The organism is Pseudomonas sp. P4_C1, from assembly GCF_056402155.1.
Map to the genome: position 1 here is coordinate 1 of NZ_JBFUHY010000035.1, position 45,723 is coordinate 45,723.

Here is a 45,723-nt window from a genome sequence, read left to right on the forward strand (position 1 = left end):
GTGTGTCAGTCACCGTTGATTTATCTGACACACCATCGCGAGCAGGCTCGCTCCTACAAGGGCGGTGTGAGCTGCTTACTCTTCTTCTTTCTCTTTGACCGGTGCCGGTGGCGGCCGCAGGCCGACTTCCGCCATCAGCTTGAGTTCCTTGCCGTTGCGCATCACCTCGATCGCGACCTTGTCGGTGGGCTTGATCCGCGCCACCTGATTCATCGAGCGACGGCCATCACCGGCCGGTTCGCCATCGATGGCAAGAATCACATCGCCCAGTTGCAGGCCGGCCTTCTGTGCCGGACCGTCGCGGAAAATCCCCGCCACGACAATGCCCGGACGCCCGGACAAGCCGAACGATTCGGCCAGTTCCTGGGTCAGCGGCTGCACTTCGATACCCAGCCAGCCACGAATCACCTGGCCGTGCTCGATGATCGATTTCATCACTTCCATCGCCAGCTTCACCGGGATCGCGAAACCAATGCCCTGGGAACCGCCGGACTTGGAGAAAATCGCCGTGTTGATGCCGGTCAGGTTACCGATGGCATCCACCAGCGCACCGCCAGAGTTGCCGGGGTTGATCGCCGCATCGGTCTGGATGAAGTCTTCGTAGTTGTTCAGGCCCAGTTGGTTGCGACCGGTGGCGCTGATGATGCCCATGGTCACGGTCTGGCCGACGCCGAACGGGTTGCCGATGGCCAGCGCGACATCGCCGATGCGGATGTTGTCGGAACGCCCGACAGTGATCGACGGCAGGTTTTTCAGGTCGATTTTCAGCACCGCGAGGTCAGTCTCCGGGTCGCTGCCGATCACCCGCGCCAGGGTTTCCCGACCGTCCTTGAGCGCCACCACGATCTGGTCGGCGCCGCTGGTCACGTGGTTGTTGGTCAGGATGTAGCCTTCCGGGCTCATGATCACGCCGGAACCGAGGCTCGATTCCATGCGTTTCTGCTTGGGCGAGTTGTCGCCGAAGAAGCGACGAAATTGCGGATCTTCGAACAACGGATGGGTGGGTTTGTTGATGACTTTGGTGGTGTACAGGTTTACCACCGAAGGCGCAGCGGTGCTTACCGCTTCGGCATAAGACACCGGACCCTGCTGCATGCTGGTGGTTTGCGGCGCTTGTTGCAGATTGACGTCGAGGCTCGGGAGCCCGACCCACTGCGGGTAACGCTGGATTATCAAAAGAGCGACAAGCACGCCGGCCAACAGCGGCCAGCCGGAAAAACGCAGCGCCTTGAGCATTAAGCAGTTCCTGAGAGAGTTGCAGGCGGTATGAGACCGCTCATAATGACGCGCATTATACGAGGCCGCACGCGCCTCGGAACGGGATATTTAGGAGTCTTTCATGGCCGTCGCCCTGAGCACCCTCGTTGAAGAAGCCGACCGCTACCTCAACAGCGCCAAAATCGCCGATTACTGCCCCAACGGCCTGCAAGTCGAAGGTCGTCCGCAAGTGATGCGCATTGTCAGTGGCGTCACCGCCAGCCAGGCCTTGCTTGATGCTGCCGTGGAGGCCAATGCCGACCTGGTGCTGGTGCATCATGGCTACTTCTGGAAAGGCGAGAACCCGTGCATCACCGGCATGAAACAGCGCCGCTTGAAGACTCTGCTCAAGCACGATATCAGCCTGCTGTCCTATCATCTGCCGCTGGACCTGCACCCGGACGTCGGTAATAACGTGCAGCTCGCACGGCAGCTCGACATCACCGTCGAAGGCCCGCTGGACCCGGACAACCTGAAGATTGTCGGCCTGGTCGGCTCGCTGAATGAACCGATGATGCCACGGGATTTCGCTCGCCGCGTCCAGGAAGTGATGGGCCGTGAGCCGCTGTTGATCGAAGGCAGTGCCATGATCCGCCGTGTTGGCTGGTGCACCGGTGGTGGCCAGGGTTACATCGATCAGGCCATTCTGGCAGGCGTCGATCTGTACCTCAGCGGCGAGGCTTCCGAGCAAACCTTCCACAGCGCCCGGGAAAACGACATCAGCTTCATCGCCGCCGGTCACCATGCCACCGAGCGCTACGGCGTTCAGGCGCTGGGGGATTACCTGGCGCGGCGCTTTGCGCTGGAACACATTTTCATCGATTGCCCGAATCCGATCTGACGAATCGCCATCCCTGTAGGAGCGAGCCTGCTCGCGATGAACCTGAGAGCACCGCGGGGTGTCAGGCTTCCAGCGTTATCGTTAGCGACCATCGCGAGCAGGCTGCTCCTACAGAGGGCCGCATTCAACCCAAACGGGCAGGCATATTCATATGCTCTTTCGATCTAGTTGGCGTCCTGATTAGAAGAGGTCGCTGTGCTAGGATCCCCGCTCGAACACGGCCCGCTGGCCGTTCATAAGAAAGCTTTCGTGAGTAGCCATGGTCGATAAACTGACGCATCTGAAACAGCTGGAGGCGGAAAGCATCCACATCATCCGCGAGGTGGCCGCCGAGTTCGACAACCCGGTGATGCTGTACTCCGTCGGTAAAGACTCCGCCGTGATGCTGCACCTTGCGCGCAAGGCCTTCTTCCCGGGCAAACTGCCGTTCCCGGTGATGCACGTCGACACCCAGTGGAAGTTCAAGGAAATGTACGCGTTCCGCGACCGCATGGTCGAAGAACTCGGCCTCGACCTGCTGGTGCACGTCAACCCCGATGGCGTCGCGCAGGGCATCAACCCGCTGACCCACGGCAGTGCCAAGCACACCGATATCATGAAAACCGAAGGCCTCAAGCAGGCCCTCGACAAGTACGGTTTCGATGCTGCTTTCGGTGGTGCCCGTCGTGACGAAGAGAAGTCCCGTGCCAAAGAGCGCGTGTATTCCTTCCGCGATACCAAGCACCGCTGGGACCCGAAAAACCAGCGTCCCGAGTTGTGGAACGTGTACAACGGCAAGGTCAACAAGGGCGAATCGATCCGCGTGTTCCCGTTGTCGAACTGGACCGAGCTGGACATCTGGCAGTACATCTACCTCGAAGGCATCCCGATCGTGCCGCTGTATTTCGCCGCCGAGCGCGACGTTATCGAGATGAATGGTACCTGGATCATGATCGACGATGAACGCCTGCTCAATCACCTGAGCGATGAAGACAAGGCACGCATCGTCAAGAAGAAGGTCCGTTTCCGCACACTCGGCGACTACCCGTTGACCGGTGCGGTCGAGTCCGAGGCCATCAGCCTGACCGACATCATTCAGGAAATGCTCCTGACGCGAACTTCCGAACGCCAGGGCCGGGTCATCGATCACGATGGCGCAGGCTCGATGGAAGAAAAGAAACGTCAGGGTTATTTCTAAGGGGTTGTCATGTCGCACGCATCTGATTTGATCAGCGAGGACATCCTCGCCTATCTGGGCCAGCACGAACGCAAGGAAATGCTGCGCTTTCTTACCTGTGGCAACGTCGATGACGGCAAGAGCACCCTGATCGGGCGTCTGCTGCACGACTCCAAAATGATCTACGAAGATCACCTGGAAGCCATTACCCGCGACTCGAAAAAAGTCGGCACCACCGGTGATGATATCGACCTGGCGTTGCTGGTCGACGGCCTGCAGGCCGAGCGGGAACAGGGCATCACCATCGATGTCGCTTACCGCTACTTCTCCACCGCCAAGCGCAAATTCATCATCGCCGACACCCCCGGCCATGAGCAGTACACCCGCAACATGGCCACCGGTGCGTCCACCTGTGACCTGGCGATCATTCTGGTCGACGCCCGTTATGGCGTGCAGACCCAGACCCGTCGCCACAGCTTCATTGCCTCGTTGCTGGGCATCAAGCACATCGTGGTCGCCATCAACAAGATGGACCTCAACGGTTTCGACGAAAAAGTCTTCGACTCGATCAAGGCCGATTACCTGAAGTTCGCCGAAGGCATCGCCTTCAAGCCGACCACCATGGCCTTCGTGCCGATGTCGGCGCTCAAGGGCGACAACGTGGTGAACAAGTCCGAGCGCTCGCCGTGGTACACCGGTCAGTCGCTGATGGAAATTCTCGAAACCGTCGAGATCGCCAGCGACCGCAACTACACCGACCTGCGTTTCCCGGTGCAGTACGTCAACCGTCCGAACCTGAACTTCCGTGGTTTCGCCGGCACCCTGGCCAGTGGCGTCGTGCACAAGGGTGACGAAGTCGTGGTGCTGCCGTCGGGCAAGAGCAGTCGCGTGAAATCCATCGTCACCTTCGAAGGTGAGCTGGAGCATGCAGGTCCGGGTCAGGCCGTGACGCTGACCATGGAAGACGAGATCGACATCTCGCGCGGCGATTTGCTGGTACACGCCGACAACCTGCCGCAAGTGACTGACGGCTTCGAGGCCATGCTGGTGTGGATGGCCGAAGAGCCGATGCTGCCGGGCAAGAAATACGACATCAAGCGCGCCACGACGTACGTGCCGGGTTCGATCACCAGCATTGTCAACCGCGTTGACGTGAACACCCTGGAAGAAGGCCCTGCCAGTGCCTTGCAACTGAACGAGATCGGTCGGGTCAAGATCAGCCTCGATGCAGCCATCGCGCTGGACGGTTACGCGAGCAACCGCACCACCGGTTCGTTCATCGTCATCGATCGTTTGACCAATGGCACCGTCGCCGCCGGCATGATCATCGCTCAACCGGTGGCGCAGGGCAGCAGCACGCATCACGGCAAACTCGCACACGTCGCCACCGAAGAACGCGCCCAGCGCTTCGGCCAGCAACCGGCCACCGTGTTGTTCAGCGGCTTGTCGGGCGCGGGCAAAAGCACTCTGGCGTATGCGGTCGAGCGCAAGCTGTTCGACCTGGGTCGTGCGGTGTTCGTACTCGATGGCCAGAACCTGCGTCACGACCTGAACAAAGGTCTGCCACAGGATCGCGCCGGGCGTACCGAGAACTGGCGTCGTGCCGCACACGTCGCGCGTCAGTTCAACGAAGCCGGTCTGCTGACCCTGGCAGCGTTCGTTGCGCCGAGTGCCGAAGGTCGTGAACAGGCCCGGGAACTGATCGGCAAGGAGCGTCTGCTGACGGTCTACGTCCAGGCTTCGCCGACGGTCTGCGCCGAGCGTGATCCGCAAGGCCTGTACGCGGCGGCCGGGGATAACATCCCGGGCGAGTCGTTCCCGTACGACGTGCCGCTGGATGCCGACCTGGTGATCGACACCCAGTCCGTGTCGCTGGAAGAAGGCGTCAAGCAAGTGCTGGGTCTGCTGCGCGAGCGTGGGGCGATCTAAGCCTTAGCCGTAAATGAAAAGCCCGCAGACAAGTGATTGTCTGCGGGTTTTTTTGTGTCCTTGAAATGGCTATCGCGGGCAAGCCCGCTCCCACAGTTTTGAGGGTGTTCGCAAAATTTGTGAACGACGCGGTCCCTGTGGGAGCGGGCTTGCCCGCGAAGAGGCCGGTACAGGCACCTCAAGACTTCGCTGGATACTCACGATGCATCTGCGCAAGCAACGCATCCTTGTCCTGCCACATCTGATTGATCCAACCCTGGAATTGCAGGCGGTATTCACCGTCCTGGTCATAGTTCTTGCCGATGAACTGCGGCGCAATCTTCAGTTCTTCAAAGTGCACCACCACGTCCGCAACGTTCCCGCACAACAAGTCCCAGAAACCGGGCCGACCGGCCGGATAATGAATCGTCACGTTGACGATCGATTCAAGCTGCTCACCCATCGCATCCAGCACAAAGGCAATGCCACCAGCCTTGGGCTTGAGCAGGTACTTGAAGGGTGACTGCTGCTGGGCATGCTTGCCCTTGGTGAAGCGCGTGCCTTCGACGAAGTTGAAAATGCCCACCGGGTTGTCGCGGAATTTCGCACAGGTCTTGCGGGTGGTTTCCAGGTCCTTGCCTTTCTTTTCCGGATGCTTCTCCAGATAGGCCTTGGAGTAGCGTTTCATGAACGGAAAGCCCAGCGCCCACCAGGCCAGACCGATCACCGGAACCCAGATCAGCTCCTGCTTGAGAAAGAACTTCAGCGGTTGAATGCGCCGGTTGAGCACGTATTGCAGCACCAGGATGTCGACCCAGCTCTGGTGGTTGCTGGTGATCAGGTACGAGTGCTGATAGTCGAGGCCTTGTAGGCCGCTGATGTGCCAGCGGGTGCTACGGACCAGATTCATCCAGCCTTTGTTGATGCTGATCCAGGCTTCGTGGGTATGGCTCATCAGCCAGCCCGAGAGGCGCTGGGTGAAGGCGAACGGCAATACTTTGACGAGTGCCACGCAGAACAGGAACGAGCAGAGCAGAATCGTATTCAGTGCCAACAGCAGCGAGGCGATCACGCCTCGCAGCGGAGCAGGTAGAAAATCCAGCATTTACACATCCATAGGTCGGTTGGCTGCCTGGATCGCGGTCAACGCGATGGTGTAGACGATGTCGTCGACCTGCGCACCACGCGGCAAATCGTTCACCGGTTTGCGCAGGCCTTGCAGCATCGGCCCGAGGCTGACGCAGTCGGCGCTGCGCTGCACGGCTTTGTGCGTGGTGTTGCCGGTGTTCAGGTCGGGAAACACGAATACCGTGGCGCGACCGGCGACCCGGCTGTTCGGCGCCAGTTGCCGGGCGACGTCTTCGTTGGCGGCGGCGTCGTATTGCAACGGGCCGTCGATCAGCAGCGAATGCTGTTGCTCGTGGGCGAGCAGGGTGGCTTCGCGAACCTTTTCGACTTCCTCGCCCGTGGCCGACTCGCCGCTGGAATAACTGATCATCGCCACCCGAGGGGTGATGCCGAATGCAGCCGCCGAGTCGGCGCTTTGTAGGGCGATCTCGGCCAGTTCGGAGGCGCTTGGGTGCGGGTTCATCACGCAGTCGCCGTAGACCAGCACTTCTTCCGGAAACAGCATGAAGAACACCGACGACACCAGGGTGCAGCCCGGCGCCGTCTTGATCAGCTGCAGGGCCGGACGGATGGTGTTGGCGGTGGTGTTGATCACGCCCGAGACCAGTCCGTCGACTTCATCCAGGGCCAGCATCATGGTGCCGATCACCACGGTGTCTTCCAGTTGCTGCTCGGCCATCGGCGCGTTGAGGCTTTTAGTCTTACGCAAGGCGACCATCGGTTCGACATAACGCTCGCGGATCAGGTCCGGATCGAGAATCTCCAGCCCCGGCGGCAATACGATGCCTTGGGCGCGGGCCACGGCCTCGACGTCTTCAGGTTTGGCCAGCAACACGCAACGAGCGATCCCGCGTTCCTGACAGATCGCCGCCGCTTGCACAGTGAACGGTTCGCTGCCTTCAGGCAGGACGATGCGTTTGTTGGCAGCCTGGGCACGCTGGATCAATTGATAGCGGAACACCGCTGGCGACAGGCGCATTTCCCGGGGTGTACCGCAGCGCTGGTGCAGCCAGTTGGCGTCGAGATGACTGGCGACGAAGTCGGTGATGATTTCCGCTCGCTCGCGGTCGTCGATCGGGATTTCCTTGTTCAGGCCATTGAGCAGGTTAGCGGTGTCGTAGGAGCCGGTGCTCACCGACAACACCGGCAAACCGGCCTGTAATGCGCCACGGCACAGATCCATGATGCGCGGATCCGGCAGGGTGTCGCTGGTCAGCAGCAGGCCGGCCAGCGGCACGCCGTTGATCGCCGCGAGGCTGACGGCGAGGATGATGTCGTCGCGATCCCCCGGGGTCACCACCAGAACACCGGGCTTGAGCAACTCCACGGTATTGCGCATGGTGCGGGCGCAAATGATGATTTTGGTCATGCGCCGGGTTTCATAATCACCGGCGTTGAGCACTTGCGCACCCATCAGGTCGGCGACGTCGCGGGTGCGCGGCGCATTGAGTTCCGGCTGAAACGGAATGCAGCCGAGCAGACGGAATTCACCGCTGCGCAGCAAGGGCGAATGCTCTTTCAGACGCGCGGCGAAGGCGTCCATGCTCTCGTCAGTCTTGACCTTGTTGAGGATCACGCCGAGGACTTTCGGATCCTTCGGACCACCGAACAATTGCGCCTGCAATTCAACGCGGCCGGAGAGTTCGGCCAGCACTTCGTTTTCCGGAGCCGAAACCAGAATCACCTCGGCATCGAGGCTCTTGGCCAAATGCAGGTTGACCCGCGCGGCATAACTGGCGCTGCGGGTCGGCACCATGCCTTCAACCACCAGCACGTCTTTGCCGACGGCTGCTTGCTGGTACAAGGTGATGATTTCTTCGAGCAACTCATCAAGCTGGCCGTCGCCGAGCATCCGCTCGACGTGCGCCAGACCCAGCGGTTGTGGCGGTTTCAGACCATGCGTGCGCGCCACCAGCTCGGTGGAGCGCTCAGGGCCGGTGTCGCCCGGATGCGGCTGGGCAATCGGTTTGAAGAAGCCGACTTTCAGCCCGGCCCGTTCCAATGTGCGCACCAGCCCGAGGCTGATGGAGGTCAGACCCACACCAAAATCGGTGGGTGCGATAAAAAAAGTTTGCATGCGGATTCTCTGGAGGAGCATGGCAATGGTGTCAGCTTATATTTGGCCGACTACCGAAATTCAGTCGCCAAGGTTATCGCTAACCGAGCCTTGTGCGCACCAACCGCAGGCAAAGGGTTGGCCTATTTTTTCCTGGCGCTGCACAGGGTCCATGACCCAGGCGCGCGATTGCCAGGGTGGCTGGTGCCGCAGGTGTTGGGTGTGGCCGCAGGAAAGCTCGGCCACCCAATGGCCGTTCTCGTCCTGATGGAAGCCTGTGATCGTCGAATTCCGTCTGTCCGGGTTGTGTTCGCTTTCGGACGATTGCTTCGCTAAACTTGGTCCTTCAATCTTCTTATGCAAAAGGTCTCGCCCCATGCTGATCGCCGCCAATAAGGCTGTCTCCATCGACTATACCCTGACCAACGACGCTGGTGAGGTCATCGACAGCTCCGCCGGCGGCGCGCCGCTGGTCTACCTGCAAGGCGCAGGCAACATCATCCCTGGCCTGGAAAAGGCTCTGGAAGGCAAGGCTGTCGGCGACGAGCTGACCGTAGCCGTTGAACCGGAAGACGCTTACGGCGAATACGCTGCCGAACTGGTCAGCACCCTGAGCCGCAGCATGTTCGAAGGCGTCGATGAGCTGGAAGTGGGCATGCAGTTCCACGCTTCCGCTCCGGACGGCCAGATGCAGATCGTGACCATCCGTGATCTGGACGGCGACGACGTCACCGTTGACGGCAACCACCCGTTGGCCGGTCAGCGCCTGAATTTCCAGGTCAAGATCGTTGCCATTCGTGACGCCAGCCAGGAAGAAATCGCTCATGGCCACGTCCATGGCGAAGGTGGCCATCACCACTGATTTCTGCGCTAAGCTCAGATAGCTGGAGAGGCGCCCCGAGGGCGCCTTTTTAGTCTGCGGCTGTCCCTGATGACACCGCCAAGTGGCTGTTTCGAAAAGAACACGGGAATCTGGAGTACGCCATGAGTGCTTTTCACGACCTTAAATTGACAGCCCTGGATGGACAGGAGCTACCTCTGGCGCCTTTCAAAGGCCAAGTCGTGCTGGTGGTCAACGTCGCCTCCAAATGCGGCTTGACCCCGCAGTACGCGGCGCTGGAAAACCTCTACCAGCAATACAAGGCCAAAGGCTTCAGCGTGTTGGGCTTGCCGTGCAACCAGTTTGCCGGGCAGGAACCGGGGACCGAGCGGGAGATCAAGGATTTTTGCAGCCTCAACTATGGCGTGACCTTTCCGTTGTCCAGCAAGCTGGAAGTCAACGGGCATGATCGTCATCAGTTGTACCGCTTGCTGGCGGGCGAGGGCGCGGAATTTCCCGGCGATATCACCTGGAATTTCGAGAAGTTCCTGCTGGGCAAGGATGGTCGCGTGCTGGCGCGGTTCTCGCCGCGTACGGCGCCGGATGATCCGACCATTGTTCACGCGATTGAAAAAGCGCTGAGCTGATATCTCCCCCTGTAGGAGCGAGCCTTGCTCGCGATGGTCGTCAACGATAACGCTACAAGCCTGATACGGCGCGGCGTTCTCCAGTCCATCGCGAGCAAGCTCGCTCCTACAGTAATTCGTACCTTTTAGCTCTTAATCACCAAAATCAATAATGCTGTTCAAGGCGTCGGACTCTCCATATTATCGCCGTCATAAAATCATCCTTCCGTGGAGCGTCCCATGCCCGTCAAAGCCCTGTTCAAACCGTTCCACCTCGGCACCCTCGAACTGCCGACCCGCGTCGTCATGGCGCCGATGACCCGCTCCTTTTCCCCGGGCGGCGTGCCTGATTCCAAAGTGATCGAATACTACCGTCGCCGCGCCGCTGCGGGCGTCGGCCTGATCATCACTGAAGGCACCACCGTCGGTCACAAGGCGTCCAACGGCTACCCGAACGTTCCGCATTTCTACGGTGAAACGGCCCTGGCCGGCTGGAAGAAGGTCGTCGATGCCGTTCACGCCGAAGGCGGCAAGATCGTTCCGCAGCTGTGGCATGTGGGCAGCGTGCGCCGTATCGGCACCGAGCCGGACGCCAGCGTGCCGGGTTATGGCCCGTCGGAAAAAATCAAGGAAGGTCAGGTCGTGGTGCACGGCATGGCCAAACAGGACATCCAGGACGTGATCGCCGCGTTCGCCCAGGCCGCCAAGGATGCCCAGAGCATCGGCATGGACGGCGTGGAAATCCACGGTGCCCACGGTTACCTGATCGACCAGTTCTTCTGGGAAGGCAGCAACCAGCGTACCGACGAGTACGGCGGTAATCTGGCCAACCGTTCGCGCTTCGCCATTGAGTTGATTCAGGCCGTGCGTGCTGCGGTCGGTGAAGGTTTTCCGATCATCTTCCGTTTCTCCCAGTGGAAGCAGCAGGACTACACCGCACGTCTGGTGCAAACCCCGGAAGCCTTGGGCGAGTTCCTCAAGCCGCTGGCGGATGCGGGCGTGGATATTTTCCACTGCTCGACCCGCCGCTTCTGGGAGCCGGAGTTCGACGGTTCCGAGCTGAACCTTGCCGGCTGGACCCGCCAACTCACCGGCAAGCCGACCATCACTGTGGGCAGCGTCGGCCTGGATGGCGAGTTCCTGCAATTCATGGTCAACACCGACAAGGTCGCACAACCGGCCAGTCTGGAAAAACTGCTGGAGCGCCTGAACAACGATGAGTTCGACCTGGTGGCGGTGGGTCGTGCCTTGCTGGTGGACCCGGACTGGGCACAGAAAGTGCGCGATGGCCGTGAGGAAGACATTCTGCCGTTCAGCCGTGAGGCGTTGATGACGCTGGTTTAAGCGGCGTCTGGACTGACGCTATCGCGAGCAAGCTCGCTCCCACAGGTTCTGTGGCGATCACAAATCATGTGTAAACCAAGAACCCTGTGGGAGCGGGCTTCAAATCACCGAAGATTCAGGGAACAGTCGGTGCATTCGGCACCACCATCTCCCCGGCACAAGCCCCGCGCAACTGTCCCTCGAACTGCTCGATGATCGTCGCCCAACCCTGGCGACTGGCATGCTGGCGCGCATTGAGCCGCACATTGCGCAAGGCTTCCCTGTCCTCCAGCAGCCATGCCGCTGCATCGCAGAACGCTTCTTCATCTCCCGGCATCGCCAGCACGCCGTTGTAGCCATGACGAATATGCTGGGCGGCTGCCGCCTTGTCGTAGGCCACCACGCCGAGCCCCGAGGCAAGTGCTTCAAGCACTACATTGCCAAAGGTTTCGGTCAGGCTCGGAAACAGAAACACATCGCCCGAAGCGTAGTGACACGCCAGGGCTTCACCCCGTTGGGTGCCACAGAAAATCGCTTCGGGCATTTCGTTTTCCAGTTCCTGGCGCTGCGGGCCGTCGCCGACCACGATCAGTTTCAGGATGCGCTGGGGATAACTCGCCTTGAGGGTATTGAAGGTGCGCTTGAGCAGGCCGAGGTTTTTTTCCGGGGCCAGGCGTCCGACATGAATGACGGCGATGTCTGCCTCGGCCAGTCCCCATTGCTCACGCAGGGCATTTAACCGTTTGGCCGGGTGAAACAATTCGCTGTCGACGCCTCGGGACAGCAACGCCAGTCGTTCGAAATGACGTCGCTCCAGTTCCATGCGCTGGCTGACGCTGGGCACCAGGGTCATGGTCGAACGGTTGTGGAACCAGCGCAGGTAGTGAGTCAGCAGGCGCGTAAGCAAACCCAGCCCGTACTGGTTGGAGTACTGCTGGAAATTGGTGTGGAAACCGCTGACCACGGAAATCCCCAGTCGCCGTGCCGCACGCAACGCAGAGAGGCCCAGCGGCCCTTCGGTCGCGATGTAGAGCACATCCGGGCGATGACGCGTCCAGCGCCGCAGCAGTTTGTGCATCGACGACTGACCCCATTGCAGGCCGGGATAGCCCGGTAGCGGCCAGCCGCGGCACAGCAGCAGTTCATCGTCGCTGCCCAACTGCTGGTCGCAGCCCTGACGCGGTCGTACCAGTTCCACCTGATGCCCGCGTGCGCGCAAACCGTCGCACAAGCGACCCAGGGTATTGGCCACGCCGTTGATTTCCGGAGGGAAGGTTTCGGTGATCAGGGTGATATGCAGAGCTGTCGTCATGACCCCAGTGTCGACCGGGGCCATGTCGTCAGTGTGACGTCGGGATGATGGATTTGTGACTGCGGTACCGGCGCTGATGGCTCAGCGCTGCGTCACCAGGTTTTCCGCGCCACGCTCACGCACCCAGAACAGCGTTGCCCCGGCCACGGCGGCCGGCATCATCAGGATGTTGACCACCGGGATCAGCAACACCAGGTACACGCTGCCGCCGAAGCTCATGCTCTGCCAGCGCTTCTGCCGCAGCCAGGCGAGCATTTCGTTCCAGCCCAGCTTGTGGTTGTCCGCCGGGTAGTCGATGTACTGGATCGCCATCATCCACACCCCGAATAGCAGCCACAGCGGCGCGGCGATGATGTTCACCACCGGGATGAACGAGAGGATGAACAGCCCGATTGCCCGGGGCAGAAAGTAGCCGAGCTTGCGCATTTCCCGGGCCAGGGTGCGCGGGATCATCGCAATCAGTTCGCCCCAGCTGAAGGCCGGGAAGTCGTCGGTGCCGCGCACCACCACCTCGACTTTCTCCGCCAGGAAGCCATTGAATGGCGCGGCAATGACGTTGGCGAGCATGGTGAAGGTGAAGAACACCATCAGCACGACGAGCACCACGAACAGCGGCCAGAGGATGTAGCTGAGAAAACTCAGCCAGTCGGGCAGGGACGGCATCAAGGTGTCGACCCACAGGCTGAATTGATGGCCGGCCAGGTAGATCAATCCGACGAACAGCACCAGGTTGATCGCCAGCGGCAACAACACAAACAAACGCAGGCTGGGGCTCAGCACCAGCTTGAGGCCTTCGCGCAGGTATTGCGGGCCGGACAGAACAGGGGCGGGCATAAGAGGCTCCGGGCAGAGGGAAAACGCGCCGACCTTACCGGCTTTGCTTCACGTGCGAAAGCGCGGCAGTGGTATCGACATTCACTGTAACAAAGACGTCGATATCGTCGGCCAGATGGCATAGAGACCACCTATGAGCTGGATTGTTAATCCGTATTTCCTTAATCTTCGCCCCCTCGATACGCTGCACCCAATCTTTTTACAGGACGGTCGGGTTCAAGCCTTCCCCAAGTGCTTTCAACCGTTCTTTTTTATTCCAGCCGGCAATCCGGCGTTCCGCGCCAGGTGTTCCGGGCCGGTCAACAGGAGCAGGTCATGTCTGAAGTCCGTCATTCGCGAGTGATTATTCTCGGTTCCGGCCCTGCCGGTTACAGCGCCGCGGTCTATGCCGCCCGTGCCAACCTCAAGCCACTGCTGATCACCGGCATGCAGGCCGGCGGTCAACTGACCACCACCACCGAAGTCGACAACTGGCCGGGCGACGTCCACGGCCTGACCGGCCCGGCGCTGATGGAGCGGATGCGCGAGCACGCCGAGCGTTTTGAAACCGAGATCGTGTTCGATCACATCAATGCCGTGGACTTCGCTGCCAAGCCGTACACCCTGACCGGCGACAGCGCGACTTACACCTGTGACGCCCTGATCATCGCCACCGGCGCCAGCGCTCGTTACCTGGGCCTGCCATCGGAAGAAACCTTCATGGGCAAAGGCGTTTCGGCCTGCGCGACCTGCGACGGTTTCTTCTACCGCAACAAACCTGTGGCTGTGGTCGGCGGCGGCAACACTGCTGTTGAAGAGGCTCTGTACCTGGCCAACATCGCCAGCAAGGTGACCCTGATCCACCGTCGCGAAACGTTCCGCGCCGAGAAGATCCTGATCGACAAGCTCAACGCCCGTGTTGCCGAAGGCAAGATCGAGCTGAAGCTGAACGCAACCCTGGACGAAGTGCTGGGCGACAACATGGGCGTGACTGGTGCCCGCCTGAAGAATAACGACGGCAGCTTCGACGAAGTGAAAGTCGACGGCGTGTTCATCGCCATCGGCCACACCCCGAACACTTCGTTGTTCGAAGGCCAGTTGACCCTGAAGGACGGCTACCTGGTTGTGCAGGGCGGCCGTGACGGCAACGCCACTGCCACCAACCTCGAAGGTATCTTCGCCGCCGGTGACGTGGCTGACCACGTGTACCGCCAGGCCATCACCTCCGCTGGCGCCGGTTGCATGGCGGCACTGGATGCCGAGCGTTACCTCGACGATCTGCAGAACGCTTGATTCTGCTTTCGTTGAATGAAAAACCGGCTTCGGCCGGTTTTTTTGTGCCCGCAAATATTGCACCAGCCCTGTGGGAGCGAGCTTGCTCGCGATTGCGGTCTATCCGTTGATATCAATTTTGAATGTTCTATCGCCATCGTCGGAACGCCGCCCGGAGCAAGCTCGCTCCCACAGGTGCCGTGTTGGCTTTGCTCTCAGGTCAGTTTTGCAAGGCAGGCTTCAAGGATATCCAGGCCTTTCTCCAGCACCGCAGCTTCGATAGTCAACGGCGCCAGCAAGCGAATGATGTGCCGCGATTTTCCGCTGGGCATCAGCAGCAAACCTGCATCCCGCGCCAAGGCCAGCAATTGGGTCAATTGTGCCGGTGCGGGCGAGCCATCGGCGTTGATCAACTCGATGCCGCGCATGGCGCCGACGCCGGTCAGGCGTCCCAGGTACGGCGTCAGCTTGTTCGCGCGCCAGGTTGCATGGCGGCCGACAATCGCTTCTTCCTGTTGTGTACCCCAGGCATGCAGGTTGGCATCAGTCATTTCGTCCAAAGTTGCCAGTGCTGCTGCGCAGGCGATGGGGTTGCCGGAGTAAGTGCCACCGAGTCCGCCCTTGGGCAGGTTATCCAGCAGCGACTTGCGCCCGACCACCGCACCCAGCGGCACACCGCCGGCGATGCTTTTACCGAGCAGGATCAGGTCCGGCTCGATGCCCAGCCGCGAGAACGCGAAGCGCTGGCCGGTTCGGCCGAAACCGGACTGGATTTCATCGGCAATCAGCACAATGCCCTTGTCGTCGCAGAACTTGCGCAGCGCCTGGGCGAACTCGACCTCCATGGCCAGGAAGCCCGCTTCGCCCTGCACCGGTTCGACGATAAAACAGGCGACGTCTTCGACATCGATCTCGACGCTGAACAGGCGCTCCATGGCTTTGAGGGCCTCGGCACAGGTGACGCCGTTGTCCTGGCTGGGGAAGGGCAGGTGAAATACCGGCCCCGGCAGCACGCCGACTTTCTGTTTGTAGGGCGCGACTTTGCCGTTGAGGTTGAGGGTGGCCAGTGTGCGGCCGTGGAAAGCGCCGTCGAAGGCGATGACCGCGCTGCGGCCGGTGGCGCCACGGACGATCTTCAGTGCGTTTTCCGCTGCTTCCGCGCCGCTGTTGGTGAGCATGCCGCTGACCGGGTAACTCACCGGCATGAACGCGCTGAGGCGATCCATCAGTTCGAGGTAAGGCACATGGGGCGCTGCATTGAACGCGTAATGGGTCAGTCGGGTGGCTTGTTCGCGGATGGCTTCGACGATACGCGGATGGCAATGGCCGAGGTTCAACACGCCGATGCCGCCGACAAAGTCGATGTAGCGTTTGCCGTCGGTGTCCCAGACCTCGGCGTTTTTGCCGTGGCTGAGCGTGACAGGGTGAACGATGTTGATCGACTGGCTGATGGTTTCGCTGCGCATGGATGACCGGCTCGAAAGAAGGAGGACTTCTTTTTATCTAAGCCGTGAGCGGTGCTACGGGGCAAACGAAATAAAGTTGCCGGGTCAATCTTAAAAGTCGGGATGTGTTTCTGATCAGTTCCGCGCCGTGAACGCAGAACCTGTAGGAGCGAGCCTGCTCGCGATGGTGGTGAACGATTACGCGTAAACCAGAGGCCCAGCAGTGCTCTTGAGTTTTTCGCGAGCAGTCGAGCGTCGACCGGCTGCTCCTACAATTTAAATCAACGGCGGGTCAGTGGCGGCTGAGCGAACTTCACACCCGCCAGGCCATGGGCAATCAACGCACGGATGTTGCCGTGATCGCTGCCTTCAGGCGTGGCAACAACCGAGCGGTAATGCTCGCCGAAAGCCAGCAGCGCTTCTTCATCGCTCAAGCCTTCCAGCAGCGCCAGACCCAGGGTCTTGCACGAGCCTTCGTTCTGCCCGGCCGCGTTTTCCACGCCACCATTGTTGAAAGCCTGAGGCTGGTAGTCGTAACCGGCGGCAATGAACGCCAGAGTATCGGCGAAGGCGTGTTCGCCGCTGTTGAGGCTGGCGCGCAGGGTGTTCAAATCACTCATTGGGTTTTCCTTTGGCGAACGCCGCCTGTTGTTCGGCGTTGGCTTCTTGCTGAAATTGGGCTTTCCACTCGGCGTACGGCATGCCGTAAACCACTTCACGGGCTTCATCGAGGCTGACCTCGATCTGGCGTTCGTCAGCCGCCGCCTTGTACCACTTGGACAGGCAGTTGCGGCAGAAGCCCGAGAGGTTCATCAGATCGATGTTCTGCACATCCTTGCGGCTGTCCAGATGGGCCACCAGCCGGCGAAAGGCGGCGGCTTCGAGTTCCAGGCGTTGTTGATCGGTCATGGCGGTCTCTGCGAGACAGCTTCAAGCGGCACGCTTGAAGCTGCAAGTTGGATGGCGGTGGCTGCAAGTCTACAGCTTGGTGCTTGTAGCTTGAAGCTAGCGGCTCGCTGCCAGCGTAATCGACACCGACTCGGCAAATCGCAGCGCGTGGGGCTTGTCGACCTCGACCTCGGCGTAGAGCACCGATGCGTTGGCCATCACCAGGTCGAGAATTTCCTGGGTCAGGCGTTCGAGCAGCGCAAAGCGGTTGCCTTCCACATGGGCGATGATCGCCTTGGTAATGGTCCGGTAGTTCAACGCGTGATCGATGTCGTTGTCCCGTACCGCTTCCTGGGCTGCGTACAGAATGGTGAGGTTGATCAGCACATCCTGCTTGTTGAGGATTTCATCCTCGTTGATGCCGATGAAGGTACGCAGGCACAGGTCTTTGACCCGGATGCGTGCCATGCCTGGCTGAAGTTGTGGCATTGCTACTTGCTCCGTCCAATCAGTTGCAGGAACTCCTGGCGGGTGTTGCTCGACTCGCGGAAGGCGCCGAGCATCACCGAGGTGTTCATGGTCGAATTCTGTTTCTCGACGCCGCGCATCATCATGCACATGTGCTGCGCTTCGATGACCACCGCGACACCGGCCGCACCGGTTACTTGTTGCACCGCCTCGGCGATTTGCCGGGTGAGGTTTTCCTGGATCTGCAGGCGCCGGGCGAACATGTCCACCAGTCGCGCAATCTTCGACAGGCCCAACACCTTGCCGGTCGGAATATAAGCCACATGCGCCTTGCCGATGAAGGGCAGGATGTGGTGTTCGCAAAGCGAGTACAGCTCGATGTTGTCGACGATGACCATTTCGTCGTTGTCGGAGGCGAACAGCGCGCCATTGACGATCTCTTCGACACTTTGCTCGTAGCCATGGCAAAGGTACTGCATGGCTTTGGCCGCGCGCATCGGCGTATCGAGCAAACCTTCGCGGTCGGGGTTTTCGCCGAGGCCGATGAGAATTTCGCGATAGCTCTGGGACAGGGCGTTCTGGGGCAGTGATAACGTCATGGAAAATCCTCGCGGGACACTTATTTGATGTGCCGTCCGCCGTTGACGGTCAGGGTGGTGCCGGTGACATAAGGGTTGTCGAGCAGATAGCGCAGGCTCTGGTAGATCACTTCGCAGCCGGGTTCGATGCCCAGCGCGGACTTGGCCAGCACCTTGGCGCGGTAGGCCGCGTCGTCTTCAGGGTTGAACAGTAGCAGGGCCGGGGCGATCCCGTTGACCTTGATGGCCGGCGCGTACCTGGCGGCGAAGGACAGGGTCAGGCTGTCGAGCCCGGCTTTGCTGGCGCAATAGCCGATGTGCTTGCTGCTGCCCTTGCGGGTCACGTCATCGCTGATGTGCACGATGTCGGCGGGGCTTGAGCGTTGCAGCAGGTCGGCGCAATGCAGGTTGATCAGGTAAGGCGCCAGCATGTGCACGCTGAACATGCGGGTGAACGCTGCGGCATCGGTGTCCGGTGTTTCGGCCAGCCATTCGGAGGCGTTGTGGACAATCGCGCGCAAACAGTCGGTGTGGGTTTTCAGTTCGCTGATGAAGGCGAGGATCCCGGCCTCGCTGGCGAAGTCCGCGAACACCGCGGTGGCCCCCAGATCGCGCAGGGCTTGTACGCCGGGACGCTCGCTGCGGTAGCTGAAAATCACGCGCTGGCCATCTTCCAGCAGTCGCCGGGCGCAATGCAGGCCGACACGCTGGCCTGCGCCGGTAATGAGGATAGGGGCTACGGAAGAAGTCATGAACGGCTCGCGTCGCGGTGAGAACAAAACTATACCAGCGACGGGAGCGCTCTACCTATTGTGGGGAATATCAGTGGTTTTGGGTGGAGGGGGCTGCGGGCAAGCGGCGTACGGGCGTGCTGTTCAGCCAATTGGCCAGCAAACGGGTCGACAGTGGAATGAAGAAATACACCATCAACGGCGTCAGGCACAGGGTGCTGACGAGCACGCGGGGCAGCAGCGCCATCTCACTCAGCAGCGACCCCAACGCAAAGTTGAACAGCAGGGAAACCGGAAAGAACGCCAACCAGATTGCCACGGCCTGTTTCCAGCGCGGCGGGCGTTGACCGACGGCACCGAACCAGCCCTCGATGCCGCTGACCCGATGTTCCGTCGGGTGGGCGAACAACTCGCTGCCGCGTCCGAGCCAGGCGCTGCGCGAAGCGGAATGCTCCCAGGCATGCAGGGTCTGCTCGTTGGCGAAGCGGAAGATAATCTGGAATTCGTCATCACCGGGCGGCGGTGCGAGTACGCCTGAGCCAAGGTAGCCAGGAAAGTCAGTGGCCAGTTGTTCGCCTTCGCGCAGCCAGGCGATCAGGTCTTGATAACGTCCATTGGCAACGCGGCGCGCAACCATCAGCGTGACGGGAGGGGTAGACATTGTGCATCTCCGTAAGACATTTGCGTCGCTCCGGATAGGAACTTCGCCAGGCGCAGCGCCGGGGTAGTGGGCTGCGGCTTGAAACAAGCAAGGATTATTCCTCATTCTGCCGGCTTCGTCTTTGAGCGGTTTTTTTCGATTATGAACTTGAATCGTTGTGGGGCAGAGTAGTTAAAATGGGATCCCATCTGCACATGGACGTACAATCCCAGATGCCTGTCCTTACTGACGTAGCTTCAGGTGTACCGCGGGCTGTCTCCCTTGAACAGGAACAGCTCTATCCGATTCGCGAGGTAGCGCGCCTGACAGGCGTCAATCCGGTCACGCTTCGAGCCTGGGAGCGACGTTATGGCCTGATTGTTCCAATGCGCACCGAAAGTGGGCATCGCCTGTATTCGCTGACCGATATCGAGCGGGTTCGCAGTATCCTCGGCTGGGTCGAGCGCGGTGTAGCCGTCAGCAAGATCGGCAGGATCCTGGCCAAAACCCAGCCGTTCCAGGCGTTGTCGCACATTATCCCCAACAACCTCGTGGAAGCCGATTATGCACAGTGGCAGCAGCAGGTTCTTGCTGCGGTCAACGGTTTTGACGACATTCGGCTGGAGCAGGTCTACGGGCAAATCTTTTCCAGTTACGCCCTGTCGGTGGTGTTTCAGGACATTCTGATCCCTGTCTGGAAGCAATTGTTGCAACGACAGGACCAGTTCGGCGGCACCAGCGAGTGGCTGTTCCTGGATGGTTTTCTGCGTTCCAGGGTGGTGCAGCGTCTGTTGTTGCGGCGCGACAAACAGCCGCGTCGAGTGGTCATCTGTGCGCCGGTTGGCCATTGCCGCGAGCTGGAACTGCTGGTCGCTGCCCTGTTCCTGAGTGCAGGGCAAATTGCCGTTCGCGTGCTGAACATTGGCCAGCCGTTCGATGAGCTGGCCGTGATGTGCGAAAGGGGCAAGCCCTTGGCGTTGGTGCTGTTCTCCAATCATGCTCCGGCTCCCGAGTTGCCGCGGCGCTTGAATCGCCTGGCCATGAGTCTGGAGTGCCGATTGTTGCTGGCCGGTGATGCTTCTGATCTGGCACAGGAGAGCCTGGCCGGGACTTCGGTCGGATGCCTGGGCAATGAAGGGGAGGTCATGAGCCAGCGTCTGAAGCGGTTCCTGGCGGGTAGTCTGGATACTTGAGGTTCAGAGATGCAGCGCGGGATGAGTCAACCGATGCTGTTGCAGGATGAACTGGCGCAGGCGCTCGGTTTCGTCCGTATCGCTCTGGCTCAGTTGATAGGCATAGAAGCCTTGTTCGTTTTCTTTCTCGAAAGTGCCACGCAAGGCAATCCGCTCATAGCCTGACGGGCTGAACCACAAGGCGAAATGCTTCGGCGGCTTGGTCTTGTTGCGAACCTCCAGCAAAACTCCTTTGCACGATACTTCGTGCACCCACAGGGTGCCGGTTTGACCCTTGGCGTTTTCCAGTGCTACCGGTTCGTCCAGTACCAGGCGCCAAGGCCGGACCATCGGTCCGTCTTCATAGATGCTCGGCACGCCGAGGCGCAGGTGCAGCGCATGGAACTCGTCTTCCACCAGGTGCAGGGGGAAGGTCATTTGCTGGTTTTCGAAGCTGGCTTGAATGGTGACCTGCTCATGGGCCGCCAGGCGGGTGAGCAGGTCACGAATTTGCGATCCCCCGTTGACGAGCAGGCTCGACGTCGCGTCCCGCACATTGAGTTGCGGGTTGTGTTGCATGCTCTGGATGAAATCCAGCTCATCCTGGGTCAGGAGTGCGTCGCGTTGCATGGCCAGCTCGAAAGAAATAGTTACAAAGTCAGCGGTGATTCTAGTTACTGACCATTAATTCTGGATTTCGTTTTTGCCGTTCGTCGCCTTGAGCGCCGTCAGTTCGGCCTGGAGTTCAGCCAACTGTGCTTCAAGCTGTGTCACGCGTTGTTGTGTCTTGACCTGCGCGGTGACATCTTTCTGCACGCCGACAAAGTAGGTTTGCCCGTCCGCTGGATTTTTCACCGTTGAAAGGGACAGCTCGTTCCAGAACGGTGTGCCGTCCTTGCGGTAGTTGCGCAGTATTTCCCGGCAGGATCCTTCACGGTTCAAGGCGTCGCGAATCAACGGCAGGGCTTCCTGGTCGCGGTCTCCCGACTGCAGGAAGCGGCAATCCTGATAGAGGATTTCTTCGCTGGAGTACCCCGTCAGCCGTTCGAACGCGGGGTTGACGTAAATGAGGATTTTGTCCTGATCGCCTTCCTTTTCGGCAATCACGATACCGTCGTTGGAGGTGTTGATCGCCATTTGCAGCAGTTGTGCATTAATCATCGGGGTATCCTTTCCTGATTGATTGTCGATTGCATTCTAAAAGAACAATCACGACCGTGCTGTTAATATCCGGGTCTTTTACTCGGATTCAGGATCAGATTGATGAAAGTCGCCATCATTTCCGGCTCGGTGTACGGCACGGCCGAAGAAGTTGCCCGCCACGCCGCCAGCCTGTTGAAAGCCGCCGGTTTCGAAACTTTTCACAACCCGCGTGCGACCCTCGCCGAAATCCAGGCGTATGGCCCCGAAGCCTTTCTGGTAGTGACATCGACCACCGGCATGGGCGAGCTGCCGGACAACCTGCAACCGCTGTATTCGACCATTCGCGACCAATTGCCAGCGGCCTGGCGCGGTTTGCCGGGTGCGGTGATCGGGTTGGGTGATGCGAGTTATGGCGATACTTTTTGTGGCGGCGGCGAGCAGATGCGCGAATTGTTCGGTGAACTGGGCATTCGCGAAGTACTGCCGATGCTACGCCTGGATGCCAGTGAAAGCGTGACCCCCGAGACGGATGCCGAGCCTTGGCTGGCGGACCTGATCAACGCACTGCGCACCTGATCGTTGCCCCGGCATCCATGCCAGTCAGGGTTCTGACAGTACGGTAAAAAAACTGCCTGTCCGACCCTCGCTGGCGCCGGTCGTTTGACATGGATCCAGGGTGGCCGGGCGACTGACTCGCAGGGCCACCAAGCTGGCTGCGAATGCAAGTACACGAACCTTAACGGGTGACTAGACTCGGTAAACATAGGAAACACTCCATCATAAAAACACCGAGGTTCCTTGCCGTGACTGTTGATCCCGTCCAATCACCTCACAGTGTCAAACACCAGGTCAGTGCTGCCGAGTGGCAGACCCGCGTCGACCTGGCGGCCTGTTATCGCCTGGTCGCCCAACATGGCTGGGATGACCTGATCTTCACCCATATCTCCGCCAAGGTGCCCGGCACCGAAGATTTCCTGATCAACCCGTTCGGGTTGATGTTTCATGAAGTTACCGCGTCGAGCCTGGTCAAGGTGGATCAGGCCGGCAACAAGCTGATGGACAGTCCTTACGAGATCAATCCGGCGGGTTACACCATCCACAGCGCCGTGCATGAAGTTCGTCACGATGTCGTCTGCGTGCTCCACACCCACACGGCTTCAGGGGTGGCGGTGTCGGCACAGAAGCAGGGCGTTCTGCCGATCAGTCAACAGTCGTTGTTCGTGCTTTCCAGCCTGGCCTACCACGCCTACGAAGGCGTGGCGCTCAACCATGAAGAGAAAGTGCGGCTGCAGGCCGACCTCGGTGAAAACAATTTCCTGATGCTGCATAACCACGGTCTGCTGACCTGCGGCAGCACCATCGCCGATACGTTCCTGATGATGTTCACCTTTACGCGTGCCTGCGACATTCAGGTCATGGCGCAAAACGGTGCCGCTGAACTGATTGCCATCGAACCGCAGATTCTGGCAGGCGCCAAAGCCATGATCGCGGGTGTCACCCGAAGTGCTCAAGGCATGGGCGGAGCGCTGGCATGGCCGGCGCTGCTGCGTAAACTCGATAAACTGGACCCGGGCTATAAACTCTGATGGAACTCGCCGAGATCCCCTTGTGTGTCTGGCGTAAACGCAGCCAGACGTTCGTATTCCGTGGTCAAAGCATCCGTTACTGGACAGCAGGGCAGGGTGAGCCGCTGTTGCTCATTCACGGCTTCCCGTCCGCCAGTTGGGACTGGCATTACCTGTGGCAGCCTTTGAGCCAGCGGTTTCGCGTGATCGCTTGCGACATGCTGGGCTTCGGCGACTCGGCCAAACCGGCGAATCACGAATACAGCCTGCTGGAGCAAGCGGATCTGCAACAGGCACTGCTTGAACACTTGAATGTCGAACAGCCGGTGCACCTGTTTGCCCACGATTACGGCGACAGCGTGGCCCAGGAACTGCTGGCCCGGCATTACGAGTCGCGGGTGGAGCTGGCCAGTTGCGTGTTTCTCAACGGCGGGTTGTTTGCGGAAACCCATCGCCCGGTATTGATACAAAAACTCTTGCTCAGCCCAGTGGGCTGGATCATTGGCCGCGCCTTCAGCCGTGATGGTCTGGTGAGAAACTTCCGGCAGATTTTCGGTCCGCAAACCCGCCCCAGTGAAAGCCAGATGGATGATTTCTGGAGCCTGGTCGAAAGCCAGCGCGGGCCACGGATCATGCATAAATTAATCGCCTACATCCCGGAGCGACGCGTCTGGCGCAACCGCTGGGTGAGCGCGATGCAACGCGGTGAAGTGCCGCTGCGAATGATCGATGGCGGGGTCGATCCGATCTCCGGCGCGCACATGGTCGAGCGTTACCGGGAGCTGATCCCGGAGGCGGACACGGTCGTATTGCCCGACATCGGCCACTACCCGCAGATCGAGGCCCCTTGTGAAGTGCTCAAGCACTACTTGGCGTTTCGCGATCAATTGCTGTTGCCGCCGTGCAAGGCGGCGTGTTCCTGATTCGCAGCGTTGAATCTGTTCTGCTTCTGTGGGACCGCGTCATCCTGTCCGATGCGATCATCATCCCCCAGCCTTATCGCCCACCATTCAGCCTCCCCCGTGTTCATTGTGACCTGCCGCGCAGTGCCTGAAACTCGGACTCATTGTCCCCTGGCCTGCTGGAGTCCCCCATGAATGAGTCTGTGCGCTTCGAAGATAAAGTCGTGATCATCACCGGAGCCGGTGGCGGCCTGGGACGGGCGCATGCACTGCTGTTCGCCAAACAGGGCGCCAGGGTGCTGGTCAACGATCTTGGCGGCTCGGCCCAGGGCGAAGGCGCCAACGCTTCGGCCGCCGACCGCGTGGTAGCGGACATTCGCGAGGCCGGCGGCATCGCCGAGGCCAACCACGACTCGGTCACTGACGGTGACAAACTGGTCCAGCACGCCCTGGACGTCTTCGGTCGCGTCGACGTGGTGGTCAACAACGCCGGGATCCTGCGTGACAAGACCTTCCACAAAATGGATGACGCCGACTGGGACCTGGTTTACCGCGTCCACGTCGAAGGTGCCTACAAAGTCACCCGTGCCGCCTGGCCGCACATGCGCGAGCAAAACTACGGTCGGGTGATTTTCACTGCGTCGACCTCGGGCATCTATGGCAACTTCGGCCAGTCCAACTACGGCATGGCCAAGCTCGGTCTCTATGGCCTGACCCGTACCCTGGCCATCGAAGGCCGCAAGAACAACATCCTGGTCAACGCCATCGCCCCCACCGGCGGCACGCGCATGACCGAAGGCTTGATCCCGCCGCAAGTCTTCGAACAGCTCAAGCCGGAACTGGTCAGCCCGCTGGTGGTGTACCTGGCCAGCGAGAACTGCCAGGAAACCTCCGGTCTGTTTGAAGTCGGCGGCGGCTGGATGGGCAAGGTCCGCTGGGAGCGCAGCCTCGGTGCCGGGTTCGATCCACGGACGGGTTTCTCCCCGGAAGACGTGGCGGCGCACTGGCAGCAGATTTGCGACTTCGAGGGTGCGGCGCATCCGAAAGACAACATCGAAGCGCTGAAGGAAATGATGGGGAATTTGCACAGATATACGCTCTGATAGCGCCGGCAAGGCCACATTGATTGACCTTGCCGGTTGTTGCGTTTGTCGGCTGGGAGCCGTTTGTTACCGATCAGCCAGGAAAGTATTTGACTACCAGTGCCTTCAGATTGGCAGCTGTTTGCACGTCCATTTTTCCGTCGAAGTTTTCCGGGCGAAAATGCATCTGGAATGCTCGCACCAACTGTTGAAAACCGCCTTCCGTTGACGCGCCCGAAACATCGTATCCATAGGTTTTGAACAGTCCCAACAATTCGTTTCGGGCGGGAATGCCCGAAGTGTTGTATTGGCGCAGATACTCGTCCCGAGTGGTTGCATCGAACCAGGCGCCGACGCCTTTCAAGTACAGCGCCTGCCAGGGAAACATCGGCCCCGGGTCACTCTTGCGACCGATCGAAACATCGGAGTGGCCCAAAACCTGCGTCGGTGTGATATCCGGGTAGCGCTTGAGGATGTTCAGCGCCAGTTGTTCAATCGCAGCAATCTGCTCGGGGTGATACGGCGGGAAGGTGAATTCGCCTTTGTTGTCGGTCGCCAGGTTGACGACTTCAATGCCGATGGACGTGTCATTCAGATTGCTGCGGTTACCCCACTGACTGACACCTGCGTGCCACGCGCGACAGGTTTCATCCACCAGGCTGAAAACTTCCTGCACGGTATGGCCGGCTTTCAGGTAACTGGGGTCAGTGATATCTGGAATCAGATAGTGCGCGCTGACATTCGGGCCGGTCAGGGCACTGACAGAACTTGAAAAGTTAGCGGCCGTGTAGTGAAGAATCAGAAAGCGTATTCGACTGTTGAAGCTTCGGGTTGAGCGATACTGGTTGTAGTTGATGGGTTTCATGGTTGCACTCGCAATAAGTAAGTTTGAAGCCGGACGAAGATAAAAGTCGTGCGCCGACTTGCTGTTCAACTTAATGGCTCGAGTGCTATTGGTGTTTACCTATGCTTGTAGGTGCTTTCTGAAAGAAATGTAGGTATTCGAAGTTTTGCCTGGATGGTCAGGGGTTACCGACTGGCGGCTGTTACTCATCAAAAAACCATCACCCATAAAAAAGGCCGCTGCAAACGCAGCGGCCAAGGTAAGACGTTGGATCAGGAGCTACAAATCAACGTCAGTGAACACAGGGCGATGAACCGAATCCTCAATTCATCTGAAATCTTTCATCACGGCGCAGGCCGGTACATCGTGCCTGCGGTGGTTTACCGTGACAGCCAGGCAAGAATAAGCCCTTGGTGTCGTAGGAAAAATACCAATTGCGGACATGCACTGTTGCAACCCCGGCAACAGTCAGGATTCGGCTGCTCGTCCTCGGGGTGATGACCCTGTGCCAGTCATCCTTTAGAGGTACACCACGAATACCTCCTTGGTGCGCTTATCGACCCCGGTGCCCGGCAGTAGGGTGAGGCCTTCTGTCACTCACCGGGGAAGACGCATGACAAAAACAACAATGCGCGCCATCTTCACACCACAGGCGCTGGCGGCTGCGGTTGCATTGGGCTGCTGTGCCCAGGCACAGGCCATTTCGTTCAACATCGGGGAAATCGAGGGGACGTTCGACTCCTCGCTGTCGGTCGGCGCGAGTTGGGGCGTGCGTGATGCGGATAATGCCCTGGTGGGCACCGTCAACGGCGGTTCCGGCCAGTCTTCGACCGGCGACGACGGGCGATTGAATTTCAAGAAGGGTGAAACCTTCTCGAAGATCTTCAAGGGGATTCACGACCTCGAACTGAAGTACGGCGACACCGGTGCGTTTGTGCGTGGCAAGTACTGGTACGACTTTGAGCTGAAAGATGAAAGCCGGCCGTTCAAGGACATCAGCGATCACAATCGCAAAGAAGGCGCCAAGTCTTCAGGCGGACAAATCCTCGACGCTTTCGTCTATCACAACTATTCCCTTGCCGATCTGCCGGGTACGGTGCGTGCCGGTAAACAAGTGGTCAGTTGGGGTGAGAGCACCTTCATCGGCAACTCGATCAACAGCATCAACCCGGTCGACGTGTCCGCGTTCCGTCGGCCGGGGGCCGAGATCAAGGAGGGCCTGATCCCGGTCAACATGCTGTTCGCCTCCCAGGGACTGACGGACAAATTGACGGTCGAAGGCTTCTATCAACTGGAGTGGGACCAGACGGTTGTCGATAACTGCGGCACCTTCTTCGGTGTGGACGTGGTAGCCGATGGTTGCAACAAGGGTTACACCGTCGCCAGCCCGACCATTGCACCGCTGCAGCCGATTGCAGCTGCCTTTGGCCAGGGCTTCGAAGTCAGCAAGGAGGGGGTGATCGTTCCCCGTGGTGGCGACCGCGATGCCCGGGATTCCGGGCAGTGGGGGACGGCGTTGCGCTGGCTGGGGGACGACACCGAGTACGGCCTGTACTTCATGAACTACCACAGTCGCTCGCCAAACGTCGGGACCACCACCGCCGGCCCCGGTACGCTGGCGAGCATTCCGGGGATTGTCGCCGCCGCCAACCGCATCGCCCCCGGTAGCGGTTCGGGCCTCGCCCAAAGTGTGATGCTCGGTCGCGGCCAGTATTACCTCGAATACCCGGAGGACATCCGCCTCTATGGCGCGAGCTTCTCCACCACGTTATCCACCGGCACCGCGTGGAGCGGGGAAATCAGCTACCGCCCCAACCTCCCGGTGCAGGTCAATACCAATGACCTGACCCTGGCCATGCTCAATCCGATTGCAGGCGGTGCGGCATCGCCCATCGCCACTACACCGGGGGCCGACAACAAAGGCTACCGCCGCAAGGAGGTGACGCAGGTCCAGAGCACCCTGACGCACTTCATCGACCAGGTCGCGGGTGCGGATCGCCTGACTCTGGTGGGCGAGGCGGCGGTGGTCCGGGTCGGCGGCCTGGAGCCGCGCACCAAACTGCGCTACGGCCGCGACTCGGTGTTTGGTCAGTATGGTTTCGGCGGTGATACCAATGGCTTCCTGACCTCGACGTCGTGGGGTTATCGCGCCCGGGCCATTCTCGATTACAACAACCTGATCGCCGGGATCAATTTCAGACCCAACCTCTCGTGGTCCCACGACGTCGCAGGCTTTGGCCCCAACGGTCTGTTCAACGAAGGCGCCAAGGCCATCAGCCTCGGCGTCGACGCGGACTATCGCAACACGTACACCGCGAGCCTCAGTTACACCGACTTTTTCGGAGGTAACTACAACGTCCTCACTGACCGTGACTTCGTGGCGTTGAGCTTTGGTGTGAACTTCTGATCTGGCTGAAAAGGATGAATTCAATGCGCAAGATGATTCTGCAATTGGGCACCGTTCTGGCCCTGAGTCTGTTGGCCGCCAACGTGATGGCCGCGGTGTCGCCGCAAGAAGCCAACAAGCTCGGCACCAGCCTGACCCCACTCGGTGCCGAGAGGGCCGGCAATGCCGATGGCTCGATTCCGGCCTGGACCGGCGGCATCCCGAAAAACGCTGGCGCGGTGGACAGCAAAGGTTTCCTGGCCGACCCGTTCGCCAACGAAAAGCCGTTGTTCGTGATCACCGCGGCGACCGTCGACAAGTACAAGGACAAGCTCTCCGACGGCCAGATCGCAATGTTCAAGCGCTATCCCGAGACCTACAAAATTCCGGTCTATCCCAGCCACCGCACCGTGGCATTACCGGCTGAAATCTATGAGTCGGCCAAACGCAGCGCTCTGAACGTAACACCGATCAACGACGGTAACGGTCTGGCCAACTTCACCGGCAATCGCTACTACGCGTTCCCGATTCCGAAGAATGGTGTGGAGGTGATCTGGAACCACGTCACTCGTTACCACGGCGGCAATCTGCGGCGCACCATCACGCAGGCGACACCGCAGTCCAATGGCGATTTCACGGTGATCCGCTTCAAGGACGAAGTCGCGGTGCCGTCGTTGCTCGGTGATCTCAAACCTGGCAGCGACGATAACGTCCTCAACTATTTCAAGCAGGAAGTGACCGCGCCGGCGCGGCTGGCGGGTAACGTGTTGCTGGTTCACGAGACCCTCGACCAGGTCCAGGAACCGCGCAAGGCCTGGATCTACAATGCTGGCCAGCGCCGGGTACGGCGTGCGCCGCAGGTGGCCTATGACGGCGTCGGCACCTCGTCCGATGGCCTGCGCACCACCGACAACTTCGACATGTTTTCCGGCGCACCGGATCGCTACGACTGGAAGCTGGTCGGCAAGAAGGAGATGTACATTCCCTACAACAGCTACAAACTCGATTCGCCGGACCTCAAGTACACCGATGTGATCAAGGCCGGACACATCAATCAGGACCTGACCCGCTATGAGCTGCACCGGGTCTGGGAAGTCGTCGCCACGGTCAAGCCGAACGAGCGGCACGTGTACGCCAAGCGCCACATGTACATCGACGAAGACAGCTGGCAAGTAGCGCTGGCCGACCACTACGACGGGCGTGGCCAGCTCTGGCGCGTCGCCGAAGGGCATGCGCAGTTCTACTACGATCACCAGGTGCCGGCCTACACCGTCGAAGCGCTGTATGACCTGATCGCCGGTCGCTATATCGCCCTGGGAATGAAGAACGAAGAGAAGCGCAGCTTCGAATTCAACATCGATGCAAGAGCGGGGGACTACACGCCAGCGGCCTTGCGTAGTACGGGGGTGCGGTAAGTTTCCTACAGGCTCCTACACAAAAAGGTGACTTCACGGTCACCTTTTTTATAGTGGGGGATCAGTGTGTTGAATACTTCTTCAACAAGCGCTCGGGAGAGGTCTAGGGTGGCGCCAGAATTATAAAAAAGGCGCATCACTATGACTGCAATGACGCACTGTCTGGACCGCCCCGGTTTCCTGCCCCGACTGTCGTCCCATCATCTGTCCCGCGAGCGGTTGATCGAGCCCATGCTGGCCTCGACTGCGCGGGTGAAGTTGCTTTGCGCACCGGCCGGTAGTGGCAAGAGCGCGTTGCTCAGCGAATGCCTGCTGCGTGCACCGGAGAACTGTCGGGTCTATTGGCTGCCGCTGGCGGGGGCGTCGTTGAGTACAGCCGATTTTTTGTTGCGCCTGACGCAAGCGTTGGGGTTGCCCTCGGCGGATGAGCCAGGACTGCTGGTGCATCTGGCGCGATTGCAGACGCCGACCTGGCTGTTTCTCGACGATTTCTGCCGCGCACCCAACCCGGAACTCGACCGGATGCTCGATCGCCTGTTAGCCGTTGCCAGCCCGGCGCTGAGCTGGTGGCTGAGTTCCCGTCGACGACCATCCTGCAACTGGCCGCGGCTGCTGCTGGATGATGAGTTGTACGAGTGCGAAGGCCGGGCTCTGGCATTTACCGAGGCCGAGGTCGGGCAGTTGCTCGGTCATGTCGAGCCGACCCTGGCGGCACAAACCGCCAAAAGGGTGGTTGAGCGCAGCGGTGGCTGGTGTGCTGGTGTGCGGATCGCGTTGCTCAATGGTTGTCCGTGGTCGGGGGAGCAGGGGCGTTCAGCGACATTGCTCGATTATCTGCAACATGAGTTGTTCAACAGCTTGCCGCCGGAGTTGGTCGAGGTCTGGCAGGTGTTGGTTCATCTGCCACGCTTCAACGCCAGCTTGTGCGAGCATCTTTTCGGTACGGGTGAGGGCGCGCAGTGGCTGCATGCGTTGCAGGAAATGGGCTGTTTCATTGAACCCTGGGAAGACTCCGTCGAGTGGTTGCGGATCTTCGAACCACTGGCCCGGGCGATGCGTGAAGAACCGTCCCCGGCGGGGCGATCCTGGCATCGCCGCGCGTGCCAATGGTTCAGCACCGAAGAAGACTGGCAAGGTGCGTTCGAGCAGGCTCTGTTGGCGCAGGAGCTCGAAGTTGCGGTCAGCCTGTTGCAGCACTTCAGCTTCGAGCATTTGTTCCGGCGTGAAAATATCTGTCTGCTGTTGAAACTCCACGAGCGTCAACAGGCTGAACTGACCCTCGTTACACCGCAATTGGTGGGACTGGTTACCGCGGCGTTGTTGGTTGCCGGGCGCTTCGATCATGCCGCCGCGTGCATCGAGCAACTGGCACGATTTGCCCCACAGCCTACGCAAGCGCTGCAACGGCAACTGCTGGCACGCTGGCAGGCGCAACAGGGCTGGTTGCTGCATTTGCAAGGTCGCATGGAGGCGGCCCGCGTTCACTTTCTCGACGCGCTGGCCGAGTTGAGCGTCGATGCCTGGCCGGTGCGATTGTTGTGCCTGTCGGGTCTGACCCAGCAGGCCTTGCTCAACGCCGAACTCGATGCGGCGCAGACGTTCAATCGTGAGGCGCTGTGTCTGGCGCGCGCCCAAGGCTCGCTATTGTTCGAAGGGTTGCTTGAGCTCGATCACGCGCAGTTGCTGGAGATGCGCGGAGCGCCCCGACGCGCCGAGAGCTTGTTGGCTGAAGTTTTTGCCTTGTTGTCCCGACAGGCTGATCGACCGACGCCGTTATTGGGGCGAATTGCCCTGCGGCGAGGGCGGTTGGCCCTCTGTCAGGGACAAGATGAGTTGGCCGCCGGTTTCTTCCGGTCCGGCCTGGAGGACTGCCTGCAAAGCCAGGACAAGCACGCGTTGTATGGCTTTCTCGGGCAAGCGCAGATGGCCGCCAATCAGCGCGATTATGCCCTCGCGTTTGATCGTCTGCGCGAAGCCGAGCGAGTGATGCAGCAGCGGCAGATTCCCGATACGGTGTATCGCGGGGTGCTGCTGCAAATCAGCAGCCATTTCTGGTTGCAGCAAGGGCGACCGGAATTGGCCTGTGAGGCGCTGACCCGTGTCTTGCGTCACTATCGCGGGCCTCGTGCGCGTCAGGCGCCACCAGCCACACTTCAGCTGATTGCCCGTATCGAGTACCAATTGGTGTTGGCGCAGATGCATTTGCAACAGACGCAAAAGCCGCTGGATCGGCTGCAGGAGTTGCTCGATCACGCGCAACGGCACGCCATGCTGGCACTGGAAACGGAATTGCATTTGGTGATCAGCGAAGTGGCGGACCTGACCGCGGAGCCCAGGCTGGCCAAGGCGGCTTTGGAGGCGGGCCTGGCGCTGGTGAAGCGCTGTAACGGGCAACAGGCGTTGCGTGAACTGGGCCTGCGCCAGCCGAACTTGCTCAGCCGTTTGCGCGGGGAAGAGTCGGTGACGGCCATGCTCGCCGATGTCAGCCCGCTGAGTACCCGGGAGATTGAGGTGCTGGGTCTCATTGCCCAAGGCAGTTCCAATCAGCAAATTGCCGAGCGACTGTTCATCTCCTTGCATACGGTGAAAACCCACGCACGGAGAATCCACAGCAAATTGGGGGTTGAGCGTCGCACGCAAGCTGTGGCGATGGGCAAGAAGCTGGGGCTGATCCTGCCCGTCTGATCAGCGCCGTTGCGTTCAGGTTGTCAATGCGTCTGGCTGATAGCCCATGCGCCAACTCACTGCTCGTGTGGCAGACAGCAAACGCTGCGCCGCGGGACCGTTTTCATCGGCATGGAACAGCGAGGTCGGCCCGACCACCGTCAGTACTGCGACAATCTTGCCCATGGCGTTGAATACCGGTGCCGACAAGGCATCCACACCGGGCATCAGCAATCCATGCACATGATGCAGGCCCCGTTGGCGGATCTGTTCGCACATCGTCGTGTACGCCTGATCATCCGCCAAGCTGTGGGTGGCGCTGCTCTGCAATTCCTGATCGCGCAGGTCCACGGTTTCACGCCTGGGCAGGTAGGCGCCAAACACCAGTCCCGTCGAAGAACTGAGCAATGGCAACACCGAGCCCAGTTGTGTCACCACCGTCACCGCACGCACCGCCGGTTCGATATGCACCACGGTCGCGCCCTGGTTACCCCATACCGCCAGAAAACAGGTTTCGTTCAAGTCGTCGCGCAGTTCAGCCAGGGGCAGGGCGGCGACTTTCAGCACGTCCATACTGTTGAGTGCCGCCAACCCTACGCGCAAGGCTTCGCGGCCAAGCCCGTAATGGTTGGTCGCAGCGTTCTGCTCGGCGAATCCGCTGGCGATCAGCGCCTGCAAATAGCGGTGAACCTTGCTCGCCGGCATCTGCACGTGTTCAGCCAGGCGCGACAGCGAAGTCGAAGGCGACAACTCGGCCAACGCCTTGAGGATGTCGGTGCCAACCTCGGCCGAGCGGACTTTCTGTTTACCGTTGTTGTCGCTGGTTTTTTCCATGGTGGCTGGGATCCCGGGACGAATGGGCGTCTTTATAGCTTGACGGTCAATACCAATCAAATTACGTTATGCGTAATCTAATTACGATAAAAATAACCGAGGCAGGCCAGTAACTCTTCCAAAGGGTGACCGGCATTGCCGACTCCCTGTTCAGGAGGCTCCATGAACCCCGATTCAACGACGCCAGCGCTGGCCTACCTGTCAGGCTTCGGCAACGAATTCAGCAGCGAAGCGTTGCCCGGCGCACTGCCCGTCGGCCAGAACTCCCCGCAAAAAGCCCCGTACGGCCTCTACACTGAACTGTTCTCCGGCACGGCGTTCACCATGCCGCGCAGCGAGGCGCGGCGCACCTGGATGTACCGCATTCAGCCGTCGGCCAATCACCCGGCATTCGTCAAACTTGACCGGCAACTGTCCGGCGGCCCGCTGGGCGACGTAACCCCCAATCGCTTGCGCTGGAACCCGCTGGACATTCCCGCCGAGCCGACCGATTTCATCGATGGTCTGGTGAGCATGGCGGCCAACTCGGGCGCGGAAAAACCGGCCGGGATCAGCATCTACAACTACCGCGCCAACCGTTCCATGGAGCGTGTGTTCTTCAACGCCGACGGCGAGATGTTGCTGGTGCCTGAACTGGGGCGCCTGCGCATTGCCACCGAACTAGGCGTGCTTGAACTCGAACCGCTGGAAGTTGCCGTACTGCCACGCGGCCTTAAATTCCGCATTGAACTGCTCGATCCGCAAGCCCGCGGTTACGTCGCCGAAAACCATGGTGCGCCGCTGCGTCTTCCGGACCTGGGGCCGATTGGCAGCAATGGCCTGGCCAATCCGCGGGACTTCCTGACCCCGGTGGCGGCCTACGAAAACCTGCAACAACCCACCACGCTGGTGCAGAAGTTCCTCGGCCAGCTGTGGGCCTGCGAGCTCAATCATTCGCCGCTCAACGTGGTCGCCTGGCACGGTAACAACGTACCGTACAAATATGACCTGCGCCGTTTCAACACCATCGGCACCGTCAGTTTCGATCACCCTGATCCGTCGATCTTTACCGTTCTGACCTCGCCGACCAGCGTTCACGGCTTGGCCAACCTCGACTTCGTGATCTTCCCGCCGCGCTGGATGGTGGCCGAGAAAACCTTCCGTCCGCCGTGGTTCCATCGCAACCTGATGAACGAATTCATGGGTTTGATCCAGGGCGAATACGACGCCAAGGCCGAAGGCTTTGTGCCCGGCGGTGCTTCGTTGCACAGCTGTATGAGCGCCCACGGTCCCGACGGTGAGACTTGCACCAAAGCGATCAACGCGGACCTCAAACCGGCGAAAATCGACAACACCATGGCGTTCATGTTCGAGACGAGCCAGGTGTTGCGCCCAAGCCGTTTCGCCCTCGATTGCCCACAACTGCAAAACACTTACGATGCCTGCTGGGCCACGCTGCCCGCCACTTTCGACCCGACCCGGAGATAACCCATGACGCAGACTTCCATCACTCGCAGCTGGGTTGCATCCGCCAACGGCCATGCTGATTTCCCCCTGCAAAACCTGCCGCTGGGCGTGTTCAGCCTCAACGGCTCGGCACCGCGCAGCGGCGTGGCCATTGGCGAACATATCTTTGATCTACAAGCGGCCCTGGAGGCCGGGTTGTTCGATGGCGCAGCGAAGGCTGCGGTCGAGGCCACCCGTGGCGGTCAGTTGAATGCGTTCTTCGAACTGGGCCGCGAGGCTCGCGTCGCCTTGCGCGAGCGTTTGCTGGAACTGTTCGCCGAGGGCAGCACCCTGCACGGCAAGATCGAAGCCCTGGGCGCAAAACTGCTGCCGCTGGCGGCGGATTGCGAGATGCACCTGCCAGCGAAAATCAACGATTACACCGACTTCTACGTCGGCATCGAGCACGCCCAGAACGTCGGCAAACTGTTCCGTCCCGACAACCCGTTGCTGCCGAACTACAAGTACGTGCCAATCGGCTACCACGGTCGCGCGTCGACCATTCGCCCGTCCGGTACCGATGTGCGCCGCCCGAAAGGCCAGACGTTGCCGGCCGGTCAGAGCGAGCCGACGTTCGGCCCTTGCGCGCGCCTGGACTACGAACTGGAACTGGGCATCTGGATTGGTCAGGGCAACGACATGGGCGACTCGATTGCCATTGGCGACGCCGCCGATCACATCGCCGGTTTCTGCCTGCTCAACGACTGGTCGGCACGGGACATCCAGGCCTGGGAATACCAGCCGCTGGGCCCGTTCCTGTCGAAGAGCTTCATCACCAGCATCTCGCCGTGGGTCGTCACCGCCGAAGCGCTGGAACCATTTCGTCGCGCCCAGCCTGCGCGTCCGCAAGGCGATCCGCAGCCGCTACCGTACCTGTTCGACAAGCGCGATCAGGCCGCTGGCGCGTTCGACATCGAACTGGAAGTGCTGCTGCTCACCGAGGCCATGCGTGAACAGAACCTGCCAGCCCATCGCCTGACCTTGAGCAACACCGGGCACATGTACTGGACCGTGGCACAGATGGTGGCGCACCACAGCGTCAATGGTTGCCAATTGCAGGCTGGCGACTTGTTCGGCTCGGGTACCTTGTCGGGACCGGAAAACGGCCAGTTCGGCAGCCTGCTGGAAATCACCGAAGGCGGTAAAAAGCCGATCGAACTGGCCTCGGGCGAGGTGCGTAAATTCCTTGAAGACGGTGACGAAATCATCCTGCGCGGACGTTGCCGCCGCGACGGTTTCGCTTCCATTGGCTTTGGCGAGTGCCGCGGCAAAGTGCTGCCGGCACGCTGAGAGGAGTGGGGCATGGAACTCTATACCTACTACCGTTCGACGTCTTCGTACCGGGTGCGTATCGCTTTGGCACTCAAGGGCCTGGATTATCGATCCTTGCCAGTCAATCTGATCGCACCGCAGGGTGGTGAGCATCGGCAGCCACCTTATCTGGGTATCAACCCGCAGGGCCGCGTGCCGGCCTTGCGCACCGATGAAGGCGAATTGCTGATCCAGTCTCCCGCGATCATCGAATACCTGGAGGAGCGTTATCCACAGGTGCCGCTGCTGTCCAGGGACCTGACTGCCCGCGCACACGAACGCGGCGTAGCGGCAGTGATCGGCTGCGATGTGCACCCGTTGCACAACGTCAGCGTGCTCAATCGGCTGCGCCAGTCGGGCCACGACGAACCGCAGGTGGTGGAGTGGATCGGCCACTGGATCGGCCAAGGGTTGGCCACGATTGAGCAGTTGATCGGGGATGACGGTTACTGCTTCGGCCCCGAGCCTGGGTTGGCGGACGTCTACTTGATCCCGCAGCTGTACGCAGCCGAGCGTTTCAGTGTTTCTCTTGAAGCTTACCCGCGAATCCGGCGAGTGGCGGCATTGGCGGCGACGCACCCGGCGTTCATCAAGGCGCATCCGGCGAACCAGCCAGACACGCCTTGAGTCAGAAGCCGGATCAAAAGATCGCAGCCTGCGGCAGCTCCTACCCCCATCCTCGTAGGAGCTGCCGCAGACTGCGATCTTTTGCTTTTAATGGACGATGGCATTGGGCGGCAGATGCCCCAACCGTTCCGTCAGGCGAATCCGCTGGATCGGATCGTCGCTGAGCAGCAGTGCGTGTTCCAGGTCAAAACGCTCGGCGTTCAGGCAGTCCAGCCGCTGGTACAGGCTGGCCCGGGCCAGATAGTCGGAGGCACTGGCGTCACCCAGTTCCAGGACGCGATCGGCGTCGATCAAGGCATTGATGAAATCGTCGTGGGACAGGTACAACTGGCGCAGGTTGCGCGACAGCCGTTGCAGCATCTGCGCCGGCTCGGCGGTTGCGAGGTGCTCGGCGCTGAGCTTTATGTTCGGGCCGTACTGGCGCTGCAACAACTCCCGACAATCGTTCGGATAAAGGCGACGACCGCCGCAGGGATCGAGCAAATGGTCGGCGCCCGGCACCCGCAGCAGGAAATGCCCGGGGAAGTTGACCCCGACCAGGGGAATCTCCAGACCCCTGGCCAACTCCAGCGCAATCAGCCCCAGCGTCAAGGGTTGGCCTCTTCGGCGTTCCAGTACCTTGTTCAACAGGGCCACTTGGGGGCGTAACGGCGTAAAATCGTCCTGGGCGAAGCCAAGGTCGTTCATGCGCCGCAGTAGCGGCTGGGCCAGTTCACTGACCGGCAGCATCGGCAAGCCGCCACTGACCCGTTGCTGCAACGCCTGGAAATCGGCCAGCAGTGCTTGCGGCTCCACCTCGTTGTCGTGCTCGACCGCAATCCACAGTGCCGCCTCGAACAGCGCGGGCGGTGAACGTTGCAGGCAGGCGAAGAACGATTGGCGCGGGGTCATCAAAATCTCCGGGCGATGCCTCGTTTTAGCCCCCTCTCCGGCGTTCGTCCAGTGCCGTACAAGGTCGAATGCAGGTTATTTCCTAAAGCTTGCATCGTGGCCGTGCTTATTCCGGTGCGCTTCTGCAATTTTTGGGCGCAAGCCTATACTGGCGTCTACAAGAAGTGATTCGGGAGCCTTACGATGTTCGCTCTCATGCAAAGCACCCGCCTTGAATCGCTGCATCTGAGCGTCGACTCGGTCACCGGGTTGAAGGCGGTCATTGCCATTCATAACAGCCGTCTGGGGCCTGCCCTGGGTGGTTGTCGTTACCTTGCCTACCCCAGCGACGAATCCGCGATCGAGGATGCTGTGCGCCTGGCCCAGGGCATGAGCTACAAGGCTGCGCTGGCCGGGCTGGCGCAGGGGGGAGGTGTGGCGGTCATTGTCCGCCCGGCCCATGTTGCAAGCCGCGGTGCGCTGTTCGAAGCCTTCGGGCGCTGCATCAATCAGCTTGATGGTCGCTACATCACCGCCATCGACAGCGGCACTTCGGTAGCGGACATGGATTGCATCGCCCAACAGACCCAGCACGTCACCAGCACCACGTCGGCGGGAGACCCGGCGCCCCATGCGGCAATGGGCGTATTCACCGGCATTCGCGCCACTGCCATGGCGCGGTTGGGTAGCGATAATCTCGAAGGTTTGCGCGTAGCGATTCAAGGCTTGGGCAATGTCGGCTATGCCCTGGCGGAGCAGTTGCACGCCGCCGGAGCCGAACTGCTGGTCAGCGATATCGATCACGGCAAGGTGCAATTGGCCATGGAGCAACTCGGTGCGCACCCGATTGCCAACGAAGCGCTGCTCAGCACACCTTGCGATATCCTCGCGCCCTGCGGCCTGGGCGGTGTACTCAACAGCCATACCGTGACGCAATTGCGCTGCTCGGCGGTGGCCGGTTCGGCGAACAATCAGCTGACGCATCTGGACGTCGCCGACCAACTGGAGCGCCGTGGCATCCTGTATGCGCCGGATTACGTGATCAACGCTGGCGGGCTGATTTACGTATCGCTCAAGCACCGCGGCGAACAACTGTCGACCATCACCGCGCACCTGTCGAAAATCAGCTCGCGCCTGACCGAAGTGTTCGCCCACGCCCAGGCGGAAAAACGCTCTCCCGCACGGGTGGCCGATGAGTTGGCGGAGAAAGTGTTGTACCGGTGAGTCAGGCATGAGTTTTCCACAGGCATGAAAAAGGCCCTGAGCCATTCGACTCAGGGCCTGTTCAATTCGGGCTTTGCTTACTTGGCGGCTTTGGGGGCCTTGGCAGGCTTGGCCGGGACGATCGGCTCAGCGGCTTCAACGACCTCGAGCGCTGCGACAGGTTCTGCGACTTCAACCGGTGCGCTGAGCAATTCGGACAGAGCGTCCGGCTGGCTCTTGAACGCCTTGGCGAACACGTCGCGATTCTTCGCCATGTAGATCCCGGCTTCTTCCACTTGCTGCTCGGTCAGGGACGGAACGGCTTTTTGCAATACTTCAGCCAGCAATTCGGCCAGTTCGAGCATTTTGTCATGACGGTCAGCTTCGGCTTTATCCATGAACAAGCGCTCCAGATCTCGGCTGCTGCGGTATACCACTTCGACGGCCATTCACCACCTCACATGCCTTCACATTGGTTGTCGATTTCGACTACTGTATTTATATACAGCCAAAAGGATAAGCGAATCCCTGTCTTTTGGGTAGTGGCTTTTTAATGTAGACCGGAAATCCGGATTTGCACTGTTGCCTGTGGGAGCGGGCTTGGTCCGGGCGGCGTTCCGACGAAGAGGCCGGTGAAATGGCCACAAAAGTGTCCAGCGGCAGACCATCCTCATCTCACTCAACAGCCTCTGGCCTTTTTTCTGCATGCAGAAAAACCGTCACGTCCAACCCGCATCATCCGGTCGAGCCGACCTAAGGAAGCAGCATCGTGAAAATCAACTGGGCCGAAAAACTGCGGCAGAACGTACATGGACTGGCCGAGTCCCTGGGCAATCTGTTCGTCGAAACCTTCCACTACCTGGCGCTGTTCGCCATTGGTGCGGTGACCGCGTGGGCGGCGGTGATGGAATTCCTCGGGATGATCGAGGAGGGGCACATCAAGATCGATGACATCTTGCTGCTGTTCATCTATCTGGAACTGGGAGCGATGGTCGGGATTTACTTCAAGACCAATCACATGCCGGTGCGCTTCCTGATTTACGTGGCGATCACCGCGCTGACGCGGCTGCTGATCTCCAACGTTTCGCACCACAACCCGCCGGACCTGGGGATCATCTACCTGTGCGGCGGGATTCTGCTGCTGGCGTTTGCGATTCTGGTGGTGCGTTACGCTTCGTCGCAATTTCCTTCGGTGAAGATCGAGAACCCACACCGCAAAACAGGTGCGGGCTCCAGTGAGCATCCGGAAGTAGAAAAGGGCGAGCTTTAAAGCCCAATGGCGGGTCGGGGCCGGCCTTTGGTGGAGGGTGGCGGCAGGTTGCGCGTGCCGCCATCGGTCATGGATTCGAGGATGGCCACGGCACTGTCGCCTTGTTCGATGGCAATGCCGAATTGAATGCTTTGAACCAGACGCTTGAGACGTTGGGGGTCATTGCGTTGTTCGGCGCTGATCATGCGTTTGGCCACCACGCGGCCACTGTTGGAAAGCGTCAGCATGATGCTGCCGTCCAGGCCTTGAATGCTCAGGTTGATCTGGTAATCCGCTGCAAAAGCATCGGTAATGAGCTGGAAAGGGTTGTCCATGATGCGTCACCGCCTGATTGAACGTGCAGTTGTTGACCGGCCGTGATCGGGTTGGTTCGCAATGCCTGACCACCGGCCATCTCGCCATCATTGTTCCAGCAAGGATGTAGCAAGGGGCATGCCGACAAAATTGTCGGACAGAAAACACGTTCTGTAGGAGCGAGCCTGCTCGCGAATAACCTTCAGGCGCCGCAAACCATCTGGTTTGGTGCGTTATCGTTCACAACCATCGCGAGCAAGCTCGCTCCTACGGGGGCCGCGTTTTCTGCACGTTTCAGGGCAATAAACCTCGACGTGCCTCCAAAGCGATCAACATTCCACCCAGTTCACCGCCAGTCCGCCCCGTGACGTCTCTTTGTACTTGTCGTGCATGTCGGCGCCGGTGTCGCGCATGGTGCGAATCACCCGGTCCAGGGAAATGAAGTGCTGGCCGTTGCCACGCAGGGCCATTTGCGTGGCGTTGATGGCTTTCACTGCGGCGATTGCGTTGCGTTCGATGCACGGCACTTGCACCAGTCCGCCAACCGGGTCGCAGGTGAGGCCGAGGTTGTGTTCCAGGCCGATTTCGGCGGCGTTTTCCAGCTGCTCCGGGGTGGCGCCAAGCACCTCTGCCAAGCCCGCGGCGGCCATGGCGCAGGCGGAGCCGACTTCACCCTGACAACCGACTTCGGCCCCGGAGATCGAAGCGTTTTTCTTGCACAGGATGCCGACGGCCGCTGCACCCAGGAAGAACGCGACTACGTCGTCGTCAGACGCATCGGCATTGAATTTCATGTAGTAGTGCAGCACCGCCGGAATGATCCCTGCCGCGCCGTTGGTCGGCGCCGTGACCATGCGCCCGCCGGCTGCGTTTTCTTCGTTGACGGCAAGGGCGTACAGGTTGACCCATTCCATTGCCGACAAAGTGGACGTAATGACATTCGGCTTGCCGATTTCCTGCAGGCTGCGATGCAGTTTCGCTGCTCGACGTGGAACATTCAGACCGCCGGGCAGGACGCCTTCGTGGCGCAAGCCTTGCTCGACGCATTCACGCATCACCGACCAGATATTCAGCAGGCCCTGGCGGATCTGCGTGTCACTGCGCCAAGCCCGTTCGTTGGCCATCATCAGTTCGCTCACCCGCAGCCCGTGCTGGTTGCACAGTTTGAGCAGCTCGGCGGCGCTGGAGAAATCGTAAGGCAGCACCACATCGCCAGCCGGTGCGATACCGGATTCGGCTTCAGCCGCTTCAATGATGAAACCTCCGCCAACCGAGTAGTACGTTTGCTCGAACAATTGGCCGGTTTCACCGAAAGCTGTCAGGGACATGGCGTTGGGGTGGTAGGGCAGGCTTTCGTCTAGCAGCAGGAGATCGCGTTGCCAGTCGAAGGCAATGTCCGCAATGCCTGCCAGAGGCAACTGACCGGTTTCGCGCAGGGTGTGAATGCGGCTGTCGATGGTGGTGGGATCGATGCGGTCGGGCCATTCGCCCATCAGGCCCATGACGCAGGCGCGGTCCGTTGCGTGGCCGACACCGGTCGCTGACAGAGAACCGTAGAGGCGGATTTCCACTCGTCGCACATCAGCCAGAAAACCCTGATCGACCAGCGCTTGGGCAAAGGTTGCGGCGGCGCGCATCGGACCGACGGTATGGGAACTGGACGGGCCGATGCCGACTTTGAAGAGATCGAAAACACTGATAGTCATGCTAAAGCCTGTACATGCAATGGAAGGGAAATCGCTGCCATTTCTGTAGGACAAGCGCAATTTGGGCGATACTGCCTGTCACGATCCTGCGTGACCAACGAAAATTCCTAAGACATCCTTTAGCAGGACTAAACGATGAGTCGTCAATTACACGCCCAGACGTATGTCTGGCTGAACGTGTTTGCCTGTGCCGCACGGCACCTGTCGTTCACCCGTTGCGCCGAGGAACTGCACATCACCCCGGGAGCCGTCAGCCAGCAGATCCGCCAGCTGGAAGAGCGCCTGGGTTTTCGCCTGTTCCACCGTCGCGCCCGCGGAGTCGAGTTGAGCGCCGAGGGCCAGCGCCTGGCCATTACCGTCAACGAGGCATTTGGCAGCATCGACGCGGAATTGCGGCGACTGGATGCGGGCATGATCAGCGGGATTCTGCGGGTACGTTCGATTCCGTCGTTCCTGAGCAAATGGCTGACGCCGCGCCTGCCGCGTTTGCAGCAGCGTTTTCCGGATATTCAGTTGCGCCTGGTAGCCGAGGACAGCAGCGTACCGTTGCATGAAGGCGACTTCGACCTGGCGATCGACCTGAACGACGGCAGTTACCCCGGCCTGTTATCCACAGCCTTGCTCGATGAGCAGATTTTTCCGGTGTGCGCGCCGAGCCTGTTGCGCGGTCGTCCGCCGCTGCACGGTCCGGCAGACCTGATGCACTTCCCCTTGCTGCACGACATCACCGCCTGGCGCGGCAGCTATGAGTACGCGGAATGGGAGTTTTACCTCAACGCCATCGGCTTCGAGGGGGCGGATGTGCGACGCGGGCATACCTTCAATCGCAATCACCTGACGATCGAAGCGGCCATCGCCGGGATGGGGGTGGCGATTGCCCGACGGACACTGCTCAACGATGAGCTGGAGCGTGGGGCGTTGATCGTGCCGTTCGGCCTGGCGGTGCCCAATCACAAGCGCTACATGCTGCTTTACGCACCAGGGGCATTGAGCCATCCGGGTGTGCGCGCGGTGCACGATTGGTTGGTGGAGGAGGCGGGCGCTTTTCGCAGCTTGCACCCGTTGGGGGAGCGGCAAATGTGAGCAATTATTACGTAAGAGCAGGGCGACCCAACTCCCGACAGTAACAGTGCTTTTGCTCGTTGTCCGGCTTTTTTTGCGTATGAATATTTATCTTTTTTCAGGGGTTGAATTGTTCAGCGTACAGACCGATTGTGTAAGTAAGAGGTCACGGTGACGACGCCCAAGGGCTTAGCTGACCGGCCTCTCGCGAGCTAGCTGAAATAAGGGATGAACTATGCAAATCCAAGTCAATAGCGATAACCATATTCAAGGCAGTAAACGACTGGAGGAGTGGGTACGTACGACCATTGAGAGCACGCTCGAACGCTACGAAGAGGACCTGACACGAGTCGAGGTTCACCTGCGGGACGAGAACGGCGACAAGCCGGGTCCCCACGACATGCGCTGCCAACTGGAGGCGCGGCCAAAAGGCCATCAACCGGTTTCCGTCACCCATAAAGCCTCCACCATGGAGCAGGCGATCGACGGAGCGGCCACCAAGCTTGAACATGCGCTGGAGCATATGTTCGGCAAATTGCGCGGCAAACGAGCCAATGTGGTGCCCATCGAGAGTGGCGCCCATGCCGACCATCTGCTGGAAGAAGAGTTTCTTGAGAACGAACAGGCAGCACTTAACGGCTGACACCTGATTCACTTTTTTACCTTCCCATGAAAACGGGCCTGCATTGCAGGCCCGTTTTGTTTGTGCGCCAGGCATGGCGCGTTGCGCGTAAGCGCAACCAGCTTGGCTGTGGTGGCCTCGCTGGTGACTTGGAGGTGAAAGTCCTCTACACACCCGGCAAGGGGAAGTGTTAGCCAGAGGCAAGGGTGTCGCGGGTGACTGCGAATCTGAAGGAAGCCCGAGGCAAAATGCTGGCCTGACGAACAGGAAGCGGATAGAGGCGGCGCAGCGGGGTAAGAAGGCAAGCATCTTCAAAGCCCGATACTTGCACAGAACGCTGTGACGTAGATCCGACAGGCATAAGCAGGAAGGTCGCGCGAATTACCCTGGGAGATCTGCACGTTTGCCATTGTGCTACCGAGCGTCGAGAGGCGACGGGATGAGCGTGCAGAAGTCAGCCGAAGCCGTAGTAAGTGGCGAATAACCCCGTCACCAAGGGCCGAACAGGTTATGCCGCCAGTAGGCGTCAGAGTCTCGTCGAATGTTGAAACGCAGAATATTCTCCCAGAGAAAACTGTTACCCCAAGTCCCGGACGGTATCCGAGGATGACGGCTGACAGGGCGCAAGCATCGACGGCGTCTGTGACGTGGACGAACGCGGAGCCGGACACGCTGATGGCGCGGGTGCTTGCACCGGCCAACCTCAAGCGTGCGTATCAACGCGTAGTCAGCAACAAGGGCGCACCGGGTGCCGATGGCATGACGGTCGACCAATTGGCAGGCTACGTGAAACAGTATTGGCCGATCCTCAAGGCCCGGTTGCTGGCCGGCGAGTACCAACCGCAAGGTGTACGCGCCGTCGACATCCCCAAACCCAAAGGCGGAACACGGCAACTGGGCATTCCCTGTGTCGTGGATCGCCTGATCCAACAGGCTTTGCTGCAACAGCTCACACCTATCTTTGATCCGCTGTTCTCGGACTACAGCTACGGCTTTCGTCCGGGCAGAAGCGCTCATCAAGCTATCGAAACGGCCCGTGCCCACGCGGCGGCGGGTCACCGCTGGTGCGTGGAACTCGATCTGGAGAAGTTCTTTGATCGGGTCAACCATGATGTTCTGATGGCCCATGTTGCGCGTCAAATCGAAGACAAACGCGTCCTCACGCTGATCCGTCGCTACCTCGAAGCGGGAACGATGTCAGGCGGCCTCGTCAGCCGACGGCAGGAAGGGACGCCGCAAGGCGGCCCGCTCTCGCCGTTGCTGTCGAATATCCTGCTCAACGAACTTGATCGTGAATTGGAGCGGCGGGGCCATCGCTTCGTGCGGTATGCCGATGACGCGAACATTTATGTGCGCAGTCGTCGAGCAGGTGAACGGGTGATGGCCAGCGTTGAGCGTTTCCTGAGCGAGCGCCTGAAACTGACGCTGAACCGGGAAAAGAGCCGAGTAGCCGGGTCGTGGATGTGTGATTACTTGGGCTATGGGATGAGCTGGCATCAACAGCCGAGACTAAGAGTGGCAACGATGAGTCTGGATCGCCTACGCGACCGACTCCGAAGCCTGCTGCGCACAACGCGAAGCCACAAAGTGGCGAGCGTCATCGAGCGGATAAACCCCGTACTGCGCGGTTGGGCTGGCTACTTCAAGCTGAGTCAGAGCAAGCGGCCACTTGAGTATCTTGATGGCTGGGTGCGTCACAAACTTCGCTGTATCATCTGGCGCCAATGGAAGCAGCCCTCGACGAGGGCGCGCAACTTGATGCGTCTAGGGCTCAACGAAGCCCGTGCTTGTCACTCAGCATTCAACGGTCGAGGCCCTTGGTGGAATTCGGGAGCACCCCATATGAATCAGGCGCTGCCGAAGAAACTCTGGGATCGACTCGGGCTGGTCTCAATACTGGACACGATAACCCGGCTTAACCGCTTAACCTGAACCGCCGTATACGGAACCGTACGTACGGTGGTGTGAGAGGACGGCGGATGTAAATCCGCCTCCTACTCGATT

The 45,723-nt window shown here is 60.0% G+C and carries 43 protein-coding genes and 1 pseudogene; 23 read left to right on the plus strand and 21 right to left on the minus strand.

Annotated features, from left to right (window positions below; translation table 11 throughout):
- Positions 1-75: 75 nt before the first annotated feature.
- Positions 76-1,236, minus strand: coding sequence for a Do family serine endopeptidase AlgW (algW, locus tag AC1DU9_RS18515; protein WP_223463409.1), 1,161 nt, complete (start codon positions 1,234-1,236; stop codon positions 76-78).
- 103 nt (positions 1,237-1,339) lie between these two features.
- On the opposite strand from algW, the gene AC1DU9_RS18520 reads away from it, so the two are divergent.
- From AC1DU9_RS18520 to cysN, 3 genes are all read left to right on the plus strand, one after another.
- Positions 1,340-2,098, plus strand: coding sequence for a Nif3-like dinuclear metal center hexameric protein (locus AC1DU9_RS18520; protein WP_008046198.1), 759 nt, complete (start codon positions 1,340-1,342; stop codon positions 2,096-2,098).
- Positions 2,099-2,357: 259 nt separating this feature from the next.
- Positions 2,358-3,275, plus strand: a complete 918-nt coding sequence (gene cysD, locus AC1DU9_RS18525; protein WP_223463408.1) for a sulfate adenylyltransferase subunit CysD — start codon at positions 2,358-2,360, stop codon at positions 3,273-3,275.
- A 9-nt stretch (positions 3,276-3,284) separates the two neighbouring features.
- Entirely contained in the window at positions 3,285-5,183 is a 1,899-nt protein-coding gene (cysN, locus tag AC1DU9_RS18530; protein WP_223463407.1) for a sulfate adenylyltransferase subunit CysN, read from the plus strand.
- A 178-nt stretch (positions 5,184-5,361) separates the two neighbouring features.
- Here cysN and AC1DU9_RS18535 read toward each other — a convergent pair whose 3' ends face one another.
- Genes AC1DU9_RS18535 through AC1DU9_RS18545 form a run of 3 tightly spaced genes read right to left on the minus strand, consistent with a single transcriptional unit; the run spans position 5,362 to position 8,754 of the window.
- Complete coding sequence (locus AC1DU9_RS18535; RefSeq protein ID WP_477810595.1) at positions 5,362-6,267, minus strand: acyltransferase; 906 nt, start codon at positions 6,265-6,267, stop codon at positions 5,362-5,364.
- Positions 6,268-8,367, minus strand: coding sequence for a phosphate acetyltransferase (pta, locus tag AC1DU9_RS18540; protein WP_223463405.1), 2,100 nt, complete (start codon positions 8,365-8,367; stop codon positions 6,268-6,270).
- 60 nt (positions 8,368-8,427) lie between these two features.
- Entirely contained in the window at positions 8,428-8,754 is a 327-nt protein-coding gene (locus AC1DU9_RS18545; protein ID WP_223463404.1) for a DUF3565 domain-containing protein, read from the minus strand.
- On the opposite strand from AC1DU9_RS18545, the gene AC1DU9_RS18550 reads away from it, so the two are divergent.
- The 3 genes from AC1DU9_RS18550 (at position 8,723) to AC1DU9_RS18560 (ending at position 11,136) form a co-directional block, all read left to right on the plus strand.
- Entirely contained in the window at positions 8,723-9,208 is a 486-nt protein-coding gene (locus AC1DU9_RS18550; RefSeq protein WP_007942189.1) for an FKBP-type peptidyl-prolyl cis-trans isomerase, read from the plus strand. The two genes, AC1DU9_RS18545 and AC1DU9_RS18550, sit on opposite strands and share 32 nt — an antisense overlap.
- 122 nt (positions 9,209-9,330) lie before the next feature.
- Entirely contained in the window at positions 9,331-9,813 is a 483-nt protein-coding gene (locus AC1DU9_RS18555; protein WP_223463403.1) for a glutathione peroxidase, read from the plus strand.
- 219 nt (positions 9,814-10,032) lie between these two features.
- Entirely contained in the window at positions 10,033-11,136 is a 1,104-nt protein-coding gene (locus AC1DU9_RS18560) for an NADH:flavin oxidoreductase (RefSeq protein WP_223463402.1), read from the plus strand.
- 115 nt (positions 11,137-11,251) lie between these two features.
- Here AC1DU9_RS18560 and AC1DU9_RS18565 read toward each other — a convergent pair whose 3' ends face one another.
- The gene (locus tag AC1DU9_RS18565; protein WP_223463401.1) at positions 11,252-12,451 is read right to left on the minus strand and encodes a glycosyltransferase family 4 protein; all 1,200 of its coding nucleotides are present in this window, start codon (positions 12,449-12,451) and stop codon (positions 11,252-11,254) included.
- A 57-nt stretch (positions 12,452-12,508) separates the two neighbouring features.
- Positions 12,509-13,261, minus strand: coding sequence for a sulfate transporter CysZ (gene cysZ / locus AC1DU9_RS18570; RefSeq protein WP_103394183.1), 753 nt, complete (start codon positions 13,259-13,261; stop codon positions 12,509-12,511).
- Positions 13,262-13,576: 315 nt separating this feature from the next.
- Between cysZ and trxB the strand changes: the two genes are divergently transcribed.
- Positions 13,577-14,533: a thioredoxin-disulfide reductase gene (trxB, locus tag AC1DU9_RS18575; RefSeq protein WP_218429324.1), complete on the plus strand. Its 957-nt coding sequence runs from the start codon at positions 13,577-13,579 to the stop codon at positions 14,531-14,533.
- A gap of 194 nt (positions 14,534-14,727) precedes the next feature.
- Here trxB and AC1DU9_RS18580 read toward each other — a convergent pair whose 3' ends face one another.
- The 7 genes from AC1DU9_RS18580 to AC1DU9_RS18610 form a co-directional block, all read right to left on the minus strand.
- Complete coding sequence (locus tag AC1DU9_RS18580; RefSeq protein WP_223463400.1) at positions 14,728-15,978, minus strand: 2-aminoadipate transaminase; 1,251 nt, start codon at positions 15,976-15,978, stop codon at positions 14,728-14,730.
- Positions 15,979-16,238: 260 nt separating this feature from the next.
- Positions 16,239-16,577, minus strand: coding sequence for a HopJ type III effector protein (locus AC1DU9_RS18585; protein ID WP_223463399.1), 339 nt, complete (start codon positions 16,575-16,577; stop codon positions 16,239-16,241).
- The gene (locus AC1DU9_RS18590; protein ID WP_218429330.1) at positions 16,570-16,866 is read right to left on the minus strand and encodes a DUF1244 domain-containing protein; all 297 of its coding nucleotides are present in this window, start codon (positions 16,864-16,866) and stop codon (positions 16,570-16,572) included. The genes AC1DU9_RS18585 and AC1DU9_RS18590 overlap by 8 nt, the downstream gene beginning before the upstream one ends.
- 96 nt (positions 16,867-16,962) lie before the next feature.
- On the minus strand, positions 16,963-17,334 hold the full coding sequence (folX, locus tag AC1DU9_RS18595; protein WP_007970304.1) for a dihydroneopterin triphosphate 2'-epimerase: 372 nt from the start codon (positions 17,332-17,334) through the stop codon (positions 16,963-16,965).
- Positions 17,335-17,336: 2 nt separating this feature from the next.
- Positions 17,337-17,912: a GTP cyclohydrolase I FolE gene (gene folE / locus AC1DU9_RS18600; RefSeq protein WP_223463398.1), complete on the minus strand. Its 576-nt coding sequence runs from the start codon at positions 17,910-17,912 to the stop codon at positions 17,337-17,339.
- A gap of 20 nt (positions 17,913-17,932) precedes the next feature.
- Entirely contained in the window at positions 17,933-18,643 is a 711-nt protein-coding gene (gene folM, locus AC1DU9_RS18605) for a dihydromonapterin reductase (RefSeq protein ID WP_477810596.1), read from the minus strand.
- A gap of 70 nt (positions 18,644-18,713) precedes the next feature.
- Positions 18,714-19,283, minus strand: a complete 570-nt coding sequence (locus tag AC1DU9_RS18610; protein WP_223463396.1) for an antibiotic biosynthesis monooxygenase — start codon at positions 19,281-19,283, stop codon at positions 18,714-18,716.
- A 212-nt stretch (positions 19,284-19,495) separates the two neighbouring features.
- Between AC1DU9_RS18610 and AC1DU9_RS18615 the strand changes: the two genes are divergently transcribed.
- Positions 19,496-20,455, plus strand: a complete 960-nt coding sequence (locus AC1DU9_RS18615) for a MerR family transcriptional regulator (RefSeq protein WP_477810597.1) — start codon at positions 19,496-19,498, stop codon at positions 20,453-20,455.
- Between the two features lie 3 nt (positions 20,456-20,458).
- Here AC1DU9_RS18615 and AC1DU9_RS18620 read toward each other — a convergent pair whose 3' ends face one another.
- The gene (locus AC1DU9_RS18620; RefSeq protein ID WP_108218236.1) at positions 20,459-21,064 is read right to left on the minus strand and encodes a hypothetical protein; all 606 of its coding nucleotides are present in this window, start codon (positions 21,062-21,064) and stop codon (positions 20,459-20,461) included.
- Between the two features lie 54 nt (positions 21,065-21,118).
- Positions 21,119-21,595, minus strand: coding sequence for a PAS domain S-box protein (locus tag AC1DU9_RS18625; RefSeq protein ID WP_223463394.1), 477 nt, complete (start codon positions 21,593-21,595; stop codon positions 21,119-21,121).
- A 102-nt stretch (positions 21,596-21,697) separates the two neighbouring features.
- On the opposite strand from AC1DU9_RS18625, the gene AC1DU9_RS18630 reads away from it, so the two are divergent.
- The 4 genes from AC1DU9_RS18630 (at position 21,698) to AC1DU9_RS18645 (ending at position 25,147) form a co-directional block, all read left to right on the plus strand.
- On the plus strand, positions 21,698-22,153 hold the full coding sequence (locus AC1DU9_RS18630; protein WP_223463393.1) for a flavodoxin: 456 nt from the start codon (positions 21,698-21,700) through the stop codon (positions 22,151-22,153).
- Between the two features lie 227 nt (positions 22,154-22,380).
- Positions 22,381-23,163, plus strand: coding sequence for a class II aldolase/adducin family protein (locus AC1DU9_RS18635; RefSeq protein ID WP_223463392.1), 783 nt, complete (start codon positions 22,381-22,383; stop codon positions 23,161-23,163).
- Entirely contained in the window at positions 23,163-24,065 is a 903-nt protein-coding gene (locus tag AC1DU9_RS18640; protein WP_477810598.1) for an alpha/beta fold hydrolase, read from the plus strand. Before AC1DU9_RS18635 ends, AC1DU9_RS18640 begins: the two co-directional genes overlap by 1 nt.
- A gap of 170 nt (positions 24,066-24,235) precedes the next feature.
- A complete protein-coding gene (locus tag AC1DU9_RS18645) occupies positions 24,236-25,147 on the plus strand; it encodes an SDR family oxidoreductase (protein WP_223463390.1) in 912 nt (303 codons plus the stop codon).
- 73 nt (positions 25,148-25,220) lie between these two features.
- On the opposite strand, the gene AC1DU9_RS18650 is transcribed toward AC1DU9_RS18645, so the two are convergent.
- Positions 25,221-25,991, minus strand: a complete 771-nt coding sequence (locus tag AC1DU9_RS18650) for an N-acetylmuramoyl-L-alanine amidase (protein ID WP_223463410.1) — start codon at positions 25,989-25,991, stop codon at positions 25,221-25,223.
- Between the two features lie 592 nt (positions 25,992-26,583).
- Between AC1DU9_RS18650 and AC1DU9_RS18655 the strand changes: the two genes are divergently transcribed.
- The 3 genes from AC1DU9_RS18655 to AC1DU9_RS18665 all read left to right on the plus strand — a co-directional run bounded on the left by AC1DU9_RS18655 (position 26,584) and on the right by AC1DU9_RS18665 (position 32,456).
- On the plus strand, positions 26,584-28,377 hold the full coding sequence (locus tag AC1DU9_RS18655) for a DUF1302 domain-containing protein (RefSeq protein WP_477810599.1): 1,794 nt from the start codon (positions 26,584-26,586) through the stop codon (positions 28,375-28,377).
- Between the two features lie 23 nt (positions 28,378-28,400).
- Positions 28,401-29,771 carry a DUF1329 domain-containing protein gene (locus tag AC1DU9_RS18660; protein WP_477810600.1) on the plus strand — a complete coding sequence of 457 codons (1,371 nt, stop codon included), beginning with the start codon at positions 28,401-28,403 and terminating at the stop codon, positions 29,769-29,771.
- 141 nt (positions 29,772-29,912) lie between these two features.
- Positions 29,913-32,456, plus strand: a complete 2,544-nt coding sequence (locus tag AC1DU9_RS18665; protein ID WP_477810601.1) for a LuxR C-terminal-related transcriptional regulator — start codon at positions 29,913-29,915, stop codon at positions 32,454-32,456.
- A 15-nt stretch (positions 32,457-32,471) separates the two neighbouring features.
- Here AC1DU9_RS18665 and AC1DU9_RS18670 read toward each other — a convergent pair whose 3' ends face one another.
- On the minus strand, positions 32,472-33,269 hold the full coding sequence (locus AC1DU9_RS18670; protein WP_477810602.1) for an IclR family transcriptional regulator: 798 nt from the start codon (positions 33,267-33,269) through the stop codon (positions 32,472-32,474).
- Between the two features lie 162 nt (positions 33,270-33,431).
- Between AC1DU9_RS18670 and hmgA the strand changes: the two genes are divergently transcribed.
- The 3 genes from hmgA to maiA are packed head-to-tail and all read left to right on the plus strand — an operon-like array spanning position 33,432 to position 36,692.
- Complete coding sequence (hmgA, locus tag AC1DU9_RS18675) at positions 33,432-34,736, plus strand: homogentisate 1,2-dioxygenase (protein ID WP_223463385.1); 1,305 nt, start codon at positions 33,432-33,434, stop codon at positions 34,734-34,736.
- Positions 34,737-34,739: 3 nt separating this feature from the next.
- Positions 34,740-36,044, plus strand: a complete 1,305-nt coding sequence (fahA, locus tag AC1DU9_RS18680; RefSeq protein ID WP_223463384.1) for a fumarylacetoacetase — start codon at positions 34,740-34,742, stop codon at positions 36,042-36,044.
- Between the two features lie 12 nt (positions 36,045-36,056).
- Positions 36,057-36,692 (plus strand): maleylacetoacetate isomerase, encoded by a 636-nt coding sequence (gene maiA, locus AC1DU9_RS18685; RefSeq protein ID WP_223463383.1) that lies wholly within the window; start codon positions 36,057-36,059, stop codon positions 36,690-36,692.
- An 87-nt stretch (positions 36,693-36,779) separates the two neighbouring features.
- Here maiA and AC1DU9_RS18690 read toward each other — a convergent pair whose 3' ends face one another.
- Entirely contained in the window at positions 36,780-37,583 is an 804-nt protein-coding gene (locus AC1DU9_RS18690; RefSeq protein ID WP_477810603.1) for a SirB1 family protein, read from the minus strand.
- A gap of 183 nt (positions 37,584-37,766) precedes the next feature.
- Between AC1DU9_RS18690 and AC1DU9_RS18695 the strand changes: the two genes are divergently transcribed.
- Complete coding sequence (locus AC1DU9_RS18695; protein ID WP_477810604.1) at positions 37,767-38,786, plus strand: Glu/Leu/Phe/Val dehydrogenase family protein; 1,020 nt, start codon at positions 37,767-37,769, stop codon at positions 38,784-38,786.
- A gap of 188 nt (positions 38,787-38,974) precedes the next feature.
- On the opposite strand, the pseudogene AC1DU9_RS18700 reads toward AC1DU9_RS18695, so the two are convergent.
- Positions 38,975-39,214: pseudogene (locus tag AC1DU9_RS18700) on the minus strand (YebG family protein); the annotation flags it as partial.
- Between the two features lie 320 nt (positions 39,215-39,534).
- Between AC1DU9_RS18700 and AC1DU9_RS18705 the strand changes: the two are divergent.
- Complete coding sequence (locus tag AC1DU9_RS18705) at positions 39,535-40,035, plus strand: phosphate-starvation-inducible protein PsiE (protein WP_108218253.1); 501 nt, start codon at positions 39,535-39,537, stop codon at positions 40,033-40,035.
- On the opposite strand, the gene AC1DU9_RS18710 is transcribed toward AC1DU9_RS18705, so the two are convergent.
- Entirely contained in the window at positions 40,032-40,349 is a 318-nt protein-coding gene (locus AC1DU9_RS18710) for a DUF3509 domain-containing protein (RefSeq protein ID WP_115948075.1), read from the minus strand. The genes AC1DU9_RS18705 and AC1DU9_RS18710 overlap by 4 nt on opposite strands.
- Before the next feature lie 309 nt (positions 40,350-40,658).
- Positions 40,659-42,035: an L-serine ammonia-lyase gene (locus AC1DU9_RS18715; RefSeq protein ID WP_477810605.1), complete on the minus strand. Its 1,377-nt coding sequence runs from the start codon at positions 42,033-42,035 to the stop codon at positions 40,659-40,661.
- A 135-nt stretch (positions 42,036-42,170) separates the two neighbouring features.
- Between AC1DU9_RS18715 and AC1DU9_RS18720 the strand changes: the two genes are divergently transcribed.
- The 3 genes from AC1DU9_RS18720 (at position 42,171) to ltrA (ending at position 45,651) form a co-directional block, all read left to right on the plus strand.
- A complete protein-coding gene (locus AC1DU9_RS18720) occupies positions 42,171-43,118 on the plus strand; it encodes a LysR substrate-binding domain-containing protein (protein WP_008046773.1) in 948 nt (315 codons plus the stop codon).
- Between the two features lie 214 nt (positions 43,119-43,332).
- A complete protein-coding gene (locus AC1DU9_RS18725; protein ID WP_007986797.1) occupies positions 43,333-43,740 on the plus strand; it encodes an HPF/RaiA family ribosome-associated protein in 408 nt (135 codons plus the stop codon).
- 489 nt (positions 43,741-44,229) lie between these two features.
- Positions 44,230-45,651, plus strand: coding sequence for a group II intron reverse transcriptase/maturase (ltrA, locus tag AC1DU9_RS18730; protein ID WP_477810606.1), 1,422 nt, complete (start codon positions 44,230-44,232; stop codon positions 45,649-45,651).
- The last annotated feature ends 72 nt before the right edge of the window (positions 45,652-45,723 follow it).

Bases quoted from the DNA above. Each gene is read 5' to 3' on its own strand.
- AC1DU9_RS18710 (WP_115948075.1), bottom strand. From the start codon at position 40,349: ATGGACAACCCTTTCCAGCTCATTACCGATGCTTTTGCAGCGGATTAC.
- AC1DU9_RS18590 (WP_218429330.1), bottom strand. From the start codon at position 16,866: ATGACCGATCAACAACGCCTGGAACTCGAAGCCGCCGCCTTTCGCCGG.
- AC1DU9_RS18545 (WP_223463404.1), bottom strand. From the start codon at position 8,754: ATGGAGACAGCCTTATTGGCGGCGATCAGCATGGGGCGAGACCTTTTG.
- AC1DU9_RS18670 (WP_477810602.1), bottom strand. From the start codon at position 33,269: ATGGAAAAAACCAGCGACAACAACGGTAAACAGAAAGTCCGCTCGGCC.
- AC1DU9_RS18625 (WP_223463394.1), bottom strand. From the start codon at position 21,595: ATGATTAATGCACAACTGCTGCAAATGGCGATCAACACCTCCAACGAC.
- AC1DU9_RS18610 (WP_223463396.1), bottom strand. From the start codon at position 19,283: ATGTCTACCCCTCCCGTCACGCTGATGGTTGCGCGCCGCGTTGCCAAT.
- AC1DU9_RS18580 (WP_223463400.1), bottom strand. From the start codon at position 15,978: ATGCGCAGCGAAACCATCAGCCAGTCGATCAACATCGTTCACCCTGTC.
- cysZ (WP_103394183.1), bottom strand. From the start codon at position 13,261: ATGCCCGCCCCTGTTCTGTCCGGCCCGCAATACCTGCGCGAAGGCCTC.
- AC1DU9_RS18520 (WP_008046198.1), top strand. From the start codon at position 1,340: ATGGCCGTCGCCCTGAGCACCCTCGTTGAAGAAGCCGACCGCTACCTC.
- hmgA (WP_223463385.1), top strand. From the start codon at position 33,432: ATGAACCCCGATTCAACGACGCCAGCGCTGGCCTACCTGTCAGGCTTC.
- trxB (WP_218429324.1), top strand. From the start codon at position 13,577: ATGTCTGAAGTCCGTCATTCGCGAGTGATTATTCTCGGTTCCGGCCCT.
- AC1DU9_RS18550 (WP_007942189.1), top strand. From the start codon at position 8,723: ATGCTGATCGCCGCCAATAAGGCTGTCTCCATCGACTATACCCTGACC.
- AC1DU9_RS18620 (WP_108218236.1), bottom strand. From the start codon at position 21,064: ATGCAACGCGACGCACTCCTGACCCAGGATGAGCTGGATTTCATCCAG.
- AC1DU9_RS18645 (WP_223463390.1), top strand. From the start codon at position 24,236: ATGAATGAGTCTGTGCGCTTCGAAGATAAAGTCGTGATCATCACCGGA.
- cysD (WP_223463408.1), top strand. From the start codon at position 2,358: ATGGTCGATAAACTGACGCATCTGAAACAGCTGGAGGCGGAAAGCATC.
- folM (WP_477810596.1), bottom strand. From the start codon at position 18,643: ATGACTTCTTCCGTAGCCCCTATCCTCATTACCGGCGCAGGCCAGCGT.
- AC1DU9_RS18535 (WP_477810595.1), bottom strand. From the start codon at position 6,267: ATGCTGGATTTTCTACCTGCTCCGCTGCGAGGCGTGATCGCCTCGCTG.
- AC1DU9_RS18565 (WP_223463401.1), bottom strand. From the start codon at position 12,451: ATGGCCCCGGTCGACACTGGGGTCATGACGACAGCTCTGCATATCACC.
- AC1DU9_RS18640 (WP_477810598.1), top strand. From the start codon at position 23,163: ATGGAACTCGCCGAGATCCCCTTGTGTGTCTGGCGTAAACGCAGCCAG.
- folE (WP_223463398.1), bottom strand. From the start codon at position 17,912: ATGACGTTATCACTGCCCCAGAACGCCCTGTCCCAGAGCTATCGCGAA.
- AC1DU9_RS18660 (WP_477810600.1), top strand. From the start codon at position 28,401: ATGCGCAAGATGATTCTGCAATTGGGCACCGTTCTGGCCCTGAGTCTG.
- AC1DU9_RS18715 (WP_477810605.1), bottom strand. From the start codon at position 42,035: ATGACTATCAGTGTTTTCGATCTCTTCAAAGTCGGCATCGGCCCGTCC.
- AC1DU9_RS18665 (WP_477810601.1), top strand. From the start codon at position 29,913: ATGACTGCAATGACGCACTGTCTGGACCGCCCCGGTTTCCTGCCCCGA.
- maiA (WP_223463383.1), top strand. From the start codon at position 36,057: ATGGAACTCTATACCTACTACCGTTCGACGTCTTCGTACCGGGTGCGT.
- AC1DU9_RS18720 (WP_008046773.1), top strand. From the start codon at position 42,171: ATGAGTCGTCAATTACACGCCCAGACGTATGTCTGGCTGAACGTGTTT.
- AC1DU9_RS18555 (WP_223463403.1), top strand. From the start codon at position 9,331: ATGAGTGCTTTTCACGACCTTAAATTGACAGCCCTGGATGGACAGGAG.
- AC1DU9_RS18655 (WP_477810599.1), top strand. From the start codon at position 26,584: ATGACAAAAACAACAATGCGCGCCATCTTCACACCACAGGCGCTGGCG.
- cysN (WP_223463407.1), top strand. From the start codon at position 3,285: ATGTCGCACGCATCTGATTTGATCAGCGAGGACATCCTCGCCTATCTG.
- folX (WP_007970304.1), bottom strand. From the start codon at position 17,334: ATGCCACAACTTCAGCCAGGCATGGCACGCATCCGGGTCAAAGACCTG.
- algW (WP_223463409.1), bottom strand. From the start codon at position 1,236: ATGCTCAAGGCGCTGCGTTTTTCCGGCTGGCCGCTGTTGGCCGGCGTG.
- AC1DU9_RS18560 (WP_223463402.1), top strand. From the start codon at position 10,033: ATGCCCGTCAAAGCCCTGTTCAAACCGTTCCACCTCGGCACCCTCGAA.
- AC1DU9_RS18650 (WP_223463410.1), bottom strand. From the start codon at position 25,991: ATGAAACCCATCAACTACAACCAGTATCGCTCAACCCGAAGCTTCAAC.
- AC1DU9_RS18630 (WP_223463393.1), top strand. From the start codon at position 21,698: ATGAAAGTCGCCATCATTTCCGGCTCGGTGTACGGCACGGCCGAAGAA.
- AC1DU9_RS18725 (WP_007986797.1), top strand. From the start codon at position 43,333: ATGCAAATCCAAGTCAATAGCGATAACCATATTCAAGGCAGTAAACGA.
- AC1DU9_RS18690 (WP_477810603.1), bottom strand. From the start codon at position 37,583: ATGACCCCGCGCCAATCGTTCTTCGCCTGCCTGCAACGTTCACCGCCC.
- fahA (WP_223463384.1), top strand. From the start codon at position 34,740: ATGACGCAGACTTCCATCACTCGCAGCTGGGTTGCATCCGCCAACGGC.
- AC1DU9_RS18585 (WP_223463399.1), bottom strand. From the start codon at position 16,577: ATGAGTGATTTGAACACCCTGCGCGCCAGCCTCAACAGCGGCGAACAC.
- pta (WP_223463405.1), bottom strand. From the start codon at position 8,367: ATGCAAACTTTTTTTATCGCACCCACCGATTTTGGTGTGGGTCTGACC.
- ltrA (WP_477810606.1), top strand. From the start codon at position 44,230: ATGCCGCCAGTAGGCGTCAGAGTCTCGTCGAATGTTGAAACGCAGAAT.
- AC1DU9_RS18695 (WP_477810604.1), top strand. From the start codon at position 37,767: ATGTTCGCTCTCATGCAAAGCACCCGCCTTGAATCGCTGCATCTGAGC.
- AC1DU9_RS18615 (WP_477810597.1), top strand. From the start codon at position 19,496: ATGCCTGTCCTTACTGACGTAGCTTCAGGTGTACCGCGGGCTGTCTCC.